Annotated in this window: 31 protein-coding genes; 18 read left to right on the plus strand and 13 right to left on the minus strand. The window is 73.0% G+C overall.

Annotated features, from left to right (window positions below):
* Positions 1-2,650: WD40 repeat domain-containing protein (locus tag AB0G02_RS02650; protein ID WP_360788248.1), on the minus strand; the 2,650-nt coding region annotated here is incomplete at its 3' end.
* Between the two features lie 294 nt (positions 2,651-2,944).
* On the opposite strand from AB0G02_RS02650, the gene AB0G02_RS02655 reads away from it, so the two are divergent.
* The 3 genes from AB0G02_RS02655 (at position 2,945) to AB0G02_RS02665 (ending at position 5,230) form a co-directional block, all read left to right on the plus strand.
* Positions 2,945-3,130, plus strand: coding sequence for a hypothetical protein (locus tag AB0G02_RS02655; protein WP_360788251.1), 186 nt, complete (start codon positions 2,945-2,947; stop codon positions 3,128-3,130).
* A gap of 136 nt (positions 3,131-3,266) precedes the next feature.
* The gene (locus AB0G02_RS02660; protein ID WP_360788254.1) at positions 3,267-4,724 is read left to right on the plus strand and encodes an AlkA N-terminal domain-containing protein; all 1,458 of its coding nucleotides are present in this window, start codon (positions 3,267-3,269) and stop codon (positions 4,722-4,724) included.
* Positions 4,725-4,738: 14 nt separating this feature from the next.
* A complete protein-coding gene (locus AB0G02_RS02665) occupies positions 4,739-5,230 on the plus strand; it encodes a methylated-DNA--[protein]-cysteine S-methyltransferase (RefSeq protein ID WP_360788256.1) in 492 nt (163 codons plus the stop codon).
* Here the strand turns inward: AB0G02_RS02665 and AB0G02_RS02670 are convergent.
* Positions 5,204-5,911 (minus strand): DUF2306 domain-containing protein, encoded by a 708-nt coding sequence (locus AB0G02_RS02670; protein WP_360788259.1) that lies wholly within the window; start codon positions 5,909-5,911, stop codon positions 5,204-5,206. The two genes, AB0G02_RS02665 and AB0G02_RS02670, sit on opposite strands and share 27 nt — an antisense overlap.
* A gap of 115 nt (positions 5,912-6,026) precedes the next feature.
* Between AB0G02_RS02670 and AB0G02_RS02675 the strand changes: the two genes are divergently transcribed.
* Genes AB0G02_RS02675 through AB0G02_RS02685 form a run of 3 tightly spaced genes read left to right on the plus strand, consistent with a single transcriptional unit; the run spans position 6,027 to position 8,129 of the window.
* Complete coding sequence (locus AB0G02_RS02675) at positions 6,027-6,611, plus strand: helix-turn-helix domain-containing protein (protein ID WP_360788262.1); 585 nt, start codon at positions 6,027-6,029, stop codon at positions 6,609-6,611.
* A 4-nt stretch (positions 6,612-6,615) separates the two neighbouring features.
* Positions 6,616-7,332: an SRPBCC domain-containing protein gene (locus tag AB0G02_RS02680; RefSeq protein WP_360788265.1), complete on the plus strand. Its 717-nt coding sequence runs from the start codon at positions 6,616-6,618 to the stop codon at positions 7,330-7,332.
* On the plus strand, positions 7,329-8,129 hold the full coding sequence (locus AB0G02_RS02685) for an alpha/beta hydrolase (RefSeq protein ID WP_360788268.1): 801 nt from the start codon (positions 7,329-7,331) through the stop codon (positions 8,127-8,129). The genes AB0G02_RS02680 and AB0G02_RS02685 overlap by 4 nt, the downstream gene beginning before the upstream one ends.
* A gap of 93 nt (positions 8,130-8,222) precedes the next feature.
* Here the strand turns inward: AB0G02_RS02685 and AB0G02_RS02690 are convergent, their stop codons facing one another.
* Positions 8,223-9,056 (minus strand): SAM-dependent methyltransferase, encoded by an 834-nt coding sequence (locus tag AB0G02_RS02690; protein ID WP_360788271.1) that lies wholly within the window; start codon positions 9,054-9,056, stop codon positions 8,223-8,225.
* A gap of 214 nt (positions 9,057-9,270) precedes the next feature.
* On the opposite strand from AB0G02_RS02690, the gene AB0G02_RS02695 reads away from it, so the two are divergent.
* From AB0G02_RS02695 to AB0G02_RS02705, 3 genes are all read left to right on the plus strand, one after another.
* Positions 9,271-10,146, plus strand: coding sequence for a helix-turn-helix transcriptional regulator (locus AB0G02_RS02695; RefSeq protein WP_360788274.1), 876 nt, complete (start codon positions 9,271-9,273; stop codon positions 10,144-10,146).
* Positions 10,147-10,267: 121 nt separating this feature from the next.
* Positions 10,268-10,507 carry a DUF397 domain-containing protein gene (locus tag AB0G02_RS02700; RefSeq protein WP_360788276.1) on the plus strand — a complete coding sequence of 80 codons (240 nt, stop codon included), beginning with the start codon at positions 10,268-10,270 and terminating at the stop codon, positions 10,505-10,507.
* On the plus strand, positions 10,491-10,799 hold the full coding sequence (locus tag AB0G02_RS02705; protein WP_360788279.1) for a hypothetical protein: 309 nt from the start codon (positions 10,491-10,493) through the stop codon (positions 10,797-10,799). Before AB0G02_RS02700 ends, AB0G02_RS02705 begins: the two co-directional genes overlap by 17 nt.
* Positions 10,800-11,029: 230 nt before the next feature.
* On the opposite strand, the gene AB0G02_RS02710 is transcribed toward AB0G02_RS02705, so the two are convergent.
* Positions 11,030-11,638 (minus strand): TetR/AcrR family transcriptional regulator C-terminal domain-containing protein, encoded by a 609-nt coding sequence (locus AB0G02_RS02710; RefSeq protein WP_360788282.1) that lies wholly within the window; start codon positions 11,636-11,638, stop codon positions 11,030-11,032.
* A gap of 65 nt (positions 11,639-11,703) precedes the next feature.
* On the opposite strand from AB0G02_RS02710, the gene AB0G02_RS02715 reads away from it, so the two are divergent.
* Positions 11,704-12,258, plus strand: a complete 555-nt coding sequence (locus AB0G02_RS02715) for a peroxiredoxin-like family protein (protein WP_360788285.1) — start codon at positions 11,704-11,706, stop codon at positions 12,256-12,258.
* Between the two features lie 201 nt (positions 12,259-12,459).
* On the opposite strand, the gene AB0G02_RS02720 is transcribed toward AB0G02_RS02715, so the two are convergent.
* The 3 genes from AB0G02_RS02720 to AB0G02_RS02730 are packed head-to-tail and all read right to left on the minus strand — an operon-like array spanning position 12,460 to position 15,027.
* The gene (locus AB0G02_RS02720) at positions 12,460-13,629 is read right to left on the minus strand and encodes a cytochrome P450 (protein WP_360788288.1); all 1,170 of its coding nucleotides are present in this window, start codon (positions 13,627-13,629) and stop codon (positions 12,460-12,462) included.
* Positions 13,630-13,658: 29 nt separating this feature from the next.
* A complete protein-coding gene (locus tag AB0G02_RS02725; RefSeq protein ID WP_360788290.1) occupies positions 13,659-14,498 on the minus strand; it encodes a DUF4097 family beta strand repeat-containing protein in 840 nt (279 codons plus the stop codon).
* A 40-nt stretch (positions 14,499-14,538) separates the two neighbouring features.
* Entirely contained in the window at positions 14,539-15,027 is a 489-nt protein-coding gene (locus tag AB0G02_RS02730; RefSeq protein ID WP_360788293.1) for a toxin-antitoxin system HicB family antitoxin, read from the minus strand.
* A 432-nt stretch (positions 15,028-15,459) separates the two neighbouring features.
* Here AB0G02_RS02730 and AB0G02_RS02735 point away from each other — a divergent pair, with 432 nt between their 5' ends.
* Positions 15,460-16,635 carry a hypothetical protein gene (locus tag AB0G02_RS02735; RefSeq protein WP_360788296.1) on the plus strand — a complete coding sequence of 392 codons (1,176 nt, stop codon included), beginning with the start codon at positions 15,460-15,462 and terminating at the stop codon, positions 16,633-16,635.
* Between the two features lie 207 nt (positions 16,636-16,842).
* On the opposite strand, the gene AB0G02_RS02740 is transcribed toward AB0G02_RS02735, so the two are convergent.
* Positions 16,843-17,703: a tetratricopeptide repeat protein gene (locus AB0G02_RS02740; protein WP_360788299.1), complete on the minus strand. Its 861-nt coding sequence runs from the start codon at positions 17,701-17,703 to the stop codon at positions 16,843-16,845.
* Positions 17,704-17,893: 190 nt separating this feature from the next.
* Complete coding sequence (locus AB0G02_RS02745; protein WP_360788302.1) at positions 17,894-18,124, minus strand: transcriptional regulator; 231 nt, start codon at positions 18,122-18,124, stop codon at positions 17,894-17,896.
* Positions 18,125-18,289: 165 nt separating this feature from the next.
* Between AB0G02_RS02745 and AB0G02_RS02750 the strand changes: the two genes are divergently transcribed.
* Positions 18,290-18,619, plus strand: coding sequence for a helix-turn-helix transcriptional regulator (locus AB0G02_RS02750; protein WP_360788305.1), 330 nt, complete (start codon positions 18,290-18,292; stop codon positions 18,617-18,619).
* A gap of 105 nt (positions 18,620-18,724) precedes the next feature.
* On the opposite strand, the gene AB0G02_RS02755 is transcribed toward AB0G02_RS02750, so the two are convergent.
* A complete protein-coding gene (locus AB0G02_RS02755) occupies positions 18,725-20,797 on the minus strand; it encodes an AMP-binding protein (RefSeq protein WP_360788308.1) in 2,073 nt (690 codons plus the stop codon).
* 658 nt (positions 20,798-21,455) lie between these two features.
* Here AB0G02_RS02755 and AB0G02_RS02760 point away from each other — a divergent pair.
* The 5 genes from AB0G02_RS02760 to AB0G02_RS02780 all read left to right on the plus strand — a co-directional run bounded on the left by AB0G02_RS02760 (position 21,456) and on the right by AB0G02_RS02780 (position 40,914).
* Positions 21,456-32,237, plus strand: coding sequence for an amino acid adenylation domain-containing protein (locus tag AB0G02_RS02760; protein WP_360788310.1), 10,782 nt, complete (start codon positions 21,456-21,458; stop codon positions 32,235-32,237).
* A gap of 23 nt (positions 32,238-32,260) precedes the next feature.
* Positions 32,261-36,820, plus strand: coding sequence for a beta-ketoacyl synthase N-terminal-like domain-containing protein (locus tag AB0G02_RS02765; protein ID WP_360788313.1), 4,560 nt, complete (start codon positions 32,261-32,263; stop codon positions 36,818-36,820).
* Between the two features lie 78 nt (positions 36,821-36,898).
* The gene (gene fabD, locus AB0G02_RS02770) at positions 36,899-37,924 is read left to right on the plus strand and encodes an ACP S-malonyltransferase (protein ID WP_360788316.1); all 1,026 of its coding nucleotides are present in this window, start codon (positions 36,899-36,901) and stop codon (positions 37,922-37,924) included.
* Between the two features lie 58 nt (positions 37,925-37,982).
* Positions 37,983-39,542, plus strand: coding sequence for an AMP-binding protein (locus tag AB0G02_RS02775; RefSeq protein ID WP_360788319.1), 1,560 nt, complete (start codon positions 37,983-37,985; stop codon positions 39,540-39,542).
* A 100-nt stretch (positions 39,543-39,642) separates the two neighbouring features.
* The gene (locus tag AB0G02_RS02780; RefSeq protein ID WP_360788322.1) at positions 39,643-40,914 is read left to right on the plus strand and encodes an MFS transporter; all 1,272 of its coding nucleotides are present in this window, start codon (positions 39,643-39,645) and stop codon (positions 40,912-40,914) included.
* A gap of 43 nt (positions 40,915-40,957) precedes the next feature.
* On the opposite strand, the gene AB0G02_RS02785 is transcribed toward AB0G02_RS02780, so the two are convergent.
* On the minus strand, positions 40,958-42,502 hold the full coding sequence (locus AB0G02_RS02785; protein ID WP_360788324.1) for a tryptophan halogenase family protein: 1,545 nt from the start codon (positions 42,500-42,502) through the stop codon (positions 40,958-40,960).
* Positions 42,503-42,817: 315 nt separating this feature from the next.
* On the opposite strand from AB0G02_RS02785, the gene AB0G02_RS02790 reads away from it, so the two are divergent.
* Positions 42,818-43,588, plus strand: coding sequence for a tryptophan 2,3-dioxygenase family protein (locus AB0G02_RS02790; RefSeq protein WP_360788327.1), 771 nt, complete (start codon positions 42,818-42,820; stop codon positions 43,586-43,588).
* 22 nt (positions 43,589-43,610) lie between these two features.
* Here AB0G02_RS02790 and AB0G02_RS02795 read toward each other — a convergent pair whose 3' ends face one another.
* On the minus strand, positions 43,611-44,186 hold the full coding sequence (locus tag AB0G02_RS02795) for a response regulator transcription factor (RefSeq protein ID WP_360788330.1): 576 nt from the start codon (positions 44,184-44,186) through the stop codon (positions 43,611-43,613).
* Between the two features lie 931 nt (positions 44,187-45,117).
* The coding region (locus tag AB0G02_RS02800; protein WP_360788333.1) for an ATP-dependent Clp protease proteolytic subunit at positions 45,118-45,393 on the minus strand (276 nt) is incomplete at its 5' end.

A 45,393-nucleotide genomic window follows, 5' to 3' on the forward strand; every position in this document is an offset into this window, starting at 1 on the left:
CGAACCCGGTGACCGGCTCGCCCACCGGCCGGGGGTGGGCGCGGTCGCGCACGTCGAACAGCACCACGGTCCGGTCGTCGCCGCCGGTGGCCAGCAGCGTGCCGTCGTGGCTGAACGCCACCGCCCGCACCTGGCCGGAGTGCAGGCCGAGCGGTTCACCCAGCGGGTGCGGCGCGGCCGGGTCGCTCACGTCCCACAGCCGGGCGGTGTGGTCGCCGTTGGCGGTGGCCAGGGTCCGCGAGTCGGGGGTGAACGCGAGCAGGTAGACGGTGCCGTTGCCGCCCATCAGCGGCTCGCCCAGGGACCGCGGGCGCTCCGGGTCGCTGACGTCCCACAGCCGCACGCTCGTGTCGTTGCCGGCGGTGGCCAGCGTGCGGCCGTCCGGGCTGAACACGGCCGAGGTGACCCAGCTGCGGTGGCCGGTCAGCGGCGAGCCGAGCGGCTTCGGGTCGTCCGGGTCGCGCAGGTCCCACAGCCGCACGGTCTGGTCGAAGCTCGCGGTGGCCAGGAACTTCCCGTCGGGCGAGTAGGAGGTCAGGTACACCGGCCCGGTGTGCCCGGCCAGCGGCACCGCCAGCGGCGTGGTCTGGGTGGACAGCAACCGGGTCTGCACGTCCCGGTCGTCGGGCCGCATCCGGTGCGCGACCAGCGCGAGCTCCGCCGACAGCGACGGGTCGGACTCCAGCAACCGGTCCGCCTCCGCCACCACCTGCCGGAACACCGCGTCGTCGCGCTGCCGCACGGCCACGACCGCGGCGGTGGCGGCGATGAGCGCGAGCACGACCACGCACGCCACCGCCGCGCGTCTGCCCCACGCGGCACGCCTGCGGTACTGCATCGACACGGCGAGGAAGTCCTGGGCGGTGCCGGTCAGGCCCTCGTGGCCCGCCGCGTCCGCCCAGTGCCGCGCGGTCTCCAGCCGCGCACCCCGGTAGAGCAGCGACGAGTCGCGGTCCTGGGCGGCCCACGTGACCGCGTCCTCCTCCAGCCGCTGCCGCAGGAGCTGGCCCTCGCGGTCCTGGTCGATCCAGCTGCGCAACCGGGGCCACGCCTGGAGCAGCGCCTCGTGCGTGATCTCCACCGAACCCGCGTCCAGCGTGACCAGGCGGGCCCGCGCCAGCACCTCCAGCGCCTCCTCGCCCGCGGCCCGGTCGGCGGCCTGCTCGACCAGCTCGTGCCGGGTCGAGCGGCGGCGCGTGTCCTGGGTGTCCTCGCCGACGCGCACCAGCCGCAGCAGCAACGGCCGCGCGGCCTGCTGGGCCTCCGGCGCGAGGTCGGCCCACGCCCGTTCGGCGGTGGCCGCGACCGCGCCCTGGATGCCGCCCGCCGAGCGGTAGCCCGCGATGGTCAGCTTGCCCGCCTGCCTGCGCTGCCAGGTGGCCAGCAGGGCGTGCGACAGCAGCGGCAGCGCGCCCGCGTCGTACGCGCCCTGACCGCCCCTGGCCTGCGCCCGGCCGCTGCGCACGCCCAGGTCGCGCAGCATCAGCTCGATCAGCCCCGGCTCCAGTTGCAGCCCCGCCGCCTTCGCGGGCCGCGACACCGCCTCCCGCAGCTCCGCCGACGTCATCGGACCGAGCACCATCTGCCGGTCCTGCAACGCGTCGGCCAGCTCCGGGAACGCCAGGCAGCGGCCGTAGAAGTCGGCCCGCACGCCCACCAGCACCACCGCGGGCGCCCGGCCGCCCGGCACCGCGGGCGTGCACGCCACGTGCAGCGCCTGCACGAACACCTGCACCCGGCTCTCGTCCGAGGACAGCGTGAACGCCTCCTCGAACTGGTCCACCACGACCAGCACCCGCTCGCCGCCGTGCCGGGCCGCGTGGGCCGCGAACGCCGCCCGGATCTGCGAGGCGAACCGAAGCACGCCCATCAGCGTCTGCCCCAGGAACGTGTCCGGGCCGTGCCCGGAGGCCACCAGGTCCTGGTCCATCCCGTCCAGCGTGAGCGCCATGTCGAGCACGCCGGCCAATTCCGGTACCTGCCGCACCAATTCCTTCACCGGATCGGCGCCCGGCGTGATGACCACCGCCGGCCAATTCGTCGAACCGGGCACCGCCAATGCCCCGTCGCGAATGGACGGAATGACGCCCGCGCGCACCAGTGACGATTTACCGGCACCCGATGCGCCGACCAGCATCACGATTCCGCCGGTTTCCGCCGCACTGCCCAACCGGGACACCAGCGCGGCCGTGCTGCGTTCCCGGCCGAAGAACCAACTGGAATCCTCCGGCTGGAACGCGGCCAAGCCGCGGTACGGGCACACGCCGATCTCGTCGGAGCTCGGCGGGTCCTCGTCGTCGGGCGCCGACACCGGGCTCGCCAACGCCTCCTCCCACAGCGCCCGCCACGCGTCCAGGTCGTACAACCCGGCCGCCGGCGGCTGCGGGCGCGTCTTGCGCGCCTCGCCGATGAGGACCTCGAGGACTACCGAGAGTGCCGAAAAACGGGCCGGCACGTTGCGCCCCCGACGCCAGTCGCTGACCCGCTGCGCGGTCGCCCGCACCGGCCGGCCGCGCTCGTCGGTGCGCCGCGCGCGCCCCACGGACTCGGTCACCTTCTTCAGGGGCGGATCGCCCGCCTCGGCGTAGAGCAGCGCGAACCGCTCCGCGAACACGGCACGGGGACCCGACCCCTGACCGGAACCAGCCATCCGCGGCGTGCCTCCTAGAGGTCCGGAGTTCCGGACCGGAAAACCGGATGTGAGCGCGTGAACAGGTCGTTTGCCGACCGGTGGAGCCCTTGTCGGTCCACCCTAACGACTTGCGCTGACAAGCTCATCGAGACGTTCCGGTGACGTCATCAGGTTGTGCGAAGGGACCGGTCGAAGTGGTTTCGCAGGCAACTACCGCGAGTGGCAGCTCGTTCGTCGCTGAGGGGTCCTGGGGGTCTTCTCAGCGCTGTGCACCGAACCGACCCGGTCGGTGGAACGGTGCGGCGACCTGCCATGCCGAACGGAGTTGACCCGGAGCGGACCACCCGTCCGCCGGTCACGGCCCGTGAGGACCGGGGCTTCCCCGGTGAAGCACGGGTCTGCCCGATCCTGAGGACGGTGCTGGACGCCCACGGCCGCGACCGGGCCGAGGTGGGACTGGACCAGTTGGCCCGGCTCGCCGCCCCGGCGCACGGCTAGCGGTGTCGGACCCGGGGCCGTGGCGGCCCCGCGGGCGCGTCGCACCGAGGAGTGCGGCGCGGCCGGTCCGGCACCCCTTCCATCCCTGTCGCATTTCCGCCGGCCGACGGGCCCGGCTTTGACCGATGCTGGTGCCGTGCACGAAGACGCGGAACGTTGTGCCCGAGCCGTGCGGTCGAAAGACGCCCGGTTCGACGGGTGGTTCTTCACCGCCGTCGTGACCACCCGGATCTATTGTCGACCGAGTTGTCCCGTCACCCCGCCCAAGGTCGGGAACATGCGGTTCTACCCCAGTGCGGCGGCCGCGCAACAAGCGGGATTCCGGGCGTGCAAGAGATGTCGCCCGGACGCGTCGCCGGGATCTCCTCTGTGGAACCACCGCGCGGACTCGGTGGCCAAGGCGATGCGGATGATCGGCGACGGCGTGGTGGACCGCGAGGGCGTGCCGGGACTGGCCGCCCGCCTCGGCTACAGCGTCCGGCAGGTCGAACGGCTGCTGCTGGCCGAGCTCGGCGCGGGACCGCTGGCACTGGCCAGGGCGCAGCGGGCGCAGACCGCCCGGCTGCTCATCGAGACGACCGCGCTGCCGATGGCGGAGGTGGCCCTGGCCGCCGGGTTCGCCAGCGTCCGCGCGTTCAACGAGACGGTGCGCGAGGTGTTCGCGCTGTCGCCCACCGACCTGCGCACCCGCAGGCGCCCGGTCCACGACACGCCCGGCGTGCTGTCGCTGCGGCTGCCGTTCCGCGCGCCGCTGTGCCCGGACAACCTGTTCGGCCACCTCGCGGCGACCGGCGTGCCGGGGGTGGAGGAGTGGCGCGACGGCGCGTACCGGCGCACGCTCCGCCTGCCGCACGGGCCCGGGGTGGTGTCGCTGACGCCCCAGGCCGACCACGTGGCGTGCAGGCTGGCGTTGAGCGACCTGCGGGACCTGTCGATCGCGATCGCCCGCTGCCGCCGGATGCTCGACCTCGACGCCGACCCCGTCGCGGTGGACGAGCAGCTGCGCTCGGACCCGCTGCTCGCGCCGGTGGTCGACGCGGCACCGGGGCGGCGCGTGCCGGGCACCGTGGACGCCGCCGAGTTCGCGGTGCGCGCCGTGCTCGGGCAGCAGGTGTCCACGGCCGCCGCCCGCACGCACGCCGCCCGGCTGGTGCGCGCCGCGGGTGAACCGATCACGGACGACGGCCTGACCCACCTGTTCCCGACGCCCGGGGCGTTGGCCGAGCTCGACCCCGCGGTGCTGGCGATGCCGCAGTCCCGCAAGACCGCGTTCCGCGCGCTGGTCGAGGCGCTGGCCGACGGCTCGCTCGACCTCGGCGTCGGCGCGGACTGGGAGAAGGCGCGCGCCGACCTGCTGGCGCTGCCCGGCTTCGGGCCGTGGACGGTGGAGGTGATCGCCATGCGCGCGCTGGGCGACCCCGACGCGTTCATCCCCACCGACCTCGGCATCCGCGCGGCGGCCCGCGCCCTCGGCCTGCCCGACACCCCCGCCGCCCTCGTGCGGCGAGCCCAGGCGTGGCGCCCGTGGCGGGCGTACGCCGTCCAATACCTCTGGGCCACCGGTGACCACGCGGTCAACCGGCTGCCCGCCTGAAAGGACGTCCGGCGATGAGCCACACCACCGTCGACAGCCCCGTCGGCCCGCTGACGCTGGTCGCGCACGACGGCGCGCTGTCCGGCCTGTACATGACCGAGCAGCGGCACCGGCCGGCCGACGAGTCGTTCGGCCCCGAGGACCCCGCGCCGTTCGGGGACGTGATCGCGCAGCTGGCCGAGTACTTCGACGGCACGCGGACGGCGTTCGACCTGCCGCTCGACCCGCTCGGCACGCCGTTCCAGCGCACCGTCTGGCGGGCGTTGGGCGAGATCCCGTACGGCGGGACCGTGACGTACGGGGAGCTGGCCCAGCGGTTGGGCCGCCCGTCGGCCGCGCGGGCGGTCGGGCTGGCCAACGGCCGCAACCCGATCGGGATCATCGTGCCGTGCCACCGGGTCGTCGGCGCGAACGGCGACCTCACCGGGTACGGCGGCGGGCTGGAGCGCAAGCGTCAGCTGCTCGACTTCGAGCAGGGGTCAGACGCCTACCGGCTGCCGATCTGAGGCCTGCGCGCGGCGGTCGCGGCGCTTGCGGGCGTCGCCGCGCTCCAGCCACCACTCGGCCAGCAGGAACGGCACCACCCACCCCATCCACGCGGACAACCCGGCGATGGCCTGGATCAGTGCCACCTCGCTGCCGCCGAACGTCGTGTCGAGCTGCGGCGAGAGCACGAGCACCCAGACGACCGACCAGATCCGGTTGCTCATGATCGACGCGGTGAGCGCGAAGCTGCGGATCATCCACCGCCGGTGGTCGACGTACCGGCGTTGCCGGGCCATCCGGAGACCGGCGACGGTGAACCCGAGCCACAGCACGCCCAGCAGCACCGTGCCGACCTGGTTGAGCGGCCCGAACGGCGAGACCGAGCCGATCGCGACGGCCGTGACCGACGCCGGCACCACGCCGCCGAACACGTACGCGCGGCCGACCCGCCGGTGCGCCACCGGGTACCGCGCCCGGAACCACGGCCACACCTGCACGACGCAGGTCAGGATGGCGATCGACCCGAAGACGACGTGCGCCACGAGCACCGGGAAGTGCCACGGGTGGTCGGGCGGGCGCGGCACCCGCGACAGCGCCGGGTCCAACGTCAGGTAGGGCGGCAGCGAGAACGCCACGAACACCAGCACCACGAACGCGAACGGCGCCACCCAAGGACGCCGGTACCACTTCAACTTCCCCATGCCGGCAACCCAACCGCCGCCCGCTGACAACCCGCGCACCAACCGCGCACAACCCTCTCGCATTGACAAGAGAAGTTGTCTTGACAGGAGTTGTTGTCGGTGGGAGGGTCCTGCCATGCACGAAGTGGCGGTGATCGAGGACCCGGCCGCGGCCGAGGTGTCGTTGGACCCGGTGCGGGCGAGGCTGCTGGCCGAGTTGGCCGAGCCGAACTCCGCGACCACGCTGGCGGCCAAGGTGGGGCTGCCCCGGCAGAAGGTCAACTACCACCTGCGCACGCTGGAGCAGCACGGGCTGGTCGAGCTGGCCGAGGAGCGGCGCAAGGGCAACATGACCGAACGGGTCATGCGCGCCACCGCCGCCTCCTACGTCATCTCACCGACCGCCCTGGCCGCCGTCCAGCCCGACCCGGGCCGCGCGCCCGACCGCCTGTCGGCCCGCTGGCTCCTGGCCGTGGCCGCACGGCTGGTCCGCGACGTCGGCACGCTGATCACCGGCGCGGCCAAGGCGGACAAGAAGGTCGCCACCTTCGCGCTCGACGGCGAGGTCCGCTTCGCCACCGCGGCCGACCGCGCCGCGTTCGCCGAGGAGCTGGCCGCGGCCGTCACGGACCTGGTCGCGAAGTACCACGAGGAAACCGCGGCCGGCGGACGCGCGCACCGCGTCGTCGTCGCCGTCCACCCCAGCATCCCGAAGGACTGACGAGATGGGTCACGCGTTCGAAGGCGTCAACGAGGTCGAGCTGGACGGGGTGACGCCGGAGCAGGTCTGGGAGGCCATCGCCACCGGCCCGGGCATCGACTCCTGGTTCATGGGCGCCAACGAGGTCGAGCCGGGCGCGGTCGTCCGGCAGGCCTTCGGCGGCTACCAGCCGGCCCACGCGATCACCGCCTGGGAACCCGGCAAGCACCTGGCCTACGGCGGCGACGAGGAGCCCGACGGCCGGTTCGTCGCCTACGAGTTCCTCATCGAGGGACGCGAGCAGGGCAGCACCGTCCTGCGCATGGTGGCGACCGGCTTCCTGCCCGGCGACGACTGGGAGGACGAGTTCGAGGCCATGACGGCGGGCGGCGAGATGTTCTGGCAGACCCTCGTCACCTACCTGCGCCACTTCGCCGGGCGCACCGCGCGACCGGTCACCGCCTTCGGCCCGCCCGTCGCGGACCTGCCCGCGGTGTGGTCGGCCCTCGGGCGCGAGCTCGGCCTCGACCGCCCGGCCCGCACCGGCGACCGGGTCACCGTCGTCGGCGAGGACGGCGTCGTCTACTTCGCCAACGCCCAGACCGTCGGCGTCCGCACGGACGGCGCGCTGTACCGCTTCGTCGAGGGCGTCACCGGCGGCCTGATCGCCATGCACCACGTGTTCACCGACGACCACCGCGACGAGCGGTCCTGGTCGACCTGGTTGGGAGGACTGGCATGACCGAGGGCAGGGTCGTCTCCGCGGACGACACCGGGATCGCCTACACGCGCACCGGGTCCGGACCGGCGTTGATCATCGTGGACGGCGCGCTGTGCCACCGCGCCTTCGGGCCCTCCGCCGCGCTGGCCAAGGCGTTGGCCGGGCACTTCACCGTCTACACCTACGACCGCCGCGGCCGGGGCGAAAGCGGTGGCGGCACGCCGTACGACGTGGAGCGCGAGGTCGAGGACATCGCCGCGCTCGTCGACGAGGCGGGCGGGTCGGCGCACCTGTTCGGCATGTCCTCCGGCGGCACGCTGGTCGCCGAGGCGGCGCACCGGGGCGTGGCGGCCGAGCGGATCGCGATCTACGAGTCCCCGATGGTCGTCGACGGCACCCACGAGCCGATGCCCGAGGACCTCCCGGCCCGGGTGCGGCGCGCGGTCGACGAGGGCCGCCGGGGTGACGCGGTCAAGCTGTTCATGCGGTACGTCGGCACGCCCGGCTTCTTCGTCGCCGTGCTCCAAATGCTGCCGCCGTGGAAGAAGCTCAAGGGCGTCGCGCACACGTTGCCGCACGACTTCGCGCTGGTCGGTGAGTTCCAGCGGGGCACGCCACCGCCCGCCGACCGGTGGTCCGGCGCGAAGGTGCCCGCGCTGGTGATCGCCGGCGGCAAGAGCCCGGAGTACATGCGCAACGCCCAGGCGGTCCTGGCCGGCGCGCTGCCCGACGCCGAGCTGACCGTCCTGCCCGGACAGACGCACATGGTCAAGGCCGCGGTGACGGCACCGGTGCTGGTCGACTTCTTCCGGCGCTGACCCCTCCCCGCGTCGACCGCTCCCGGCGGTGGGCGCGCGGGAACCGGTGGTGGGCGAGGGATCCTCGTCCACCACCGTCTCGTGCGGACGGTCTCAGGGCTTGCGGCCCACCGCGCCCGCGATGCAGTAGCTCACCGCGTCGAGCTCCTTGAGGCGCGGCCCGTCCGGCCACCAGTCGGCGCAGATGACCAGCCCCGGCTCGACCAGTTCGAGGCCGTGGAACAGCTCGTGCAGCTCCTGCATGGTGACGAACCGCCCGCTGCCCATGGGGGAGTGCAGGAACGTGTCCTCCATCCGCCGCGCGATGGCCGAGTGCTCCTCGGTCTCCGGGTCGAGGAAGTGCGAGATCGCCACGTACGAGCCGGACGGCAGGGCCTCGATGTACTCCGCCATGATCTCGGCCGACGTGGGCGAGGTGCCGTTGTAGTGGTGCAGCGTGCCGAGCTGGAACAGCGCCAGCGGCTCGGTGAAGTCGATGTGCTTGCGCACGACCTCGTCGTTGAGGATCTGCTGCGGCTGGAAGATGTCCGCCGCCGAGAAGTGCGTCCGGTCGTTCTCCTCCAGCAGCGCCCGACCGTGGGCCAGTACCACTGGGTCGTTGTCGACGTAGACGACTCGGGCATCCGGGTTAATCCGCTGGGCTACCTGGTGGGTGTTCTCGGCGGTGGGCAGTCCCGAGCCGCAGTCGAGGAACTGGTTGATACCCGTTTGGCTCGCGACGAACCGGGTGGCGCGGATGAGGAAGCTGCGGTTGTCCACGGCCAACGTGGCCGCTTCCGGGGCGACCTGCTGCACCCGTCGCAGCACCTCGCGGTCGATCTCGTAGTTGTCCTTGCCGTTGAGGAAGGCGTCGTAGACCCTGGCGATGCTGGCCTTGGTCGTGTCGATGTAGACGGGGGCGGCGGCGTCCGAGGACGAACCCGGCATCGTGGTGACCTCGCAATACGGGGATTGGGGGTGATCTCTTGTGCACCGCGTCACAGTCCGGTCAGCGTAAGAGTATGGGCCTGTTGCGTCAGCGGGCCGCATCAGGCTGACCGGGGAAGATCAAGGGTGTACGTTCAGTGACGATGCGAGTCAGCCCTCCTCGGGCGCAACCGCTGTTCGGGTGGGGCAGGCACGACGGTCGGGAGGACGGGCGATGGCGGCTGGTGAGCCCACGCCGGAGAGGGAGAGCGGACCCACCGCTCTGCGCATCGTGCTCGGCGCCCAGTTGCGCAGGCTGCGCGAGGCCGCCGAGATCAGCAGGGCGGACGCGGGGTACGCCATCCGCGGCTCGGAGTCGAAGATCAGCCGGATGGAGCTCGGTCGCGTCGGCCTGAAGGAACGCGACGTCAAAGACCTGCTCACCATGTACGGCGTCGAGGACGAGGACGCGCGGGCGAAGTTCCTCGGCATGGTCCGCAGGTCGAACGAACCGGGCTGGTGGAACCGCTACACCGACCTCATGCCGGACTGGTTCCAGGACTACGTGGGCCTGGAGGAGGCGGCGTCGCGCATCCTGATCTACGAGACGCAGTTCGTGCCGGGCCTGCTGCAGACCGAGGACTACGCGACGGCGATCTCCAGCCACGGCCGGCCCGACCTGGTCACGCCCCAGGTGCGGCGGCGGGTGGCGCTGCGGATGCAGCGGCAGAAGATCCTGGCCCGCCCCGGTGCGCCGAAGCTGTGGGCGGTGATCGACGAATCGGTGCTCTACCGGCCCGTCGGCGGTCGTCAGATCCTCATCGACCAGATCGACTACTTGCTCAGCGTGACCAAGGACGGGCTCGTCACCCTGCAGGTCGTGCCGTTCCCGCTGGCCGGTTACGCGGCGAAGGGGCCGTTCGCGATGCTGCGGTTCGGTGAGCCCGACCTGCCCGACATCGTGTACCTCGAACACCTCGCCGGTGCGCTCTACCTGGACAAACTCGAAGAGCTGGAGATCTACAGCCGGGTCTTCGACCGGTTGACGGTCGACGCGGAGACGCCCGACCGCAGCCGGCAGATGCTCGCCAAGCGGCGGGCGGAGCTGTAGCTGTCGTCCGTACGGGCGAAGTTCACGCTCCGCATCTGCACGTGCATTTACCCGTGCACGCGCCGGTGCTACGGTCCGTGCACAACCGGATGCACGTGCAGATGCATGGAGGGTGTTGTCGATGGCCACCGAGGTTCACAACGGCATGTCCGCGGCCGACCTGACCGGCGTGACGTGGACCAAGAGCTCCTACAGCGACGCGATCGGCAACTGCGTCGAGCTGGCCGTCCTCGACGGCGGTGACGTCGCGATGCGCAACTCCCGGTTCCCGCAAGGTCCCGCGCTGGTCTACACGCGAGCGGAGATCGCGGCCTTCGTGGCCGGTGCCAGGAGCGGGGAGTTCGATGACCTCGTCGACTGACCACTCCTCGCGGACGACCGTCCAGCTCCGCGAGTTGATCGCGCGCGGGTTCCAGTTCCTGCACCCGCGTGACGCCAGGGGAGAACTGGCGGCCGTGGTCGGGGTGCGTGCCCACGACGCGGTCATCGACGTCGTCCGCCTGCACACCGAGGACGACGCCCTCGCGATGCGGATGCCCGCCGACGAGGTGAACGTGCTGTCGCCCAGCCGGTTCTCGTGGCGCCGTCGCGGGCCCGCCACGCACGTGCTCGAAGAACTGCTCGAACTGCCCGACGAAGAGCAGGCGCACTAGGACTTCCCGTCCGCGTCCGCGGTGGCGGACGGGACCGAGGGGGTGGGAGAGCCCCCTCATCGGCGAACCTGACCTGGAGACGCAGCGGGAGTCGACTCCGCGCCGGATCTGTCGACGCCACGCTCGGAGCGCAACTCCGTGTTCGTCGCGTTCCGGCACGGGGATCGAGGTCGGCTTCGGTCCCCGCGTCGGGACACATCCCGGTGCGCCGGCCCCGGCCGAGCCCCGGTTCAGGGCCTGCGCAGCCCGCTCAGCACGACGTCCAGCCCGCGGCGGAACTCGATGTCCGGCGTGATCGTCCGCGCCGCGGCCGCCGTCTCGGCCATCAGCGGGTACTCCTCGCCCAGGGTCGTCATCGCGTCGGTGCCCAGACCCGACAGCGGGCTGCGGTGCTCGATCTCGGTCGCACCGATCAGGTAGCCGAGCAACGCGCGCAGCGCGATCACCCGCTGCTCCCCGGCGAACCCGGCCCGGGTCAGCACCGCCAGCACGGCCTCGCCCCAGCGCAGCAGGCTCGGGCACCGGTGCCGGTGCGCCATGGTGAGCGGCACCGCGTTCGGGTGTGCGGCGACCGCCGCGCGGACCCGTTCGACCAGCACCGCGATCTGCTTGTCCCACAACGCCTTCGGCGGATCGACGTCCACTTCGGACATCATGTGGTCGACGGCGAGGGCTTCCAGCTCGTCCCGGTCCGCGACGTACCGGTAGAGCGACATCGTCCCCATGCCCAGCTCCGCCGCGACGGCGCGCATCGACAGCGCCGACAGGCCATCCCGGTCCAGGACGGCGAGCGTGGCGGCGGCGAGGGCCGTCTTGGTCAGCGACTTGGGGCGTGGCATGGCGCTTGACAGCGTACAAGCTACGCGCATAGCGTGCGTAGGCGTACAGCGCACGCTTACCGACGATGGGGGATGACGTGAAGATCAGCGAACGTGAGTGGGAGACGGCGCTCGGTGCGGCGGTGCGGGTGCCCGACCCGCACCGCCTGGTGCACCTGCAGTTCCGCCGCTTCGCCGGCTGCCCGGTGTGCAACCTGCACCTGCGGTCGATCGTCCAGCGGCACGACGAGATCGCCGCGCACGGCGTCGTCGAGGTGGCGGTGTTCCACTCCTCCGCGGCGGAACTGCGCCCGCACGTGGAGGACCTGCCCTTCGCGGTCGTCGGAGACCCGGACAAGGCGCTGTACCGGGAGTTCGGCGTCGAGTCCGCCGCCCGCTCCCTGCTCGACCCGCGCGCGTGGGGCGCGATCGTGCGCGGTGTCGTCCGCGACCTCGGGCCGGTGCTGCGCGGACGCCGCCCGCTGCCCAAGCCGGAGGGCGGCCGGCTCGGGCTGCCCGCCGACTTCCTGATCGCACCGGACGGGTCGGTCGTCGCGGAGAAGCGCGGGCAGCACGCCTACGACCAGTGGTCTGTGGATGAACTGCTCACTCATGCACAGTCCCTGACCAGGAAGAACTGAGTTGTCCACAGGGTTGTCCCCAGCTGTGGACGGATCGAACATGCGTTCGACTTGCGTGCAGGGTCGACCGATCGGGGTCGTGGGACCGGGTCGCGCTCCGACAGCGCCCGTGCCCTCAGGTAACCCGCAGCGGCCGGCGCCAAACACCACCCGGTCGCCCGGTGGCCGTGGCGGCCCCGGTGGTCTCCTCCGCTCCCCGGGTCAGCCGGTGAGCAGCGGCAGGGTCTGCACGCCGGTGAGCTCGGGGGAGGCGATGAACGTCGGCCGCCGGTCGGGGTCCGTGCGCAGCCGCGGGAAGCGGTCCAGCAGGACGTCGAGCGCGAGCCGACCCTCCAGCCGGGCCAGCGGTGCGCCGAGGCAGAAGTGCGCGCCGCGGCCGAAGCCGAGGTGGGCGTTGGGCTCGCGGGTGATGTCGAGGACGTCGGGGTTCGCGAACCGGCGCGGGTCGCGGTTGGCGGCACCGAGCCACAGCATCAGCATCCGGTCGCCGGGCACCTCGACGCCCGCGATCACCTGCGGCCCGTTCGTCACCCGCGCCACCGCCGCGAACGGGGTGAGGAACCGCAGCGACTCCTCGATGGCGGCCGGGATGAGCGCGCGGTCCCGGCGCACCGCCGCGAGCTGGTCCGGGTTCGCGTCCAGGCACAGCACGGTGTTGCCGAGCAGCATGGTGGTGGTGAGGTGGCCCGCCACCAGCAGGATGCTCGCGAAGTTGACCACCTGGGCGTCGGACAGCCGCTCACCGTCCACTTCGGCCCGGACGAGGTCGTTGAGCAGGCCCGGTCGCGGCGTGCGGCGGCAGTCCGCGGCGTGCGCGGCCAGGTAGTCCAGCAGCGGTCGCATGACCTCGACGCGGTCGCGCAGCTCCTCCCGCTGCGTGGCCTCGTCGTTGTTGAGCGAGAGTGGGCCGGTGTCCTCGAACATCTTGTCGACCCACAGCTTGAACAGGTCGCGGTCGCTGCTCGGCACGCCGAGCAGTTCCGCGATCACGATCACCGGTAACGGGTAGGCGAGGTCGCGGACCAGCTCGAAGTCGTCCTCGGCCACGTCGTCGAGCAGTTCCCCGGTCAACGCGGTGATCCGCGGTTCGAGGTCGGCCACGACCTTGGGCGTGAAGGCGTGGCTGACCAGGCGGCGCAGCTGCCGGTGCTCCGGCGGGTCGAGCTGGAGGATGTTGCCGTCGGTCACGGACCGGTCCATCGCCGGGAACAGCCGCGTCGTGTCGGACGAGAACCGGCCCCAGTCCGCGAGGATCTCCGCGACCTCCGGGTAGCCGTGCACGTTCCAGGTGCCGAGCTCTTCGTCGTGCTGGACGACGTGGTCGGGTCGTTCTCCGCGCAGCCAGGGCTGCCGCGGGTCGGTGTCCCACATGGTCGTTCTCCCCCTGATGGTGTCGTGGACTACGCGCGGTGGATGAGGATGTCGCCCAGGAAGGTGCGCGCGTGCACCTCGACCCGCTCCTCGGCCTCGCCGGGCGCGTCGGCGCTCGTCAGCTCGTTGCGCACGCGGCCGGCGGACGAGCGCACGTCCAGCCAGGCGGCCGTGCCCTCCCGGATGCCGACCGCCAGCTCGCCGGACTGGGTCTGCACGACCACCGAGCCGCGCACGACCTCGTCGACGCGGATGCTGCCGTTGGCGGTCCTGGCGCGCACGTCGCCGCCGGCGTGCCCGACGAGGATGTCGCCGTTGGCGCCGCTGACCCGCACGTCGCCGGTGACCTGGCCGATCCGCGTGGTGCCGTTGGAGTTCTTGACCGTGCCGGCGCCGTCGAGCCTGCCCAGGCGCAGCTCGCCGGAGCCGGTCGACACCTCGGCCCGGCCGGTGACGTGCTCGACCACCACGTCCCCGGTGGACGTGCCCGCCTTGAGCGCGGCGACGTCCCGCAACCGGATGTCGCCCGCGGACGTGCTGAAGCGGCACTCGCCCAAGGCGCCCTCGGTGCGGAAGTCGGTGAGCGAGCCGTGCGCGTCGACGTGCGAGCCGGTGGGCAGGTGCACGACGACCTGAACCGCGCCGGGCTTGCCGAAGAGGCTGCGCGACCTGGGCGCGGTGACGGTGAGGCGACCGGAGGCGAAGTCGACCTTCGTGCCCTCGGCGGCCTTGACGTCGGTGCCGCGGCTCGGGTCCTGCGGTTCGACGGTGACCACGGTCTCGGGCCGGTCGGCGGCGGTGATCAGGACGTCACCGACGACGACGTCGACGGCGAGCGTGATGGGTGCGGGCGTGGCGAAAGAAGGCATGGCTGTCCCCTCTGAACGGGTTCGGTCGGCGTTCGCGCTGCTAGCGGACCCAGCCGGTGTAGCGCTGGCGGGAGGCGGTGCGGCCGGGCTCGCGGTCGGCCCGTCCCAGCCCGGCCGCGGCGGCCCGCACCAGCCAGGCGTTGACGGAGATGCCCTCCCGGCCGGCGGCCTCCTCGACCCGGCCCTTCAGGTGCTCGGGCAGCCGCAGGTTGATCCGCGCCACCGACCCCTCCTCCGAGACCACCGGTGGCGGCTCGGTGGTGCCATCCTGGCTCTCGGTGGCATCATCGGGCACCGAGACGACGAACTCGGGGTCGCGGCCGCGCAACCGGACGTCCACCGACCCCGGTGCCAGGTCCCGGGTGATCTCGTCCACGGCCGTGGAGAGGGCTTCGAGCAGCGTCAACCGCACCGCCGAGTCCAGCGGCGCGACGAGCCGTTCGGCCAGTGCCCGTGCCTCCTCGCCGCCCGCCTCGGCGGCCGTGGCGAGCTCCCGGCGGAGGTTGTCGACGTATGGCGTCAAGTCCATGGCACCACTATGGCACCAGCTTGGCACCACTGGCAAGCGCGGTGGTGCCACGGTGGTGCGTCGCCGGGATCGGAGGCCTGCCACCCGTTCGGATGAAATCGTCGTTCGGTGAGACCAGTGGTCCTATTCGGAACGTGACGGCGGGGCATGATCGTTTTCCGGTTCGTTCGGGTCGGGTGGAATAGCGCAGCTCGTGGCGGGGGCGGATGGAAATCCTCGACAGCCGCGGTACGGTGTCGCCCGAATGACGGTTGACCAGCGCAGATGGGCTGTTCGACGGTGGTGCCCCGCACTTTTGCGGCTCTCCACCAAAGTATTGACTCGAATGGCCTAAGCGACCTATCGGAGCACATGTGTAGTGATGTGCGTCCTGACTTCACTTCGATCCCGAATGCCTTGCCAAACCATCGGCACCGGTGCAAGCTTCCGCCCATGAATTTCCGCCCCCTGCCCGACGGGCAGTGGTCGCCGGTGCCCGAGCTGCCCGGCATCCCCGAGCCACTCCGGCGCGAAGGCGCCTACCTGCCGCCGCCGCTGCCGTCGGACCTGACGCTCCCGGTGGCGACCTACCGCCGGTGCGCGGAGGCCGAGCACGCGCTCGGCCGGCTGGACGAGGCCGCCGACCGGTTGGGCGTGCGCTCGGCCCTGGTGCGGTCGACGCAGGTCCGCGACGCGAACAGCTCGGCGGGGCTGTCCGGGGTGTCCGTGGGTCTGCGGGAGACGTTCGCGGCCGATCTGCTCGCCTCGCAGGAAGGTCCGCCGCCCGCGGACAGCGCCGCGCCGTCCCAGCTGGTCGCGCCGTTCCTCCGGGCGTGCGACCACGGTCTCGCGCGGGTCCGGGCGGGCGCACCCGTCGACGCCGCGCTGGTGGGGGAGGTCGCCGCGATCATGACCGGCGGCGAACCCGGCCACCGGCCCGACGTGCTGCGCGACGCGCCCGGTCGGTTGGGCGTCAGCGACGAGCGGGCGTACCTGCTGACCGCGACCGGTGCGCACCTGGTCGCGCTGCTGGAGCAGTGGTCGACGTGGGTGCGCGAGGAGTGCGAGCAGCCGCGCATCGCGAAGGTCGCGCTCGCGCACTACCAACTCGAGGTGCTGCAACCGTTCCCCACCGCCAACGGGCACGTCGCACGCACGTTCTCGACGTTGGAGATGGTGCGCGGCGGGTTGGTGCGCGACCAGGTGCTGCCGCTGTCGGTGTGGCTGGACAACGCGCTGACCGAGTACCAGCGGGAGATCCGCGCGGTCGTCGACACCGGCCGGGTGGACCGCTGGGTCGACTTCTTCGCCACGGCCGTGCGCGAGCAGGCGCTGGCCCAGCTCCGGCTGATCGGCCACCTGCGCGCGTTGGCGGCGGAGTACGCGGTCCGGTTGCCGCGCAAGGGGAAGCTGCCCCTGGTGGCGGCCGAGCTGATCGGTTTCCCGGTCGTGGACAACCGGTCGTTGCGCACCCGCTACGGCATCACCGCGAAGGCCGCCACCGACCTCACCGCCCGCCTGGTCGACCTGGACGTCCTGGTGCCCTGGGAGTTCCTCGGCTACCGCCGGGTCTTCCTGTGCCGGGACGTGCTCCGCCTGCTGACCGACAACCCCGACACCACCGCCTGACCCGCCACTACCGGGAAGAACGCGACCACACCGATGAGCACCCCCGACCGCTTCCCCGACGACCGCTCCCCGGAAGCCTGTCCCCCCGACGACCGCTCGACCGACGACCGTTCCTCCGGCGGTGGTTCTTCACCAGGCCGCCGCCCGTCATCCCGGCACCGCCGGTGCCCGAGGTGCGGACGGGCCGGGTGCCCCGGGCGACACCGCTCAAGCCCGGCCGGGATCCGGCTCGTGGCCGGTCTGCTGATCCAGGTCGGCGTGGCCCTGGTCCACCTGTTCCGGGACTGACTCCAGGTCGGCCACCAGGTCGCGGACGCGCTGCGCCGCCGCGTCGTCGGTGCCGATGAGCAGCGCGAGCGCGCGGTTGAACCGGCGGTGCGCGACGGCCCGGTCGCCGGCCGACCACAGCGCCCGGCCGAGCAGCGTGAGGCACCGCGCCCGTTCCGGGACGTCCTCCAGGTCCTCGAACACCTTGTCCGCGCGGGACAGGTACTTGACCGCCGAGTCGAACCGGCCGGCCTCGATCATCAACTCGCCCAGGTGCGCCAACGCCCGTGCGACGCCGGGTTGGTCGTCGTGCAGCAGGTAGAGCTCCAGCACCTCGTCGGCGCAGTTGACGACCTTGTGCAGCCGGCCCTGGGCGCGGTAGGTCGTGGCGAGGTCGTGCAACGCCCGTGCGGCGGCGTCCGGGTCGTCGTCGCGGAGGCGGTGGATCGCCAGCTCGCGCATCCCGGCGACGGCGGCGAGGCGGAGCGCTCCCCGCCCGCGTAACGACTCCGCCGCGCGGCGGAAGCCGGTGGCCAGCAACAGGGACGTGGGCAGCGCGGCGGCGAGTTCGGCCCCGAGGTCGAGCAGCTCGCGCGACCAGGCCTCGTCGGTGTCGGCGGGGACCACCGGCCACACGTCGGCGAACAGCGCGATCGCGGCCTCCGGTTCGCCCAGCGCGTCGCGCAGCGCCGCCGGCAGCTCGTCGCGGTGGGCGTCGAACCAGGCGTGCCCGGGTTCCCGCCGGGCGGCGGGCAGGCCCTGGCGCAACCGCGCGACCGCGTGCCGTGGCTCGTCGCTCACCTCGTGCCATCCTTCCGCGTCCCCGTGTCGGTGGACCGACGTTCCGGTGGTGGACCACTGGTCTCATCGCCGTGCGACGTCACTTGATCACGAGTGTCAACCAAACGGGTGAGAGCGCCTACCGCTGAAGTGGCGGACTCTCGGCGTATCCGGTCACACGTGCGCGGGACCGGGAGACCACGGACCGTCATCACCGCTGCGTGGAGACGACCTCGAAGAGGTCGTGGAACTGCATCGGCGCGAGCGCCCGCAGCGCGCCGCCGATGAACGCCGGGCCGGGCTGGAGGTCGCCGCTGAGGACGCGCGCGACCGTGGAGCGGTTGACGTCCATCGCCTTGGCCAGCGCGTAGTCCGACCCGAACCCGGCGAGCCGCGCGGCTTTGGTGAAGACATCGGTGCGGAGCTTGATCGTGTTCGGCATGGCCCGCCTCATGTTGTGCGCACCCAACGCAGGTCGTGTGTCCACAACGTAGCAGTCGGTGAGGCGTGCTCACACAACCATTGTTGTGCGCGCACAACGCGGCTTCGCCGGCTCACCTGGGGGAGCGCGCAACAAACGTTGCGCGTGCGCACGTAACATGGGGGCGTGACCACAGACGAGAGTGCGGACTCGCCCTGGTGGGACTTCGTCCAGCGCCAACTGGACGACCGGGCGATGTCCACAGCGGACCTGTCGGAGCGGACCGGTTTGGACCGGAGCCGCTTCACGGAGTGGCGCAGGGGCAAGGGCGCGTCCCTGGACACCGCCCGCCTGGTGGCCAGGGCGTTCGACATGAGCCCGCTGGAGGTGATGGTGAGGGCCCAGCTCATCACGGCCCAGGAGGCGGACCTGCGGGACGCCGCCCCCGACCCGGCGGCGCTGACCGATCAGCAGCTGCTGGCCGAACTGGGCCGCCGCCTGAACCGCCGGACCTGACGCCCGTACACCCCCGGGCACTGCCGGTGTGGGCACGCGCCGACCCCGGGCATCGGTGAGGTCGTGCGCGTGCCCTCCGGAGTGGTCGGACGGCGTCGCAGCCCGTCAGCCCGTCGGCCCGTCGACACCGCGCAGGATCGCCAGGCCGAGGTCGTGCACGGTGGCGCGCGGGAACTCCGACATCGGCACGGTGACGCCGTAGTCCCGCTCCAGGTCCTGCCGCAGCTTGATCATGCGCATCGAGTCCATGCCCGACGCGATCAGCGACTTGTCCTCGGGCAGCGCGTCCGGGCTCACGCCGAGCACGCCCGCGATCCGCCCGCGCAGCTCCGCGGCGACCGCGGCCGCGCGGACCTCCGGCGGCAGCGCGAGCAGCAGGCCGCTCACGGTCGACCGGGAGCCGATGGCGTCGGCCTGCGCCACGTCCGCGCTCGTCGCCAGCGGGGTGAGGCTGCCGTCGAGGTAGGCGTCCCGGCAGCTGCGCCGCTGGATCTTCCCGCTCTGCGTGCGCGGCACCGCCGACGGTTCGACGAGGACGACCTCGTGCACCTCGACCTGGTGCGCGCTCGCCACGCCCAGCCGGATCCGCTCGGCGAGCGCGACCGGGTCGCCGAGCGCGCCGCCCGGCTCCACCGCCTGCACCACGACGAGCCGCTCGCCCTCGTCGGAGTCCACCGAGAAGGCCGCGACCGGCAGGCTCGACAGGGCGGGCTCGACCTGCTGGACGGTGCCCTCGACGTCCTGCGGGTGCAGGTTGCGGCCCCGGATGATGATCAGCTCCTTGAGCCGGCCGCACAGCACCAGGTCGCCGTCGTGGAAGAACGCGAGGTCGCCGGTCCGGACGAACGGGCCGTCGCCGTCCGCCAGCACACCGGTGAACGTCTCGGCCGTCTCCGCGGGCCGGTTCCAGTACCCCTGGCAGACCACGGGCCCGCTCACCCAGACCTCGCCCACCCGGCCCGCGGCGCACTCGACGCGGGACCCGGCGTCCACGACGAGCACCCGGCCGAACGGCCCCGCGCCGCCGCACCCCACGAGCTCCTGCGTGCGCTCGGCGTCGCCCGACGACACCGGCTGGGCACGACCTAGCTCCAGCTCGGCGGCGTCGACCACGACGCCGAGCGGGTCGGGCCTGCGCCTGCCCACCACGATCTGCATGGTCTCGGTGAGGCCGTACGCCGGGAACAGGGAGGAACGCCGGAAGCCGACCGGGCCGAAGGCGGCGACGAACCGCTCCAGCGTCGGCGCCTGGACCCGCTCGCCGCCGATCAGCGCGACCTCCCAGCCGGACAGGTCGAGCGCCGCCCGCTGCTCCTCACCGATCGAGGCGGCGCAGCGCTCGTAGGCGAAGTTCGGGGCCGCGCTGAGCACCGGTCCCGGCGTCGCGGAGATCGCGGCGAGCCAGCGGAACGGGTCCGCGACGAAGTCCTCCGGCGTCATCAGCACGGCCTCGCCGCCCACCACCTGCGCGAGCAGGACCTGGCCGAGCCCGAGGGCGTGGAGGGGCGACATCCAGCACACGACGTTGCCGCCCGCCGGGAGTTCGCTCAGCGCGCGGAAGTTGGCCAGCTGCGCGCCGAGGTTGCCGATCGTGACCGCCACGCCCTTCGGCCGGCCGGTCGACCCCGAGGTGTACTGGAGCAGCGCCACGTCGTCGTCCGCCGTCCGGGGCGGAGTCCAGAGCCGCGCGTCGTCCTCGTCCAGGGCGTCGACGTCGATCCACGTCCCGGGCGGTGTGCGGTCGGATCCCCACCGGTCGCGCAACGCCGGCGCGAGCTCCGCGAGGGTGAGCACCGCGGTCGCCCCGGCGTCCTCCGCCACGTCGACGAACCGGTCGGTCGCGCCGGGCGCGGTCTTGGCGAAGTCCGGCGAGCAGGGCACGGCCACCGCGCCCGCGTACAGGCACCCGACGAAGCCGACGAGGAACTCCGGGCCGGACGGCAGCAGCACCAACACCCGCGCGCCCGCGGCGCCTTCGCGCTGCAGGGCCGCCGCGACGGCACGTGCCCGCAGGTCGAGCTCGCCCCGGCTGAGGACCTCGCCGCGCTCGCCGGGTGCGTGACCGGGAGGCAGGAACCGCAGCGCGGTGGAACCCGGAGCGCGTTCGGCATTGCCCCGCAACACCTCGACCAGCGAGTCGACCGCGGCTTCCGGGGTGTGAGCGGCGAGATCGGTCATGCCAAGGCTCCTGTCATCGCTCCTGTGCCGCGTGGCACGCCGAGGATCACGGCTGCGGGGAGGTCCGGCCAAGCCCGGAACGGGCCACCGACCGGCTACGGCGGGGGTAGCCGATCGGACACGCCGGCCGGTCCCCGCCTCCCGCGACCGCCGCGACGACGCCCGGCACGGCGGGCTCCGCGGGCGCAGCGCACGGACCGGACGAGCGTAGCGGCCGGCCGCACCCCGCGTCCCCGATCGCGGCACGGGTGCGCAGGCCCGCGAGGGGTCGGCCGGCAAGAGGGGGCCGGACAGGCGCTCGACACCGCCCGCGCGGCCCTCCGCCGCCGATGATCGGCAGCCAGTCGGGACGGCTGGTCCTCCGACCGCGCGGGGCGGTGGAGCACCGGCAGGGGCCGTGAGCGCCGCACGGTCGCGGCGGTGCGGCACCCGGTCCGAGGCGCGCCGGCTCGGCCGGGAGTCGCCGTCGCGGACGGGCCGGGTGGCCGAACGGGCACCTCCGAAGGGCACGCCACCGAGACGGGGGTGTCCACCCCCGAAACCTGCCAGCATCGGTGGGTGCGGCAGCCGGCGCGGCACGATCTCTCCCGGAAGGGGCACCCATGCCTTCGACGAATCCACTGCACGCGGGCGGACCAGCGGTCGGGGTGGCGTCGGCATGACCCTCGCCGACATCGTGCGGAGGTACGACGCGGGCACGCTCTCGACGGCGGACGCGCTCGTGGAGCTGCAGGAGCACGCCGGGTTCCCCCTGTCCGAGGGCCAGCGCGGCCTGTGGGCGCTGCACCGGATGGAGCCGGACACCTACTCGTACAACGTGCCGGTGTGCCTGTCGTGCGAGGACGTCGACCGGGTCGCTCTCGAAGGGGCGCTCCACGACACCGCCGCGCGCTACCCGATCCTGACGTCCAGGGTCCGCGAGGGGGCCGACGGCCCGCGCCTGGTGCCGTCCGGCGTCGACGGCCTGCGGGTGGAGCACGCGGACATCCGGGACGTCCGGCCCGACGACCTGCTCGACCACCTGAAGGAGAGGGCGCGACGCCCGTTCGCGCCGGCCGACGAGCCCTTGGTCCGGGTCTCCGCGCTGTCCCGCGCCGAGGCCGAGGTGTACGTGCTGGTGGTCGTCCACCACCTCGTCCTGGACGGGCCGTCGCTGCGGATCGTGCTGGACACCCTGCTGCGCGCCTACCGGGAACGGGTGGGCGGCGGTGGTGCACCGTCACGGCCGGAGGCCGCCGGGTACGACGAGTTCGTTTCGTGGCAGCGGGAGTTCCTCGGTGACGCGCGCGCCGAGCGCGACCGGGAGTACTGGAAGCGGGAGCTCGGAGGGCGGGTGCCGCTGACCGGTCTGCCGACCGAGGTGACGTTGGCGCCGGACGCGCCGCACGAGGGCGAGGTGTGCGTCCGCCGGTTGTCCGCGGCGCGGACCGCCGCCGTCACGTCCTTCGCCACGGCGAACGGGCTCCTGCCCGCGGTCCTGCTGCTGGCCGTCTTCAAGACGCTGCTGCACCGGTACACCGGGCAGGAGGACGTCGTCGTCGGGATGCCGGTGACCGCGCGGCCGTCCGAGCGCTTCGAGTCGTCGGTCGGGTACTTCATCAACACCCTGCCCATCCGCAGCAGGCCGGTGGCGTCAGAGGGGTTCGTCGAGTTCGCCTCGGGGCTCCAGTCGACGGTGTTCGAGGCGATGGACCACCAGGCCTACCCGTTCCCCCGCATCGTGCGCGACCTCGGTGACCGCGACGACCTGCGCTCGCCGGTGTTCCAGGTCGCGTACAACTACCAGAACTTCTCGCTCAACGGTCACCTGGAGGAGCTGGCGCGCGAGCTGCGCGGCACGTGGCCGTTCCGGGTGGTGGAGGGCCTGCACCAGGTCGGGGAGTACGACCTGACGCTGGACGTGGTCCCCGGCGACGGTGTCGAGCTGGTCTGGAAGTACCACCCGACCGCGTTCTCCGCCGCCACCGTCGAGCGGATGGCCGACCACTTCACCACCCTGCTCGACGGGATCACGGCGGACGGCGGCGGGACGACCCTCGGTCGGCTGGACCTGCTCGGCCCCGACGAGCGGCGGCTGGTCCTGGACGAGTGGAACCGCACGGACGTCGACGTCCCCGAGGACCGGACGGTGTGGGACCTGTTCGCCGAGCGTGCCGACGCGGACCCGGACCGGCCCGCGGTGAGCTGCGGGGAGCAGACCCTCACCTACCGCGAGCTCGCGGACCGGGCCACGGCGTTGGCCGGGGCGCTGGCCCGCCGGGGCGTCGGGCCCGGGGACAACGTGGGCGTGTGCTTCGAGCGGTCGATCGACCTGGTGGTGGGCCTGCTCGCGGTCGTGGAGCTGGGCGCGGCGTACGTGCCGCTCGACCCCGACTTCCCCGCCGAGCGCCTGTCCTACATGATCGAGGACAGCGGCGCCGGGCTCGTCGTCTGCCACGAGGCCGTGGTGGAGGCGCTGTCCGCGGTGGACACGCACGGGGCGCTGCTGCACGTGACGGACCGCCCCGACGACGCCGAACCGGCACCGCGGGTCGCACGCCCGGAGCCGGCGGGTCCGGCCGTCGCGTACGTCATCTACACCTCGGGCAGCACCGGGCAGCCCAAGGGCGTCGTGGTGCCGCACCGGGCGCTGACGAACTTCCTGCTGGCCATGGCGGGCACGGTGGACGTGACGCCGGACGACCGACTGCTGGCGGTCACCACCTACAGCTTCGACATCGCCGCCCTGGAGCTCTACCTGCCGTTGGTCACCGGCGGGCACTGCCGGATCTGCGACCCGGCGACGGTCAAGGACGCCACGCTGCTCGCGGCGGAGGTGGACCGGTGGCGGCCCACCGTCATGCAGGCCACCCCGACGACCTGGGCCATGCTGCTGCGCGTCGGCTGGCGGAACACCTCCGGCACCAAGGTGCTCTGCGGTGGCGAGGCGTTGCCGGACAGCCTGAAGGACCAGCTCGTGTCCCGCGCCGAGACCTGGAACCTGTACGGGCCGACCGAGACGACGATCTGGTCGACCGCCAAGCGGGTGGACCGCGACGAGCCGGTGACGATCGGGAGGCCGATCGCCAACACCCGGCTGTACGTCGTCGACCGGAACGCCCAGCCGGTGCCGGTCGGCGTGACGGGGGAGCTGTGCATCGCGGGCCGCGGCGTCGCCCTGGGCTACCACGGCAAGCCGGAGCTGACGGCCGAGCGCTTCGTCGAGGACCCGTTCGTCCCCGGCGGGCTCCTCTACCGGACCGGTGACGTCGCGAAGTGGCTGCCCTCCGGCGAGGTGGCCCTGCTCGGCCGGATGGACAACCAGGTCAAGCTGCGCGGCTACCGCATCGAGCTGGGCGAGGTCGAGGCCGCGCTGGACGGGTACCCGGACGTCGACCGGAGCGTCGTGGTCGTGGTGCGCGAGGGCCGGTCGGAACGGCTCGCGGCGTACTACACGGTCGGCGGCGACCGGCGGGACGCCGTCGACCCCAAGGCGTTGCGCGCCCACCTGGCCAGGACCCTCCCGGCCTACATGGTGCCGAGCACGTTCACGGCGCTGGAGTCCTTCCCGCTCACCGCCAACGGCAAGGTGGACCGGGCGAGGCTGGGCGACCCCGCCGAGCGGGAGCCCGTCGCGCCGCGGCGGTCCACCACCGCCGGCTCGCCGCACGTCGAGCGGACCGTGCGCCGGATCGTGGGCGAGGCGCTCGGCCGCGACGACGTCGACCGCGACGAGGGGTTCTTCGAGGCGGGCGGCGACTCGTTCCTGGCCATCGACGTGGTCGAGCACCTCAACCGGGCGTTCGGGTGCGCGCTGCGGCCGACCTCCCTGTTCGCGCACCCGTCCATCGCGGCCATGGCCCGGCACCTGGAAGGGCTGCTGCCCACCGACGACCGCACGCCGTCCTCGCCCGCGCCCACCGCCCGCGTGGACGCGCCGCGCCCGTCCCGGCACCGCGATCCGCGACCCGACCGGCACGACAACCCCGACCTCGACGCGATCGCGGTGATCGGCATCTCCTGCCGGTTCCCCGGGGCCTCGGACCACCGCGAGTTCTGGCGCAACCTGAAGGAGGGCCGCAGCGGCAGCACGTTCTGGTCGCCCGCCGAGCTGCGGGCGCTCGGGGTGCCCGACGAGCTCATCGCCCGGCCGGGGTACGTGCCGCAGCGCGCGGTGGTCGAGGACAAGGCGGAGTTCGACCCCGCCTTCTTCGGGATCTCGCCGCGCGACGCCGAGCTGATGGACCCGCAGGGACGCCTCCTGCTGCTGCACGCGTGGAAGGCGCTGGAGGACGCGGGGCACCGCCCGGAGGACGCGCCGCGCACCAGCGTCCACACCGCGACGAGCAACAACTTCTACCAGGCCCTGCTGCCGAGCCTGATGGCGAACGCGGCGGGCACGCGGGTGCTGGCCGACACCGAGGGGTACGCGGCGTGGCTGTTCGCGCAGGGCGGCACCGTGCCCGCGATGATCTCCAGCAAGCTGGGGCTGCGCGGCCCCAGCATGGCGGTGAGCACCAACTGCTCGTCGGCGTTGAGCGGCGTCCACCTCGCGTGCCAAGGGCTGCTCTCCGGTGAGGTGGACCGGGCGCTGGTCGGCGCGGCGAGCCTGGTGTCCACGATGGAGCTCGGCTACGTGCACCAGCCCGGCCTGAACTTCTCCAGCGACGGCCGCTGCCGCCCGTTCGACGACGCGGCCGACGGCATGGTCGGCGGTGAGGGCGTCGGCGTGGTCGTGCTCAAGCGCGCCCGCGACGCGTTCGCCGACGGCGACCACGTCTACTGCCTGATCCGCGGCGTGGCGGTCAACAACGACGGCGGTGACAAGGCCGGGTTCTACGCGCCGGGCGTGCGCGGACAGGTCGACGTCATCCGCGAGGCGCTGGACCGGGCCGGGGTGGACCCCGGGTCGATCAGCTACGTCGAGGCGCACGGCACGGGCACGAAGCTGGGCGACCCCATCGAGGTCGCCGCGCTGACCGAGGCGTACCGGCACTACACGGACCGCGACCGGTACTGCGCGATCGGGTCGGTCAAGAGCAACATCGGCCACCTGGACGCGGCGGCCGGCATCGCGGGCCTGATCAAGCTCGCCCTCGGCCTGCACCACGGCGAGATCCCCCGGACGCTCAACTGCGACGTGCCGAACACCGCGATCGACTGGGACACCTCGCCGTTCTTCGTGGCCGACCGGAACATCCCGCTGGACGGCGCGGAACCCGCGCGGGCGGGGTTGAGCTCCTTCGGGGTCGGCGGCACCAACGTGCACGCGGTGCTCGAACAGGTGGGTCCGCGCACCGCGCCGTCGTCCGACGCGGGCACGCACCTGGTGGTCCTGTCCGCGTCGGACCGCGAGCGGCTGGAGGTCCAGGCGCGCAACCTCCTGGAGTTCCTGCCGGAGTACCGCTCCGAGGGCGGTGACCTGGCGTCGCTGGCGCACACCCTCCAGACCGGACGGCGCGCGATGGCCGTCCGCGTCGCCCTCGTCGCCGGCGACCTCGACGCGCTGGCCGGGCAGCTGGAGACCCTCGCCGGGGGTGGCGTGCCCGAAGCCGCGTTCGACGGCGAGGCGCGGCGGCAGGACGCGCAGCTGGTGTCGCTGTTCGCCCGGGACGACCAGCTCCGGGAGCTGACCGGGGAGTGGCTGCGGCGGGGCGAGTGGGACAAGGTCGCGCCCCTGTGGGTCAGCGGCATCGACGTCGACTGGGCGCTGTGCCACGGCACGACGCCGCCGAACCGGGTGAGCCTGCCGACCTACCCGTTCGACACCAAGCCGTTCTGGCCGGCCGCCCCCGAGCGGGCCCGGCCCGCGGTCGAGGAGGCGGCCCGACCGCGCGACGGCGTTCCGACCGACGCGCGGGCACTGCTGTCCGCGGCGGCCGGACCGGAGCAGGTCGAGCGGTTCCTGGCGCGGCACCGGGACGCCACGGCGGGGATGGACCGGGTCCTGCGCCGACTGCTGCTCGCCCAGCTCTCGTCGCTCGGGCTGTTCCGCGAGCCCGTGCGCGACGACCGGGTCGCGGCGGGCACCGCGATCGGGCCCGGCTTCGCGAAGTGGCTGGACCACAGCGTCGCCGTGCTGGTGGCGGGCGGTGAGCTGGTCCGCGACGGTGGGTTGCTGCGGACGCCGGACGGGACGCCGGACGTCCGGGGTGCGTGGGACGCCTGGCGCGACTGGAAGGACGCGCACGCGGACGACCCGGAGCTGATGGCCAAGGCGTCCGTCGCGGAGCGGATGGTCGAGGCCGCGCCCGCGATCCTCACCGGCCGGTCGACGGCCACGGACGTCCTGTTCCCCGGCGGGTCGTTCGACGTCGTGGAGGCGGTCTACAACCGGAACGCCACCGCCGAGTACTTCAACCGCGTGGTGGCCGACGGCGTTCGCGCCGAGGTGCGGGAGCGCGGCCGTGGGGCCGGGGTCCGGGTGCTGGAGATCGGCGCGGGCACCGGCAGCGCGAGCAAGTGGGTGTTCGAGCGGCTGGCCGACTTCGAGCGCGACATCGCGGAGTACTGCTACACCGACATCTCCAAGGCGTTCCTGATCGAGGCGGAGAAGCGGTTCTCGGCCCGCGTGCCGTACCTGACCTACCGGGTTTTCGACGTGGAGCGGGCCCCGGAGGAGCAGGGTGTCGGGACCGGGCGCTACGACGTCGTCGTCGCCAACAACGTCCTGCACGCCACCAAGGACGTCGTGGCGACCGTCGGGCACGCCAGGGCGCTGCTCCGGCCCGGCGGCGTCCTGCTGCTGAACGAGCTGGCCGACAACGAGCTGTGGTCGCACCTGGCGTTCGGCCTGCTGGACGGGTGGTTCCGCCACGTGGACGGGTGGCGCCTGGACGGCGGGCCCGCGCTGTCGTCGGACTCGTGGCGCGAGGTGCTGCGGGCCAACGGGTTCGACGACGTGAGCTTCCCGGCCGAACCGGCGCACGCACTCGGGTTGCAGGTCGTGGTGGCCCGGTACGGGGTGCCCGCGCCGGTCGCCGTCCCGGTGGAGACCGGGGCACCGCTGGAGACGCACGTCGAGGACGCCCTGGTGCGGTGCCTGGTGGCGACCCTCAAGCTGGGGCGGGACGAGCTGGGCGTGGACCGGCCGTTCGCGGACTACGGGCTGGACTCGCTCACCGGCGTCGCCCTGGTGCGGGAGCTGAACGGCGAGCTGGGCACCGACCTGGACGCCAGCGCCCTGTTCGACCACCCCACCATCCGCCGGTTCACGGCGTTCCTGGTGAAGGACCACCGGGAGCCGATCACCGCCCACCGGGCGCGGCTCGCGCCGACCGGCCACGCGGTCGCCGGCCCACCACGCGCCGCCCAAAGCGCCCAGGCCGTTGCCGCGACGCACGCCGCCGATGCGCCACGCACCACCGAAGCTCCACGCGCGGTCGCAGCGGCACGCACCACTCCTGCGGCAGCGCGCGCCGTCGCGGGATCCCCCGTCGTGGAGTCCCCCGGCGCACCCGGCGGTCGGGAACCCATCGCCATCGTCGGCATGAGCGGCCGGTTCCCGGGCGCGCGGGACGTCGACGAGTTCTGGCAGCAGCTGGTCGAGGGGCGCGACGCCGTGACCCCGGCGACCCGCTGGGACCTGTCGTCCCTGGGCAGCCGGTGCCTGGACGGCGGGTTCATGGACGGCATCGACGAGTTCGACCCGCTGTTCTTCGGCATCTCCGGCACGGAGGCCGCCTACATGGAGCCGCAGCAGCGGTTGTTCCTCCAGGAGGCGTGGACCGCCCTGGAGGACGCGGGTCACGCGGGCGGTTCGCTCGACCGGGACCGCTGCGGCATCTACGTCGGCTGCTGGGTCGGTGACTACTTCGACCTGGCGACCCCGGACGACTACCCGGCACAGGCGTTCTGGGGCAACATGAGCTCGCTCGTGCCCGCCAGGATGTCCTACCACCTGGACCTGCACGGCCCGACCACGACGGTGGACACCTCGTGCTCCAGCTCGCTCACGGCGATCTACCTGGCGTGCCAGTCGCTGTGGGCGGGGGACACCGACGTGATGCTCGCCGGCGGCGTCTTCGTCCAGTCCTCGCCCCGGCTCTACCTCGCCGGTTCCCGCGCCGGGATGCTCTCCCCGTCGGGGCGCTGCCACACGTTCGACGAGGCCGCCGACGGGTTCGTCCCGGCCGAGGGGGTCGGCGTGCTGGTGCTGAAGCGGCTCTCCCAGGCGCAGGCCGACGGTGACCGCATCCACGGCGTCATCAGCGGCATCGGGATCAACCAGGACGGCACGTCCAACGGGATCACCGCGCCCAACGGCAACTCGCAGGAGGAGCTGTTCCGCCGGGTCTACCGGGACTTCGGGATCGACCCCGGGGGCATCCAGCTGATCGAGGCGCACGGCACCGGGACGAAGCTCGGTGACCCCGTCGAGTTCAACGCGCTCGTCCGCGCGTTCCGCGCGCACACCGACCGGGAGCACTTCTGCTCGATCGGGTCCACCAAGGCCAACATCGGCCACGCCCAAGCCGCGGCGGGCGTGATCGGGATCATCAAGACCCTGCTGGCCATGCGGCACGGGACGATGCCCGGCCTCGTGCACCACCGCCGGACCAACCCCGCCATCCCGCTCGACGGCAGCCCGTTCTACGTGCACACGGAAGCGAGGGAGTGGACACCGCCTCCGGGCGACCGGCGGCGCGCGGCGGTGACGTCGCTCGGGGCGAGCGGGACGAACGTCCACGTGGTCATCGAGGAGGCGCCGCCCGCCCCCCGGCCGGCCACGCCGTCCGGTCCCCGGCTGATCGCCCTGTCGGCGCGCACCCCGGAGGCCCTGCGCGAGCAGGTGACCCGCCTGGCCCGCCACTGCCGGGAGCACCCCGGGCTGGACCTCGGGGAGGTGAGCTGCACGCTCCTGCTGGGGCGCAGGCACTTCCGGCACCGGTGGGCCCGCGTGGTCGACGACCTGGGCGGGTTGGCGCGCGCCCTCGACGCCTGGCTCACCGGCGACGACCCGACCCCGACCGGTGACAGCCGGGCGCACGTCCTCGCCGCGGAGTACCTGGACGGGCGGACGCCCGACTTCGAGGAGCTGTTCCGCGACGGGCACCACCGGCGCACGTCGCTGCCCACCTACCCGTTCGAGCGCACCAGCTACACCCTGCCCGGCAAGGCGGCGCCGAGCGGCGCACCGGCCCCGGACCGCGCGGTGCTCTCCGGAGACGAGTTCTACCTGCGCGACCACCGGGTGCGCGGCGCGGCCATCGCACCGGGCGCGGTGTACCTGCACTGGGCGCACGAGGCGATCCGCCGGGAGGGCGGCGCGCGACAGGACGTGGTGCGCCTGCACGACGTCGCGTTCCTGCGCCCGCTCGACGTGACCGGTGGTCCGCGCGCGTTGCGGGTCGACCTGCGAGACGACGGCGGTGCGACCCGCTTCGAGGTGAGTTCAACGGGGTCGCCCGCCGGGGGTGAGTCGGTGGTCCACTGCCAGGGCCGGTTCTCGACTGCGGCCCGGCCCGAGCGGCGGGTGCTCGACCTGCCCGCGCTGCTGCGGGACTCCCGGCGCGTGCCGACGGACCCCGAGCGCTTCTACGCGGAGTACCGCGAGGGCGGCATCGACTTCGGCCCGGCCATGCGCGGTGTCGTCGCGGTGCACGAGTCCGACGGCGGGCTGCTCGCCGAGCTGCGGCTGCCGGAGGTCGTGGCGGACACCGCGGACGGCTTCACGCCGCACCCGACGATGGTCGACTCGGCCATGCAGTGCATGCGGCTGCTCGCGGCCCTCGGCACCGGCGAGGGCGGCATCGGGCTGGTCTTCGCCATCAAGGAGGTGGAGGTGCTCGCGCCCTGCGCCACGACGATGTGGGCGTGGGTCCGCGACGCCGACGGGCGGGTCGACATCGACCTGGTCGACGACCGCGGCGGGGTGTGCGTCACCCTCCGCGGGATCACCGGTCGGCGCACCGAGCCCCCGGCGCGCGCGGCGACCACCACCGAGCCGGGCGACGAGCCACCCGCGGTGACGCTGCTGCCGACGTGGGACCCGGTGCGCGAGGCGTCGGACGAGCCGTGGCCGCGGCCCGCCGACCGGGTCGGGATCATCGCGGCGACGCCGGCGGCGCGGGACGTCCTCACCGCGCTGTACCCGTCGGCGCACGTGCTGCCGGTCCCGCCGCACGGCTCGCCGGAGGACGTCGACCACGCCGTCCGGTCCGCCCCGGTGCTCGACCACCTGGTCTGGGTCGCGCCCGAGTACGCGGACGCGCCGTCCGCCGACCGCGTCGCCGCCGACCAGGCCGCAGGCGTGCTGCAGGTGTTCCGCCTGGTCAAGGGCCTGCTCGCGGCCGGCTACGGCAACCGTGCGCTCGGGTTGACCCTGGTCACGAACCGCGCGCACGCCGTGCACGAGTCCGAGGACGTCGACCCGTCGCACGCGGGCGTCGCGGGCCTGGCGGGCTCGGTCGCGAAGGAGTACCCGAACTGGGCCGTGCGGGTGGTCGACCTGGGCGCGTACGACACCGCGTCGCTGTCCGCCGTGCCGAGCCTGCCCGCCGACCCGGACGGCAACCCGCGCCTGCACCGCAACGGCACGTGGTACCGGCAGCACCTGATGCCGTTCCGGGCGGACCCGCCGACGTCGTCCCGGCTGCGGGAGGGCGGGGTCTACGTCATCGTCGGCGGTGCGGGCGGCCTGGGCACGGCGATCAGCGAGCACCTGGTCCGCCGGTACCGCGCGCAGGTGGTGTGGCTCGGCCGCAGCCCGCGGGACGCGCGCGTCGACGCCGCCATCACCGCGGTGGCGGCGTCGGGCGGACCCGCGCCGCTCTACCTGCGGGCCGACGCCACCAGCGCCGAGTCGCTGCGGCAGGCGCGCGACGAGGTCGAGCGGCGCTTCGGCCGCGTGCACGGCGTCATCCACTCCGGACTGGTGGTCGCGAGCGCGAGCCTGGCCGCCATGACCGAGGCGCAGTTCCACGACGTGCTGCGCAGCAAGGTCGACGCGAGCGCTCGGCTGGTGGACGCCTTCGGCGGCGACTCGCTCGACGTGGCGCTCTTCCTGTCGTCCATCAACTCCTACCTCAAGGCGATCAAGCAGGCGAACTACGCGGCGGGCTGCACGTTCGTGGACTCCTTCGCGCGCTCGGTGGAACGCCGGTACGGGGCCGTCGGCAAGGTGATCAACCTCGGTTACTGCTTCAACAACGCGACCGACGGCGACGACCGCGCCACGCTGATGGGCAACGCCATCCCGCTCATCCAGCCGGACGAGCTGGTGGCGGCGATCGAGCTGCTGTGCGCGGCCCCGGTCGGGCAGCTGACCCTCATGAAGCCCAGCCCGGCGGTGAACACCCGGGGCATGACCGTGGGAGACGACGAGGCGCTGCTGCTCCCGCCGGGCACCGAGGTGCCGCCGGCCGCCGTCGACCCCGCGCACCGGGAGCCGCGGGACGCGCTCGACGACCTCGATCGGCTGCGTGAACGGGTCAAGGAACTGACGGCGCTCGCGATCTGATCGCGACAGCGGAGGGATCGATCATGAAAAGGCTCCTGCTCGACTTCCTGTGGTCGCACCTGCGGTCCCTCGGCGCGTTCCGGTCCGAGCAGGCCGTCGGCGCGGCGCGGGAGGCGGCGGGCCTGCTGCCGGTGTACGACCTGTGGTTCGCCGAGGCCGTTCGCGTGCTGGAGGTCGAGGGCTACCTGGAACGGCGGGGCGACCGCGTGCTGCCACGCCGGGCCGGGCCGGACCGGTCGTTCGACGAGCTGTGGCGGGAGTGGGAGTCGGAGGGGTCGGGGTGGCGGGACAACCCCGACCTGGCCGCCATCCACGTGCTGGTGGAGACGACGCTCCGGGAGCTGCCCGCCGTGCTCACCGGCGCGCGGCGGGCCACGGACGTCATGTTCCCCGGCGGGTCGGTGGAGCTGGTCGAGGCCGTGTACAAGTCCAACCCCGAATCGGTGTTCTTCAACCGGGTGCTGGTGGCGGAGCTGATGGCGCACCTGCGCCGCCGCACCGAGGCCGAACCCGGTTTCCAGCCGAGGATCCTGGAGGTCGGCGCGGGCACCGGCGCGACGACCGCCGTCGTCCTGGAGGCCCTCGACGCGGCGGGGTCGGCGGTCCGGGAGTACCGCTACACCGACCTGTCCCGGACCTTCCTGGACCACGCCGAGCGGTCCTACGGTCCGGGCCACCCGTTCATGGCCTACGGCATCCTGGACATCGAGCGCTCGCCCGCCGAGCAGGGCGTCACCGTCGGCGGCTACGACGTGGTCATCGCGGCCAACGTGCTGCACGCCACCCGCAACATCCGCACCACGATGCGCAACGTCAAGGTGGCCCTGGCGAGCGGCGGCGTCCTGTTCCTCAACGAGGTCACCGCGAACACCTTCCTCAACCAGTTCACGTTCGGGCTGCTGGAGGGGTGGTGGCGGTACGACGACCCGGAGTCGCGCATCACCGGCAGCCCCATCCTGTCGGTCGACGGCTGGCGGGAGGTGCTCGCGGAGGAGGGCTTCGGCCCGATCTCGCTGCCGGCGCGGGAAGCCGCGGACCTCGGGCAGCAGATCATCGTGGTCGGCAGCAACGGTGTCGTGCGGCAGCAGTCCGAGTCGCGCGAACCCGTGCGGCGACAGGCGGCGGAACAGGCGGCCAGGCCCAAGGAGGCCGTGCGGGCGCGCGACACCGCCGTGACCGGGCCCGCCGCGGGCGACGGGTCGACCGACCGGCTGGTCGCGCACGTCGAGGCGGTGGCGCTCGACGTGCTGGCGGAGGCGTTGCGGATCGACCGCGCCCGGATCGGCCGGGACGAGCCGTTCTCGGACTTCGGCATCGACTCCATCTTCGCCGTGCAGGTGGCCCGCACCCTCGGCGCGGAACTGCGCCTCGACCTCGACGTCACGCTCCTGTTCGAGTACGGCACGGTGGCCGAGCTCGGTGAGTTCATCGTCGGTGAGCACGCCGACGCGATCGCCGCCGCGCTCGACACCGCCGACGCCGACGCCGCCGATGTCGACGCCGCACCGGAGCCCGAGCCCGAGTCGCCGGACGCCGATCCCGTCGAGCGGCGGGAAGACCCGGCCGACGAGGTGCCCGGGGGAGCGCTCGACGCCGAGCGGGACGGGATCGCGATCGTCGGGATCTCGGTGCGGTTCCCCCAAGCCGACGACATCGAGGAGTTCTGGCGGATCGTCGAGCAGGGCGAGCGGCGCATCACCACCCCTCCGCCGGCGCGCGAGGACTGGGCGGCCCACCGCGACGCGGTGGACACGACCGGGATGTGGGGCGCGTTCCTGGACGGCGTCCACGAGTTCGACCCGCTGTTCTTCAGCCTCTCGATGACCGAGGCGCGGCAGCTCCCACCCGAGCTGCGCCTGATGCTGATGACGGCGTGGAACGCGGTCGAGGACGCGGGCTACCGGCTCGCTGAGCTGCGGGCGCGGCCGACGGGCGTCTTCATCGCCGCCACGCCGACCGAGTACCGCGCCGACTCGCCCGAGATGCTCCTGCCGTCGCCGGTGATGATCCCCAACCGCATCTCGTACCTGTTCGACCTGCACGGCCCGAGCGAGCAGTGCGACACGCGGTGCTCGTCGTCGCTCGTGGCCCTGCACCGCGCGATCCGGTCCATCCGGGACGGGGAGTGCGAGCAGGCCCTCGTCGGCGGGGTGAACCTGATGATGTCGCCCGCGGGGTTCGAGGTGATGCGGGCCGGCGGGATGCTCACCACCAGCGGCGCGGTGCGGCCGTTCCAGGAGGGCTCCGAGGGCACCGCGCGCGGCGAGGGCGTCTGCGCCGTGCTGATCAAGCCGCTCCGCGCGGCCATCGAGGACGGTGACACCGTCTACGGCGTCGTGCGCGGCACCGCCGTCGCGCACGGCGGCAAGGGCGTGTCCTTCACGGCGCCGAACATCCGCGGCATGAAGTCGGCCATCACCCGCGCCTACGCCGACGCCGGGGTCGACCCCCGATCCGTCGCCTACGTCGAGGCGCACGGCATGAGCTCGCTGCTGGCCGACGGCGCGGAGATCGCGGCGCTGCGCGCGAGCCTGCGCGGCGACGCGGAGGCGCCGGGGGAGGACGGGCCCGTCACCTACCTCGGCAGCATCAAGCCGATCTTCGGCCACACCGAGGTCGCCTCCGGCCTGGCGGCGCTGGTGAAGGTGGTGCAGGCCCTGCGGCACGGCGTGATCCCGGCGATCCCCGACTTCGGCCGCCGGCACCCGGACATCTCCCTGGAGGGCACCCGGCTGCGGATGGCCGCGGAGACCCTGCCGTGGCCCGTCCTCACCGACGACGACGGCCGGGTCCTCCCGCGCCGGGCGAGCATCAACAGCTTCGGCATCGGTGGCGTGAACGCGCACGCGGTGCTGGAGCAGTACGTCGGGCACGCACCGGCCCACCCGCAGGACGTGCCGTCACCGCAGGTGCTGGTGCTCTCGGCCAAGACCGCGGAAGGGCTCCGCGAGCGGGTGAGGCGGCTCGTCGGCCGGTTGAGGGGCGTGGACGGGCAGGCGTTGGCGGACGTCGCCCACACCCTCCAGGTCGGACGCGAGGCGATGACGTGCCGGTTGGCGCTGGTCGCGACGACCGGCGACGAAGCGGCCGACGTGCTCTACCAGTGGCTCGGCGGCGACCCGGACGTGCGGTCGCGGGTGGCCTTCGTCGAGGACGTGCGGCGGGCCGGTTCGCCGGCGGACGGCGAGGCGTCCACCCGCGCGCTCGTGGCGGACGGGAACCTGGAGCTCCTGGCGGAGCGGTGGGCCTCGGGTGCCACCGTGGAGTGGGAGGTGCTGCACGAGGGCGCACGCCGGCGGAGGGTTCCGCTGCCGGGCTACCCGTTCCAGCGGGAGGTCTGCTTCCTCCCGCAGACGCCGACCACCGGCCCGGTCACGACCGCCGGCCCTGTCACCACTGCGCCGGTGGAGGCCGGACCGGACCACTTCGTCACCGACCTCGTGGCCTCGGTCCTCGGCCTGGAGGAGCACGTCATCGACCGCACGCGGCCGCTGTCCGACTACGGCCTCAACTCGATGCTCCTGACGGGCGTGCTGAGCCGCGTCCGGGGCGCGTTCCCGGCGTTCCGACCGGACTGGTTGCAGCCGCACGACACCCTGGACGACCTGATCGCACGGCTGGGCGAGATCGCGGGCGACGGCGCGGTGCCGGGCGACGGGCCCGTGGCGGGCGTCCGCTTCCCGGAGCTGGTGCACCTGAACGCCGTGACCGAGGGTCGGCCGGTGTTCTGGGTGCACGGCGCGTTGGCCGGCGTCGAGACCTACCGCACGATCGCCGCGCGGGTCGACCGGCCGTTCTACGGGCTCCAGGCCCGCGGCTTCATGACCGACCACGAGCCCGTCGAGGGCATCCCGGCGATGGCGGAGCACTACCTCGACATCATCCGTTCCGTGCAGCCCGAAGGCCCTTACGACATCGGCGGCTTCTGCCTCGGCGGCATCGTCTCCTACGAGATCACCCGCCTCCTCCAGGACCGCGGGCAGGTGGTGCGCTCGCTGGTGATGGTGGACTCGCCGGACACGACCGGCTGGGCGAAGTCGAACGGCGGCGGGTCCGCCACGGCGCGCAGCGCCGCCCTCCAGGTGGTGAACTCGTTGCTCTGGCCCGCCGGCGTGAAGGACCTCGACGAGGTGCGGCCCCTGCTGATCCACCAGGACGAGGTGGCCGGAGCGCCCGGCGACGACGCGGCGTTCGTGCGCCTGCTCGCGGACCTCGCGGTCCAGCGGGGCCTGCCCATGGCGCGAGAGCAGGTGGTCGGGTTCGTCGAGCGGAACATCGCCGTCCAGCTCGCCTACCGGATCGGTGAGTTCGAGATCCGACCGCTGCCGGACCCCGGCGCCGTGGACGGCACGTACTTCCGCAACGCCCGCGGCCTCTTCATGGGCGAGCTGACGCCGTACTTCCAGGTCGTCGGCGAGACGTTCTCCCTGGACCACGTCAACTACCGGCAGGACTGGGAGCGGGAGCTGCCGGGGCTGCGCGTGGTCGACCTGGACGCGGCCAACCACATGACCCTCATGCACGAAACCGATTCCCTCGCCGCTGTCGAGAAAACGTGCGTGCGGACCTACGCCGCGGACTAGTGTCCCCGGTGGAACCTGCCGCGGACGGATGCCGCGACCGATCGGCAGCAACCGACGACCCCGGTGTGAGGTCAGCTGATGCGATGCTACGTCTTCCCTGGTCAGGGCGCGCAGAAGAAGGGCATGGGCAAGGCGGTCCTCGGGCACTTCCCGGACCTGTGCCGCCAGGCCGACGAGGTGCTCGGGTACTCGGTCGAGGAGCTGTGCCTGGAGGACCCGGGCCGCCTGCTGAACAGGACCGAGCACGCGCAGCCCGCGCTCTACGTCGTCAACGCGCTGCACTACCTGGCGGCACGCCGGGACGGCCTGCCCGCGCCGGACTACCTGGCGGGCCACAGCCTCGGTGAGTACAACGCCCTCTTCGCGGCGGGCGCCTTCGACTTCGTGACGGGCCTGGCGCTGGTGCGCCGCCGCGCCGAGCTGATGGGCCGGGCGGAGGGCGGCGCGATGGCCGCGGTGGTGGGCGTCCCCGCCGACGTCGTCGAGGAGGCGCTGGCGGCGCACGGGGTCACCGGGGTCGTCATCGCGAACTACAACGCGCCCGACCAGTTCGTGCTCTCCGGCGGCAAGGAGGAGCTGGCGCGCGTCCGACCCGTCCTGGAGGCCGTCGAGGGCGTCCGGGGGTTCGTCCCGCTCCGGGTCAGCGGCGCGTTCCACTCGCCGCACATGGCGGGGGCGGCGCGGGAGTTCCGGTCGTCCCTGGAGGCGGTGGAGTTCGACGAGCTGCGGACACCGGTCGTCTCCAGCGTGACCGGACGTCCCCTCGGGCCCGACCCGGACGCCGTCCGGGAGGCGCTGGCCGAGCAGATCACCCGGCCCGTGCGGTGGACCGACTGCATCCGCCACCTGCGGGACGCGGGCGTGTCGGAGTTCGTCGAACTGGGCGGCACCAAGGTGCTCACGTCCCTGGTCGACAAGATCACCGCGGCGGAGCACCACGCGGAACGGCCGAGCGCCCAGACCACCGCACCGGCGGACGCCGGGCCGTGGCTCGACTACCGCGACGAGCGCGTGCTGGCCCTGCTGCGCGACTGCGCGGACGGGCGGCTGAGCGTCGACCAGGCCATCGAGACGATCCGCGCCGGCGGAGCAGGCCACCGGTGAGCGACCGAGTCCGCCCGGTCGCCCACTCCACCTTTTACAGCACTGGAGTTGCCCACTCATGATGTTCGTCGACTACCTCGACCGGGGGTCCCGCCTGGACCCCGCCGCGCCGTGCATGCTCGCCCCCGACGGGACGGTGCTCATGACGCACGAGGAGTTCACCGCGGTCAGCCACCGGGTCGCGGTGGCCTTAGTGGACGCGGGGCTCGAACCCGGCGAACGCGTGGCCATCCTGAGCACGAACGACGCGTACGCGTTCGCCGCCGCGGTCGGCGTGATCCGGGCGGGCGGCGTGTGGTGCGCGGGCCACTCGGCCAGCGCCCTCGACGACTACGTGACGTTCCTCGACCTCGCCGGCGCCACCCGGCTGATCTACCACGGTTCCCTGGCCGACCGCGCCACGACCGTCCTCGAACGCCTCCCGGCCCTGCGCACGGCGGTTTCGATCGGCCCCGGCCGCGAGGGCGACCCGGAGCTGAGCGACTGGATGGCGCCCGAAGGCGCGACCGCGCCGATGCTGCCGGTGGACACCAGCCGCGCCGTGCTGTTCATCAGCACCGGCGGCACCACCGGCACCCCGAAGGTCGTGCCGATCAGCAACCGGCAGGCGCACCTGATGTTCGTCGCGATCTCCGTGCACGCCGCCGAGCCCGCGCCGCCCCGCCACCTCATCGCGACGCCGATGGCCCACGCCGGCGGCTCCCTGGTCTTCCCGACGCTCGGCGCGGGCGGGTCCGTGGTCGTCCACCAGGAGGTGGTGCCCGCCGAGATCGCCGCCTCCATCGAGCGCAACCGGGTGACCCGCCTCTTCCTGCCCGCCGCGGACCTGTACGAACTGCTGGCCGACCCGTCGGTCCGCGACCACGACTACTCGTCGCTGCGCCACTTCTTCCTGTCGGCCTCGCCCATCCCGCCCGAGCGGATCGCGGAGGCCGTGGACGTGTTCGGGCCGGTCATGACCCAGTACTACTCCCAGTCCGAGGCGCCGCTGACGTGCACGGTGCTCACCACCGAGGACATCGCGCGGGCGGTGGCCCCCGGCGGTGACCGCAGGCGGTTGGCCTCCTGCGGCAAGCCGACCGTCGTCGCCCGCGTCGAGGTCATCGACGACAACGGCGAGATCCTGCCCCCCGAGGAGCTGGGCGAGCTCGCGGTCCGCTCCGACCTGGTGTTCTCCGGGTACTGGGGCAACCCGGAGGCGACCGCCGAGACCCGGCGCCCGAACGGCTGGCACGGCACCGGCGACATCGGCCTGCGCGACGCGGACGGCTACCTCTACATCGTCGACCGCAAGAAGGACATGATCATCACCGGCGGGCTCAACGTGTACTCCGCCGAGGTGGAGGCGGTCATCCACACCTTCCCCGAGGTCCGCGACTGCGCGGTGATCGGCCTGCCGCACGAGAAGTGGGGCGAGGTGGTCACCGCGGTCGTCGAGCCCGAGGCGGGCCGGGAGGTCGACGTGGACGCGATCCTGCGGACGTGCGAGGAGCGCCTCGGCTCGGTGAAGGCGCCCAAGTCGGTCCTGGTCCGCGAACTGCCCCGCTCGCCCGTCGGCAAGGTGCTCAAGCGCGAGCTGCGCGACGAGTACTGGGCGGCCCACGACCGGAGGGTGTGACCGGCACCGGTCGACGCCTCCACCTCAGCACCCCGCCGGGCCGCGGCCTCCCGCACGGCCCGGCGGTCGCGTTTTCCGCCGAATCACCAAGGAGAACCCCATGGGCAAGGCAACGAGAGACAGGCCAGAGGTGGCGCCGCGCGGCTTCGGGTCCGAGCTCCTGCACGGCTGGCGGCCGTTGTCCGCCGCCACGGTCGGCATCGGCCTGGGCGTCGCGTCGCTGCCGTTCTACACCTTCGGGTTATTCATCCCGGAGCTCGAAGCGGAGTTCGGCTGGAGCCGCAGCCAGCTCTCGTCCGTGCTGCTCATCGGCTCCGTCATCAACATCCTGCTGGCGCCCCTCATCGGCACCGTCATCGACCGCTACGGCGTGCGGATCCCGTCGACGGTGTCCCTCGTCGCGCTCGGCGGGATCTTCCTGCTCCTCGCGTCGGTCGGGCAGCCCTTCACGGCCTTCCTGCTGCTGTCGTCGCTGATGTACGTGCTGGCGGCGGCCTCCTCGCCGGTGTCGTTCACCCGCGCGGTCAACGAGCGGTTCGACCGGGCTCGCGGCGTCGCGCTGGGGATCGCCCTGGCGGGCGCGGGGCTCGTCGCCTTCCTCGCACCGCAGGTCCTGGGCGCGCAGATCGCGGAGGACTGGCGCGGCAGCTACCGCGTCCTGGCCGTCGTGGTGCTCGTGGGCGCGGTGGTCGTCGGTGTGCTGATGCCGAACTCGCGGGCGCTCGCCCGCCCGTCGGCCCGCGCCGGGGCGCCTGCCGGGGAACCGGCACCGCGGCTCGGGCCGCTGCTGCGCACCCCGCTGTTCGCCCGACTGGCCCTGACCTTCTTCGTGCTCGCGCTCGCCCTCGGCGGGATGCCGGTGCACCTGGTCCCGCTGCTGCGCGACGCCGGGGTGTCGCCCGCCTCCGCCGCGAGCACGGCGAGCCTGGTCGGCGTGTCGCTGATCGTCGGCAGGCTGGTGGTCGGCCTGCTCGTGGACCGCTTCTTCGCGCCGCGGATCGCCGCCGCCGTGCTCGGCCTCGCCGCGATCGGGTTCCTCGCGCTGCTGTTCGGCGGTCCCGGCCTGGCGCCGGTGGCCGCCATCGGCCTCGGCCTGTCGCTGGGCGGGGAGGTGGACGTGATGGGCTACCTGACCGCCCGCTACTACGACCTGACCTACTACGGCCGCCTGTTCGGCGTGCTGTACGCGATCTTCGTGCTCGGCGTCGGCACCAGCCCGCTGCTGATCTCGTGGCTGCGCGGGGCGACCGGTGGTTACGACGTCGCCCTCATCGCGTCCGCGGGCCTGCTCGTCGTCGCGGGCGCGCTGCTGATCACCTCGCCGCGGTTCCCGGCGAGGTCCGCGGCCGAGCCGGAGGCGACCCAGTCGTGACGGGGGACCGCCGGGGTGGCCGGACCACCCCGGCGGCACGCCGTCAGCGCACGCTCGCCAGGTACTCCTGGAGGCTCGGCAGGGCGTCGACGAGCATCGACGTCTGCTCGCGCACCCGGGCCATCTCGGCGCGCGCCTCGGTGTCGTCGAGGTAGTCGAGCGCGGGCAGCGACCGCTGCGGCAGGTGCCCGCCGAGTCCGAGCAGCATCACGTTGTACGAGTACGACTCGAAGCCGTGGTAGTACGGGTAGATGCTGGTCTCGTCGGGCAGCCGGACCGACCACGCCTCCAGCCGCTCGTCCAGCCCCTCGGGCACCGGGCGCTCCTTGGTCGCCTTCCAGTACGGCGTGTCGGTCCGCGCCGCGCACCGGTAGTGCACCACCAGGAAGTCCCGCACGCCGTCCAGGCAGCGCGCGATCGCCCGGTTGTAGCCGGCCGTCAGCTCCGGTTGCCAGTTCTCGTCCGGGAAGTGCTTGACCAGCTGCTCGACGCCGTACTGGATGAAGAAGATCCCGGTGGACTCCAGCGGCTCGACGAACCCGCTGGAGAGCCCGATCGCCACGCAGTTGCCCACCCACGAGCGCCGGTTGCGGCCGATGCGCATCTTGATGTGGTTGGCCTCCACCTCGGCCGCCGCCGGGCCGACGAACTCGCGCAACGTCCGCTCGGCGTCCTCCGGCGAGCAGAAGTCCTCGGCGTAGACGTACCCGGTGCCGATGCGGTTGGACAGCGGGATCGTCCAGATCCAGCCGGAGTCCATCGCGGTGGCCGTGGTGCACGGGCGCATCCCGTTCTCCACCACGTCGACCGGCACGCGCAGCGCGACGGCGCGGTTGTTCGGCAGGTAGTCCTGGTAGGACTCGAACGGCTCGCCCATGACCTGGTTGATCAGCAGGCCGCGGAACCCGGTGCAGTCGATGAACAGGTCGCCGGTGAGGTCGCCGTGCTCGCGCGTCACCACGTGGCTGATCCAGCCGCGCTCGTCCTGGCGCACCTCCAGCACGTCGTCGCGCACCCGGCGGATGCCGCGGCTCGTGCCGAAGTCCGCGAGGTACTCGGCCAGCAGGGACGCGTCGAAGTGGTAGGCGTACGGGAACTGGGCGCCCTGGTCGGACAGCGTGCTCCGGCGCTGCCGGTCGCCGCCGTCGTGCAGGGCGCGCTCGAACAGCTCCCCGTCCGGGAACCGGGGCGACCGCTGGGCGTCGCACAGGGCGGGGACCACCAGGCAGTCCTTGTCGAACCGCTCGCCGCCGACCTTGAGCCACCAGTCGGCCATGGTGAACCCCTGCACCTTGGGCAGCCGCTCGAACGGGTGGTAGAACACGTGGCCCGGCTCGCGCCAGTTCTCGAACCTGATGGCCAGCTTGTACGACGCGTGGCAGGCGGGCATCCAGTCCTGCTCGGCCAGGCCCAGGTAGTCGAAGAAGTGCCGGACCGTGCTGAAGGTCGCCTCGCCGACGCCGATGGTGGGCACCCGGGCCGACTCGACCAGGGTCACCGAGATCCGATCACCGAACGCTTCCCTCAGGTAGGTGGCGGTCATCCAACCCGCGGTACCTCCACCGACGATGACGACGTTGCGGAGCATGTCCCACCCTCTTCACGACAGCCGACCGGACCTCGACGGCCAGTGCAGCACGGCCGGACAGCCGGGCGCGACTGCTCGACCGGGCACTGACCGCGGACCGTTGGCGGGGCTCGTTGGGGCATCCGTTCGGGCACTGGCCACCGGTCTGCCCCCGTTCCTACCCTCGATCCCGTGACCGATCCGTCGTGCCGGTGGCCCGACCGGCGGGTGGTCCCCGGTCGCGCACGGCGGTCCGGGGCGCCGTGCCGACCGCCGTCCCGCCGACGACGTGGAGCCGGGCGGGTCGTCCGAACGCCATCGATCGAGGAGGTTCCCGTGGCCCAGTCGGACCGGCGGAACGGTGCCGAGAACGCCGCGGGGACCCGTTACCGCGAGGTGCTGCAACTCGACCGGCTGCTGGCCTGCCAGCCCGCGGCCGAGGCGCACGACGAGCTGATGTTCGTCATCGTCCACCAGGTGCACGAGCTGTGGTTCAAGCTGATGCTGTTCGAGCTGGAGGAGGTGCGCGACCTCCTGCTGGCCGACCGGCTCGGCGCGGCCGAACACCTGCTGCGCAGGCTCGTCGCCGTCGAGCACGTGCTGATCTCGCAGTGGGCCGTGCTCGACACCATGCTGCCGATGGACTTCCTCGCCTTCCGCGACGCCCTCGACGGCGGCAGCGGCTTCCAGTCCGTGCAGCACCGCGAGATCGAGTTCCTGGCCGGGCAGAAGGACCCCGGCTACCTGGACCGGGTGCCGCTCACCGACGCCGAGCGCGAACGCCTGGTGCGCAGGCTCGCGGAACCCAGTGTGCGGGAGGCGTTCGCCGCCGTGGTCGAGAGACGCGGGCTCGACTCGCTCGCGGACCTCTGGCAGCACGGCTACCACGACCAGCCCGCCGCGCACTGGGAACTGCTGCGCGTGGCCGAGGCCTTGCTCGACGTCGACCAGGCGTTCGGCCGGTGGCGGACCCACCACGCGCTGACCGTCGAGCGCCAGATCGGGTACAAGCCCGGCACCGGCGGCTCGGCGGGCGTGGACTACCTGCGCGCGCGCATCGCCTCCCGTCTCTTCCCCGAGCTCTGGGAGGTCAGGTCCCGGCTGTGAGCCGGGGACCCCGTCGCGCGGGTCACCCGGTCAGCAGGCCGTCACGGATGGCGTAGGCGACCGCGAGGGTCCGGTTGGGGCAGTTCAGCTTGGCCAGCAGGTTCGCGACGTGCCGCTTGGCCCCGTGCACCGAGATGCCGAGCCGGCGGCCGATCTGCTTGTTGCTCATCCCCTCGGCCAGCAGGCTGAGCGCCTGCTGCTCCCGCGGGGTGAGGCGGAACGCGGTCGTCCTCGGCTGACCGCGCCGGCGCAGCTCGGTGATCAGCTTCCGGGCGAGGGAGGAGGAGAGCACCATGTCCCCGCGCTGGAGCCTGAGCAGCGCGTCCTCGAGCGACTGCGGGTCGACCGCGGACTCCAGGATGAACCCGTCGGCCGTCAGCATCGACGCCTGGGCGATCACGTCGTCGCTCGCGTCGCGGAGCAGGGCCACCGTCTTGACCCCGCGCTTGGCGGCCACCGCGGCCACCTGGTCGAACCCCTCCAGCGCGTCGGCGGACAGCAGGACGACGTCGAAGGTGCGGTTCTCCAGCAGCGTCACGGCCTCCTGGAACCCGGCGCAACCGTGCACGACCTTGACCGGGGAGAGGCTGTGCAGCATGTACGTGAGACCCCACCTCGTGACCTCGTTCGGCAGGACCACCAGGGCCGCCAGGTCGGCGTTGTGGAATCGGGCGACGCCGTCCGCCGCACGTCCGTCCGCGACGGATTTCCGTCCATTCTCCAGAGCGATAACATTCCCGTTGATGGCGCACCATCCTTCATAGGAGAATTTACTGCTGTCATCACGGACCAGTTCCGCGGCGGCACCCGGCGGAACCTGCGCCGCCGTGCCGGGCGCGGGAGGACGCGCCGCCGACCGCACCCCGCCGGTCGACGTTCCCCTGATCCCCCAGGACTTCCGGCCGGGGTGGAACCCGACCGGAGCGCTGCTGTCGTGCTCCCCGCGTGCCGATGGGCCTCCGAAGTCGCGACGGCGCGGGACCGCGCACGCGGCGGGACGAACCCCTCCCGCGTGGGCCGCGACGATGCCGGGACGTGCCGGGAATCGATCCGGGGTCGACGAGCTGCCGTCGTCGTCGGCGTGGACGACCGGGCGCCGGCCGATCGGATCGGCGCGACACCGGCGGACGACATCGGCGTGACACCGGCGGACGACGCGGGTCCGGGCACGCCCCGGCCGAAGCCGACGACGTCGGTCCGCATCACCGCACGTGAGCCGGGTGCCAGCTTCTGCGCCCGCTCAAAGCAGGCACCGCCGTTCGATGTCCATCGCACCACCCCCCACGTCCCGGCCGGAGCTCCCCAGCGGCTCACCGAGATACACACCGATGCTAACCACATGGCTACGTGACGGCGCAAGGCGCGCGGCCCCATCACCCCGAGTCACGGGACGTCGGCGCTGGTCAGGCCGCTCGGGCGTGGTGAAGCCGAAGAGCGCGGAGCGGGATGCCGAACACACGCGGCACAGCGGGTGCGGAAGGTGCCCCCGTCGGGGCGTCCCGGGGTGGGGCGGGTCGACCGGGGCCGGCTCAGTTGCCCTGCGGGGCGTACTTCCCGCCTGCCACGACCCGGTCGACGATGCCGTAGGCCACCGCCTCCGCGGCGGTGAGGCGGCGGTGGTCGCGGAGGTCACCCGCGAGGGCCTCCGGGTCCCGCCGGGTCCGCTCGGAGAGCAGGCGCACCATGTCGTCGACCAGCTTCCGGTGCACGGCCTCCGGCGACTTCAGGTGCTCGCCGTCGAGCCCCTCGTCGAGGCCCGGTTCCCTCAGGACGACGGCGGAACCCGGCAGGGCGTACCTCTTGCC

The sequence above is a fragment of the Actinosynnema sp. NPDC023658 genome (assembly GCF_040639995.1).
GTDB lineage: Bacteria > Actinomycetota > Actinomycetes > Mycobacteriales > Pseudonocardiaceae > Actinosynnema.

What these genes read in the sequence shown, in the direction of transcription:
- AB0G02_RS02655 (WP_360788251.1), top strand. Translation starts at nt 2,945, where the DNA reads ATGCCGAACGGAGTTGACCCGGAGCGGACCACCCGTCCGCCGGTCACG.
- AB0G02_RS02665 (WP_360788256.1), top strand. Translation starts at nt 4,739, where the DNA reads ATGAGCCACACCACCGTCGACAGCCCCGTCGGCCCGCTGACGCTGGTC.
- AB0G02_RS02670 (WP_360788259.1), bottom strand. Translation starts at nt 5,911, where the DNA reads ATGGGGAAGTTGAAGTGGTACCGGCGTCCTTGGGTGGCGCCGTTCGCG.
- AB0G02_RS02675 (WP_360788262.1), top strand. Translation starts at nt 6,027, where the DNA reads ATGCACGAAGTGGCGGTGATCGAGGACCCGGCCGCGGCCGAGGTGTCG.
- AB0G02_RS02680 (WP_360788265.1), top strand. Translation starts at nt 6,616, where the DNA reads ATGGGTCACGCGTTCGAAGGCGTCAACGAGGTCGAGCTGGACGGGGTG.
- AB0G02_RS02685 (WP_360788268.1), top strand. Translation starts at nt 7,329, where the DNA reads ATGACCGAGGGCAGGGTCGTCTCCGCGGACGACACCGGGATCGCCTAC.
- AB0G02_RS02690 (WP_360788271.1), bottom strand. Translation starts at nt 9,056, where the DNA reads ATGCCGGGTTCGTCCTCGGACGCCGCCGCCCCCGTCTACATCGACACG.
- AB0G02_RS02695 (WP_360788274.1), top strand. Translation starts at nt 9,271, where the DNA reads ATGGCGGCTGGTGAGCCCACGCCGGAGAGGGAGAGCGGACCCACCGCT.
- AB0G02_RS02700 (WP_360788276.1), top strand. Translation starts at nt 10,268, where the DNA reads ATGGCCACCGAGGTTCACAACGGCATGTCCGCGGCCGACCTGACCGGC.
- AB0G02_RS02705 (WP_360788279.1), top strand. Translation starts at nt 10,491, where the DNA reads ATGACCTCGTCGACTGACCACTCCTCGCGGACGACCGTCCAGCTCCGC.
- AB0G02_RS02710 (WP_360788282.1), bottom strand. Translation starts at nt 11,638, where the DNA reads ATGCCACGCCCCAAGTCGCTGACCAAGACGGCCCTCGCCGCCGCCACG.
- AB0G02_RS02715 (WP_360788285.1), top strand. Translation starts at nt 11,704, where the DNA reads ATGGGGGATGACGTGAAGATCAGCGAACGTGAGTGGGAGACGGCGCTC.
- AB0G02_RS02720 (WP_360788288.1), bottom strand. Translation starts at nt 13,629, where the DNA reads ATGTGGGACACCGACCCGCGGCAGCCCTGGCTGCGCGGAGAACGACCC.
- AB0G02_RS02725 (WP_360788290.1), bottom strand. Translation starts at nt 14,498, where the DNA reads ATGCCTTCTTTCGCCACGCCCGCACCCATCACGCTCGCCGTCGACGTC.
- AB0G02_RS02730 (WP_360788293.1), bottom strand. Translation starts at nt 15,027, where the DNA reads ATGGACTTGACGCCATACGTCGACAACCTCCGCCGGGAGCTCGCCACG.
- AB0G02_RS02735 (WP_360788296.1), top strand. Translation starts at nt 15,460, where the DNA reads ATGAATTTCCGCCCCCTGCCCGACGGGCAGTGGTCGCCGGTGCCCGAG.
- AB0G02_RS02745 (WP_360788302.1), bottom strand. Translation starts at nt 18,124, where the DNA reads ATGCCGAACACGATCAAGCTCCGCACCGATGTCTTCACCAAAGCCGCG.
- AB0G02_RS02755 (WP_360788308.1), bottom strand. Translation starts at nt 20,797, where the DNA reads ATGACCGATCTCGCCGCTCACACCCCGGAAGCCGCGGTCGACTCGCTG.
- AB0G02_RS02760 (WP_360788310.1), top strand. Translation starts at nt 21,456, where the DNA reads ATGACCCTCGCCGACATCGTGCGGAGGTACGACGCGGGCACGCTCTCG.
- AB0G02_RS02765 (WP_360788313.1), top strand. Translation starts at nt 32,261, where the DNA reads ATGAAAAGGCTCCTGCTCGACTTCCTGTGGTCGCACCTGCGGTCCCTC.
- fabD (WP_360788316.1), top strand. Translation starts at nt 36,899, where the DNA reads ATGCGATGCTACGTCTTCCCTGGTCAGGGCGCGCAGAAGAAGGGCATG.
- AB0G02_RS02775 (WP_360788319.1), top strand. Translation starts at nt 37,983, where the DNA reads ATGATGTTCGTCGACTACCTCGACCGGGGGTCCCGCCTGGACCCCGCC.
- AB0G02_RS02780 (WP_360788322.1), top strand. Translation starts at nt 39,643, where the DNA reads ATGGGCAAGGCAACGAGAGACAGGCCAGAGGTGGCGCCGCGCGGCTTC.
- AB0G02_RS02785 (WP_360788324.1), bottom strand. Translation starts at nt 42,502, where the DNA reads ATGCTCCGCAACGTCGTCATCGTCGGTGGAGGTACCGCGGGTTGGATG.
- AB0G02_RS02795 (WP_360788330.1), bottom strand. Translation starts at nt 44,186, where the DNA reads ATGCTGCACAGCCTCTCCCCGGTCAAGGTCGTGCACGGTTGCGCCGGG.